Origin of the sequence: Isoptericola sp. NPDC060185 (assembly GCF_042728595.1) — a bacterium.
Lineage (GTDB): Bacteria > Actinomycetota > Actinomycetes > Actinomycetales > Cellulomonadaceae > Isoptericola.
Window position 1 is genome coordinate 1 of record NZ_JBHWYY010000034.1, and the last position, 45317, is coordinate 45317.

The 45317-nt window shown below is 75.2% G+C and carries 45 protein-coding genes and 1 pseudogene; 20 read left to right on the forward strand and 26 right to left on the reverse strand.

Going from position 1 to position 45317, the window contains the following annotated elements:
- Positions 1–11: 11 nt before the first annotated feature.
- Together ACFWDO_RS12435 and ACFWDO_RS12440 are read right to left on the reverse strand one after the other, a co-directional pair.
- Positions 12–632, reverse strand: coding sequence for a response regulator (locus tag ACFWDO_RS12435; RefSeq protein ID WP_380326795.1), 621 nt, complete (start codon positions 630–632; stop codon positions 12–14).
- A 68-nt stretch (positions 633–700) separates the two neighbouring features.
- Complete coding sequence (locus tag ACFWDO_RS12440; RefSeq protein WP_380326792.1) at positions 701–2098, reverse strand: sensor histidine kinase; 1398 nt, start codon at positions 2096–2098, stop codon at positions 701–703.
- Between the two features lie 62 nt (positions 2099–2160).
- On the opposite strand from ACFWDO_RS12440, the gene ACFWDO_RS12445 reads away from it, so the two are divergent.
- Positions 2161–3021: a hydrolase gene (locus tag ACFWDO_RS12445; protein WP_380326789.1), complete on the forward strand. Its 861-nt coding sequence runs from the start codon at positions 2161–2163 to the stop codon at positions 3019–3021.
- A 46-nt stretch (positions 3022–3067) separates the two neighbouring features.
- Entirely contained in the window at positions 3068–4069 is a 1002-nt protein-coding gene (locus ACFWDO_RS12450; RefSeq protein ID WP_380346968.1) for a DMT family transporter, read from the forward strand.
- Between the two features lie 78 nt (positions 4070–4147).
- Here ACFWDO_RS12450 and ACFWDO_RS12455 read toward each other — a convergent pair whose 3' ends face one another.
- Positions 4148–5548 carry an LVIVD repeat-containing protein gene (locus tag ACFWDO_RS12455; RefSeq protein ID WP_380317209.1) on the reverse strand — a complete coding sequence of 467 codons (1401 nt, stop codon included), beginning with the start codon at positions 5546–5548 and terminating at the stop codon, positions 4148–4150.
- 142 nt (positions 5549–5690) lie between these two features.
- Here ACFWDO_RS12455 and ACFWDO_RS12460 point away from each other — a divergent pair, with 142 nt between their 5' ends.
- Positions 5691–6422 carry a DUF305 domain-containing protein gene (locus tag ACFWDO_RS12460; protein WP_380317206.1) on the forward strand — a complete coding sequence of 244 codons (732 nt, stop codon included), beginning with the start codon at positions 5691–5693 and terminating at the stop codon, positions 6420–6422.
- A 6-nt stretch (positions 6423–6428) separates the two neighbouring features.
- Here ACFWDO_RS12460 and ACFWDO_RS12465 read toward each other — a convergent pair whose 3' ends face one another.
- Positions 6429–7307 carry a LysR family transcriptional regulator gene (locus ACFWDO_RS12465; protein ID WP_380317203.1) on the reverse strand — a complete coding sequence of 293 codons (879 nt, stop codon included), beginning with the start codon at positions 7305–7307 and terminating at the stop codon, positions 6429–6431.
- Between the two features lie 146 nt (positions 7308–7453).
- Here ACFWDO_RS12465 and ACFWDO_RS12470 point away from each other — a divergent pair, with 146 nt between their 5' ends.
- Complete coding sequence (locus ACFWDO_RS12470) at positions 7454–7759, forward strand: hypothetical protein (RefSeq protein WP_380317200.1); 306 nt, start codon at positions 7454–7456, stop codon at positions 7757–7759.
- Here the strand turns inward: ACFWDO_RS12470 and ACFWDO_RS12475 are convergent.
- Entirely contained in the window at positions 7746–8573 is an 828-nt protein-coding gene (locus ACFWDO_RS12475; RefSeq protein ID WP_380317197.1) for a type II CAAX prenyl endopeptidase Rce1 family protein, read from the reverse strand. The two genes, ACFWDO_RS12470 and ACFWDO_RS12475, sit on opposite strands and share 14 nt — an antisense overlap.
- 92 nt (positions 8574–8665) lie before the next feature.
- Here ACFWDO_RS12475 and ACFWDO_RS12480 point away from each other — a divergent pair, with 92 nt between their 5' ends.
- Positions 8666–10411: a SpoIIE family protein phosphatase gene (locus tag ACFWDO_RS12480; RefSeq protein WP_380317194.1), complete on the forward strand. Its 1746-nt coding sequence runs from the start codon at positions 8666–8668 to the stop codon at positions 10409–10411.
- A 15-nt stretch (positions 10412–10426) separates the two neighbouring features.
- Here the strand turns inward: ACFWDO_RS12480 and ACFWDO_RS12485 are convergent, their stop codons facing one another.
- Positions 10427–11074, reverse strand: a complete 648-nt coding sequence (locus tag ACFWDO_RS12485) for a heme oxygenase (biliverdin-producing) (RefSeq protein WP_380317191.1) — start codon at positions 11072–11074, stop codon at positions 10427–10429.
- Between the two features lie 169 nt (positions 11075–11243).
- On the opposite strand from ACFWDO_RS12485, the gene ACFWDO_RS12490 reads away from it, so the two are divergent.
- The 4 genes from ACFWDO_RS12490 (at position 11244) to rlmC (ending at position 17088) form a co-directional block, all read left to right on the forward strand.
- The gene (locus tag ACFWDO_RS12490) at positions 11244–11873 is read left to right on the forward strand and encodes a DinB family protein (RefSeq protein WP_380317188.1); all 630 of its coding nucleotides are present in this window, start codon (positions 11244–11246) and stop codon (positions 11871–11873) included.
- Complete coding sequence (locus tag ACFWDO_RS12495) at positions 11870–12313, forward strand: VOC family protein (protein WP_380317186.1); 444 nt, start codon at positions 11870–11872, stop codon at positions 12311–12313. Before ACFWDO_RS12490 ends, ACFWDO_RS12495 begins: the two co-directional genes overlap by 4 nt.
- 166 nt (positions 12314–12479) lie before the next feature.
- Positions 12480–15785, forward strand: coding sequence for a S8 family serine peptidase (locus ACFWDO_RS12500; protein ID WP_380317183.1), 3306 nt, complete (start codon positions 12480–12482; stop codon positions 15783–15785).
- A 49-nt stretch (positions 15786–15834) separates the two neighbouring features.
- Complete coding sequence (gene rlmC / locus ACFWDO_RS12505; protein WP_380317180.1) at positions 15835–17088, forward strand: 23S rRNA (uracil(747)-C(5))-methyltransferase RlmC; 1254 nt, start codon at positions 15835–15837, stop codon at positions 17086–17088.
- A 39-nt stretch (positions 17089–17127) separates the two neighbouring features.
- Here the strand turns inward: rlmC and ACFWDO_RS12510 are convergent, their stop codons facing one another.
- The 4 genes from ACFWDO_RS12510 to ddaH all read right to left on the reverse strand — a co-directional run bounded on the left by ACFWDO_RS12510 (position 17128) and on the right by ddaH (position 22190).
- On the reverse strand, positions 17128–18615 hold the full coding sequence (locus tag ACFWDO_RS12510) for a zf-HC2 domain-containing protein (protein ID WP_380317177.1): 1488 nt from the start codon (positions 18613–18615) through the stop codon (positions 17128–17130).
- A gap of 131 nt (positions 18616–18746) precedes the next feature.
- Positions 18747–19889: a hypothetical protein gene (locus ACFWDO_RS12515; protein WP_380317175.1), complete on the reverse strand. Its 1143-nt coding sequence runs from the start codon at positions 19887–19889 to the stop codon at positions 18747–18749.
- Positions 19890–20079: 190 nt separating this feature from the next.
- Complete coding sequence (locus ACFWDO_RS12520) at positions 20080–21270, reverse strand: ornithine cyclodeaminase (protein WP_380317172.1); 1191 nt, start codon at positions 21268–21270, stop codon at positions 20080–20082.
- The gene (ddaH, locus tag ACFWDO_RS12525; RefSeq protein WP_380317169.1) at positions 21267–22190 is read right to left on the reverse strand and encodes a dimethylargininase; all 924 of its coding nucleotides are present in this window, start codon (positions 22188–22190) and stop codon (positions 21267–21269) included. Before ddaH ends, ACFWDO_RS12520 begins: the two co-directional genes overlap by 4 nt.
- A gap of 104 nt (positions 22191–22294) precedes the next feature.
- On the opposite strand from ddaH, the gene ACFWDO_RS12530 reads away from it, so the two are divergent.
- Positions 22295–22804 carry an Lrp/AsnC family transcriptional regulator gene (locus ACFWDO_RS12530; RefSeq protein WP_380317166.1) on the forward strand — a complete coding sequence of 170 codons (510 nt, stop codon included), beginning with the start codon at positions 22295–22297 and terminating at the stop codon, positions 22802–22804.
- A gap of 1 nt (position 22805) precedes the next feature.
- Positions 22806–23750, forward strand: a complete 945-nt coding sequence (locus ACFWDO_RS12535; protein WP_380317163.1) for a hypothetical protein — start codon at positions 22806–22808, stop codon at positions 23748–23750.
- Positions 23751–23830: 80 nt separating this feature from the next.
- Here ACFWDO_RS12535 and ACFWDO_RS12540 read toward each other — a convergent pair whose 3' ends face one another.
- The 3 genes from ACFWDO_RS12540 to ACFWDO_RS12550 all read right to left on the reverse strand — a co-directional run bounded on the left by ACFWDO_RS12540 (position 23831) and on the right by ACFWDO_RS12550 (position 27421).
- Entirely contained in the window at positions 23831–26155 is a 2325-nt protein-coding gene (locus tag ACFWDO_RS12540; RefSeq protein WP_380317161.1) for a bifunctional metallophosphatase/5'-nucleotidase, read from the reverse strand.
- 107 nt (positions 26156–26262) lie between these two features.
- A complete protein-coding gene (locus tag ACFWDO_RS12545; RefSeq protein ID WP_380317158.1) occupies positions 26263–26664 on the reverse strand; it encodes a DUF3817 domain-containing protein in 402 nt (133 codons plus the stop codon).
- Between the two features lie 121 nt (positions 26665–26785).
- Entirely contained in the window at positions 26786–27421 is a 636-nt protein-coding gene (locus ACFWDO_RS12550) for a hemerythrin domain-containing protein (protein WP_380317155.1), read from the reverse strand.
- 36 nt (positions 27422–27457) lie between these two features.
- Between ACFWDO_RS12550 and ACFWDO_RS12555 the strand changes: the two genes are divergently transcribed.
- The 4 genes from ACFWDO_RS12555 (at position 27458) to ACFWDO_RS12570 (ending at position 31111) form a co-directional block, all read left to right on the forward strand.
- Entirely contained in the window at positions 27458–28342 is an 885-nt protein-coding gene (locus ACFWDO_RS12555) for an endonuclease/exonuclease/phosphatase family protein (protein WP_380317152.1), read from the forward strand.
- 149 nt (positions 28343–28491) lie between these two features.
- Positions 28492–29454 (forward strand): endonuclease/exonuclease/phosphatase family protein, encoded by a 963-nt coding sequence (locus ACFWDO_RS12560; protein WP_380317149.1) that lies wholly within the window; start codon positions 28492–28494, stop codon positions 29452–29454.
- 63 nt (positions 29455–29517) lie between these two features.
- On the forward strand, positions 29518–30426 hold the full coding sequence (locus ACFWDO_RS12565; RefSeq protein ID WP_380317146.1) for an alpha/beta fold hydrolase: 909 nt from the start codon (positions 29518–29520) through the stop codon (positions 30424–30426).
- Positions 30427–30445: 19 nt separating this feature from the next.
- Positions 30446–31111 carry an MBL fold metallo-hydrolase gene (locus tag ACFWDO_RS12570; RefSeq protein WP_380317143.1) on the forward strand — a complete coding sequence of 222 codons (666 nt, stop codon included), beginning with the start codon at positions 30446–30448 and terminating at the stop codon, positions 31109–31111.
- Here the strand turns inward: ACFWDO_RS12570 and ACFWDO_RS12575 are convergent.
- Positions 31098–32243: a GNAT family N-acetyltransferase gene (locus tag ACFWDO_RS12575; RefSeq protein ID WP_380317140.1), complete on the reverse strand. Its 1146-nt coding sequence runs from the start codon at positions 32241–32243 to the stop codon at positions 31098–31100. The genes ACFWDO_RS12570 and ACFWDO_RS12575 overlap by 14 nt on opposite strands.
- Before the next feature lie 94 nt (positions 32244–32337).
- On the opposite strand from ACFWDO_RS12575, the gene ACFWDO_RS12580 reads away from it, so the two are divergent.
- The 4 genes from ACFWDO_RS12580 (at position 32338) to ACFWDO_RS12595 (ending at position 35090) form a co-directional block, all read left to right on the forward strand.
- A complete protein-coding gene (locus tag ACFWDO_RS12580; protein ID WP_380317137.1) occupies positions 32338–32889 on the forward strand; it encodes a GNAT family N-acetyltransferase in 552 nt (183 codons plus the stop codon).
- 85 nt (positions 32890–32974) lie between these two features.
- Positions 32975–33574: a SigE family RNA polymerase sigma factor gene (locus tag ACFWDO_RS12585; RefSeq protein WP_380317134.1), complete on the forward strand. Its 600-nt coding sequence runs from the start codon at positions 32975–32977 to the stop codon at positions 33572–33574.
- The gene (locus ACFWDO_RS12590) at positions 33571–34584 is read left to right on the forward strand and encodes a hypothetical protein (protein WP_380346970.1); all 1014 of its coding nucleotides are present in this window, start codon (positions 33571–33573) and stop codon (positions 34582–34584) included. Before ACFWDO_RS12585 ends, ACFWDO_RS12590 begins: the two co-directional genes overlap by 4 nt.
- Positions 34581–35090 (forward strand): hypothetical protein, encoded by a 510-nt coding sequence (locus ACFWDO_RS12595; RefSeq protein ID WP_380317128.1) that lies wholly within the window; start codon positions 34581–34583, stop codon positions 35088–35090. The genes ACFWDO_RS12590 and ACFWDO_RS12595 overlap by 4 nt, the downstream gene beginning before the upstream one ends.
- 4 nt (positions 35091–35094) lie before the next feature.
- On the opposite strand, the gene ACFWDO_RS12600 is transcribed toward ACFWDO_RS12595, so the two are convergent.
- Positions 35095–35520, reverse strand: coding sequence for a YybH family protein (locus ACFWDO_RS12600; protein ID WP_380317125.1), 426 nt, complete (start codon positions 35518–35520; stop codon positions 35095–35097).
- A 67-nt stretch (positions 35521–35587) separates the two neighbouring features.
- Between ACFWDO_RS12600 and ACFWDO_RS12605 the strand changes: the two genes are divergently transcribed.
- On the forward strand, positions 35588–36187 hold the full coding sequence (locus tag ACFWDO_RS12605; protein WP_380317122.1) for a GNAT family N-acetyltransferase: 600 nt from the start codon (positions 35588–35590) through the stop codon (positions 36185–36187).
- 11 nt (positions 36188–36198) lie between these two features.
- On the opposite strand, the gene ACFWDO_RS12610 is transcribed toward ACFWDO_RS12605, so the two are convergent.
- The 11 genes and pseudogenes from ACFWDO_RS12610 to ACFWDO_RS12660 form a co-directional block, all read right to left on the reverse strand.
- Positions 36199–36990 carry an SDR family oxidoreductase gene (locus ACFWDO_RS12610; RefSeq protein WP_380317119.1) on the reverse strand — a complete coding sequence of 264 codons (792 nt, stop codon included), beginning with the start codon at positions 36988–36990 and terminating at the stop codon, positions 36199–36201.
- A gap of 128 nt (positions 36991–37118) precedes the next feature.
- Positions 37119–37388: pseudogene (locus tag ACFWDO_RS12615) on the reverse strand (PDDEXK nuclease domain-containing protein); the annotation flags it as partial.
- Positions 37277–37888, reverse strand: coding sequence for a DUF1016 N-terminal domain-containing protein (locus ACFWDO_RS12620; protein WP_380317116.1), 612 nt, complete (start codon positions 37886–37888; stop codon positions 37277–37279). The gene ACFWDO_RS12620 and the pseudogene ACFWDO_RS12615, both read right to left, overlap by 112 nt.
- 67 nt (positions 37889–37955) lie before the next feature.
- Entirely contained in the window at positions 37956–40337 is a 2382-nt protein-coding gene (locus ACFWDO_RS12625; protein WP_380317113.1) for an ATP-binding cassette domain-containing protein, read from the reverse strand.
- 55 nt (positions 40338–40392) lie between these two features.
- Positions 40393–40974: an MOSC domain-containing protein gene (locus tag ACFWDO_RS12630; RefSeq protein ID WP_380317110.1), complete on the reverse strand. Its 582-nt coding sequence runs from the start codon at positions 40972–40974 to the stop codon at positions 40393–40395.
- A gap of 22 nt (positions 40975–40996) precedes the next feature.
- Entirely contained in the window at positions 40997–41431 is a 435-nt protein-coding gene (locus tag ACFWDO_RS12635) for a YdeI/OmpD-associated family protein (RefSeq protein ID WP_380317106.1), read from the reverse strand.
- Between the two features lie 65 nt (positions 41432–41496).
- Positions 41497–41916, reverse strand: coding sequence for a VOC family protein (locus ACFWDO_RS12640; protein ID WP_380317103.1), 420 nt, complete (start codon positions 41914–41916; stop codon positions 41497–41499).
- 5 nt (positions 41917–41921) lie between these two features.
- Positions 41922–42365 (reverse strand): helix-turn-helix transcriptional regulator, encoded by a 444-nt coding sequence (locus ACFWDO_RS12645; protein ID WP_380317100.1) that lies wholly within the window; start codon positions 42363–42365, stop codon positions 41922–41924.
- A gap of 40 nt (positions 42366–42405) precedes the next feature.
- Complete coding sequence (locus ACFWDO_RS12650; RefSeq protein WP_380317097.1) at positions 42406–42996, reverse strand: GNAT family N-acetyltransferase; 591 nt, start codon at positions 42994–42996, stop codon at positions 42406–42408.
- Between the two features lie 63 nt (positions 42997–43059).
- Complete coding sequence (locus tag ACFWDO_RS12655; protein WP_380317094.1) at positions 43060–44685, reverse strand: multicopper oxidase family protein; 1626 nt, start codon at positions 44683–44685, stop codon at positions 43060–43062.
- A complete protein-coding gene (locus tag ACFWDO_RS12660) occupies positions 44682–45149 on the reverse strand; it encodes a hypothetical protein (protein ID WP_380317091.1) in 468 nt (155 codons plus the stop codon). The genes ACFWDO_RS12655 and ACFWDO_RS12660 overlap by 4 nt, the downstream gene beginning before the upstream one ends.
- Positions 45150–45317: the final 168 nt, after the last annotated feature.

Consider the following 45317-nt stretch of genomic DNA (forward strand, 5'->3'; position numbering starts at 1 on the left):
ACGACCCACCGCTACGTCAGCGTGCGGTGGTAGAAGACGACCGCCTGGACGCGGTCGCGCAGGTGCAGCTTGGACAGCACGTTGGACACGTGGGTCTTGACGGTGGCCTCGCCGAGGAACAGCTCCGCCGCGATCTCGGCGTTCGACATCCCCCGACCGACCAGCACGAGGACCTCCTTCTCGCGCGGGGTCAGCTGGTCCAGCCGCGGGTCGGACGGTCGGTCGGACGGTCGCAGGTCGGACGGTCGCGGGTCGGCGGACGAGCCTTCACCAGCCACCATCCGCTCGATGACGCGCCGGGTGACCTCGGGCGCCAGGAGCGCGTGCCCGGCCGCGACGGTGCGGACGGCGTCGACCAGCCGGTCGGCGTCGGAGTTCTTCAGCAGGAAGCCGGACGCGCCGGCGCGCAGGGCGTCGTCCACGTAGGCGTCGTCGTCGAAGGTGGTGAGGACCAGCACCCGGGCGAGGTCGGCGGCGACGATGCGGCGGGTGGCCTCGATGCCGTCCATGACCGGCATCTGCACGTCCATGAGGACGACGTCGGGGCGCAGGGCGCGCACCTGCTCCAGCGCCTGCGCGCCGTCGGCGGCCTCGCCGACCACCTCGACGTCGGGCTCGACGGACAGGATCATCGCGAAGCCGGAGCGCACCAGCTTCTGGTCGTCGACGAGGAGCACGCGCACGGGCGCGTTCGCGCTGGTCACGGGCGGCCGGAGGGCAGGGGCAGGCGCACGCGGACACGGTAGCCGCCGGTGGCGCGCGGCCCGACGTCGGCCAGCCCGCCGTGCGTCGCGACGCGCTCCCGCACGCCGACGAGCCCCAGGCCCGTGCCCGCGGACCCGGGCCGGGGGCGGCCGTCGTCGAGCACCTCGACCTCGGCGAAGCCGTGCGGGAAGCGGTGGGCGTCCGGGTCGTCGCGCCGCGCCGGGCGCCGGTCCACGCGCACGACGACGCGCGCGGACCGCGCCGTCGAGTGCTTGCGCACGTTGCTCAGCGCCTCCTGCGCGGTGCGGTAGAGGCTGAGGCCGAGGGGCCCGGGCACGTCGTCGACGGCGCCCGGCTCGGCGACCACGCGCACCTCGACGTCGAGCCCGCCCGTGGAGTCCGCGAGGCCGGCGACGTCGGCCAGGCCCGGCTCCGGCGCCCGCCCCGTCCCGCCGCCGGCGCCGTCGTCGCGGCCCTGGTCCTCGACGCCGCGCAGGGTGCCGAGCAGGCCGCGCATCTGGGTCACGGCCTCCCGTGACTCCCCCTCGATGGTGGCCAGCGGCGTCGCCGCAGCGGCGGGGTCGCCGGCGAGCATCCGGCGCGCGGCGGCGGCCTGGATCCCGATGACGGACACATGGTGCGCGACGACGTCGTGCAGCTCCCGCGCGATGCGCAGCCGCTCGGTGACGACGGCCTGCCGCTGCAGCTCCGCCGTCTGACGCTCGATCGTGGCGGCCTGCGCGGCGAGCTGCTCGCGCCGCCGGGCGCCGTGCCACATGAGCTGGCCCGCCACGACGGCCCCGTAGAAGTAGGCGACGTTGATGAGCAGGTTGTACGCGGTGAACGCCACGCCCGGGTCGACCAGGCCGGGCTGCTCGTCGGCCAGCCCCATCTGCTCGACGATGCCGTCGATGCCCGCCCCGACGGCGAACTGCCAGGCCAGCCAGCCGAACATCGCCAGCAGCGCGACGCCCACGACGACCGCCATCGCCTGCCGGTCGCGCGCCCACGCGACCGCGCTGAACAGCGCGACGAAGTAGACGACCTGCAGCGGCACCAGGATCGTCACCATGGGGACGGTCAGCCCCACCACGAGGAAGTGCAGGTACACCACGGACAGCACTGCCAGGGGGAACCGTCGCCGCCACATCAGCGGGGCGGCACCCAGGGCCGAGAGCAGGTAGAGCAGCCAGGTCGGGGCCGTCTCGTCCTCGAAGTACCCGAAGCTGCGGGCGAGCTCGGTGCCCACGAGCGAGGCGACGACGAACGCCGCGCCCAGCCACAGGTCGTTGCGGTAGGCGCGGGCCGGGTCGGCGGGCACGCGCTCCCACCCGGAGTCGATCCCCCACCAGTCGGAGAGGCGCGCGGTCCACGAGGCGCGGGGCTGGGGCATCCCGCCAGCCTAGAGACGGGAATGCGGTGGGCGCCTCCGCCGCGAGGTGGAAGTCTGGGCCCATGAGCCTCCCCGTACCGGCGGAATTCTGGATCTGCCGCACCTGCGCCGTCGAGCACGCCACCCGTCCGGACGTCTGCGCGATCTGCGCGGACGAGCGCCAGTGGGTGCCCGCGACCGGCCAGACCTGGACCACCCTCGAGGACCTGACGGCGGAGGGCTGCGCCGTCGAGGTCGCCGAGCTCGAGCCCGGCCTCCTCGCCCTGCACACCGCGCCCCACCTGGGCATCGGGCAGCAGGCCAAGGTGGTGCGCACGACGGCCGGCGCGCTGCTGTGGGACCCGCTCGGCTTCGTCGACGACGCGGGGGTGGCCGCGGTGGTTGACGCCGCCGCCGGCGGGGACGTGGTGATCGCCGCCAGCCACCCGCACATGTTCGGCGTGCAGGTGGAGTGGAGCCGGCGCCTCGCGGCGGCGACGGGGCGCGACGTCCCCGTGCTGGTCAGCGAGGCGGACGCCGGCTGGGTCGCCCGGCCGGACGCCGTCATCGAGACGTGGTCCCCCGGCGCGGACGGGGAGCGGGAGGTGCTGCCCGGCGTCTTCCTGAGCCAGCCGGGCGGCCACTTCCCCGGCTCCGCGGTGGTGCACTGGACGGGCGTCGACGGCTGCGGCGTGCTGCTCTCGGGAGACACGATCTTCGCCAACCCGGACCGCACGGCGAGCTTCATGCGCAGCTACCCCAACCGCATCCCCCTGTCGGCGGCGGTCGTGACGCGCGTCGCCGAGCACGTGGCGCGGCGGCCCTTCGACCGGCTCTACAACAACTTCGAGGGCGTGATCTCCGAGGACGCGCGCGACGTCGTCCTCCGCTCCGCGGAGCGGCACGCGGCGTGGGTGCGTGGTGACTTCGACCACCTCACGTGACCCGCGTGCGGTCGCGGTGGCGTCCCGCGGCTAGGCTCCCGTGACCGTGGCAACCATCGTGACCGGGCGGCAGCGCGCCGTGGGCGTGGCGCTCGCGATCGTCGCGGGGTTCGCCGCCGCCCTGCAGAGCCGCGTCAACGGGACCCTGGCCACCGAGACGGGCACGGCCTTCGGCACGGCCGCCCTGTCCTTCGGCTCCGGACTGGTGCTGCTGGCCCTCGCGCTCCCCTTCTCCCGCTCCGGCCGGGCCGCGCTGGGGCAGGTCGCGGCCGGCCTGCGCCGCGGCGGGCCCGGCGGCCTGCGCTGGTGGGAGTGCCTCGGCGGGCTCGGCGGCGCGTTCTACGTGATGTCGCAGGGGCTGACGGTCGACGCGCTCGGCGTGGCCGTGTTCACCATCGCGCTCGTGGCCGGTCAGTCGGTGAGCTCGCTGGTCATCGACCGGCTCGGGCTCGCCCCGGGCGGCGTGCGGCTCGTGACGCTGGGCCGCGCCCTCGGCCCGGTGCTGACGGTGGTCGCCGTCGTCGTGGTGTCGGGCGCGGGTGCGGCGACGGCCGCGCTGGGTCTGGCGCTCTTCCCCCTGGTGGCCGGCGTGCTGCAGTCGTTCCAGCAGGCGCTCAACGGCCGGGTCCGGGCGTCGGTGCGCCCTGCGGCGCCGCGGTCGGACGGTCGTGCCGCGCGCGACGGGGGCGTGCTCGCCGCCACCTTCGTCAGCTTCCTCGTCGGGACGGCGGCACTGCTGGTGGTGTTCGGGGTGTCGCTCGCCGTCGACGGCGCGCCCACCGGGTCCTTCCCGCCGGACCTGCTGCTCTACTCGGGCGGGCTGCTGGGCATCGTCTTCATCGCGCTCCAGGCAGCGGTCGTGCAGCGCATCGGGGTGCTGCTGCTCGGGCTGGGCATGATCGCCGGCCAGGTGGTCGGGGCGCTGGCGCTCGACCTCGCGTCCCCCGGAGCCGTCCCGCCCGGGCCCGCGACCTTCGCCGGCGCCGCCCTCACCCTGGTCGCCGTCGCCGTGCCCCTCGTCGAGGGCGCGCTGCGCCGCCACCGCTGAGCCCCTGCTCCCTGCCCCCGCACGACGGCGGCCGGCCCACCGCGAGGTGGACCGGCCGCCGGATCGTGCGTCAGCAGGTCAGAACTTCTCCTGCATCTGCGGGTTGAGGGACTTCAGGTTCGTCTTCGCCGACCCGTCGATCGCGTCGTCGATGTCGAACGTGTCGAACCCGATCCCCAGGTCGTTCGAGTAGGCGTAGCCGTTGTACCAGTAGGTGGACCACGTGCCACCGCTGGAGATGCCCGCGCCGCGGTCGAACCAGGCGACCTCGGTCGGGTGGGACGAGTCGGTGAAGTCCATCACCGAGACGCCGCCCTGGTACCAGGACTGGACCATGAGGTCCTTGCCCTCGACCGGGATCAGCGAGCCGTTGTGCGCCACGCAGTTCTCGGTGGCGTCGTTGATGCGCGGGATCTTGTAGTAGCTCTTCAGGACGAGCGTCTTGCCGTTCTTCCCGCCCTGCTTCACGTCCTTCTCGATGTCGTAGATGCCGTTGGCGCCGAGCTCCGGGGCGTACTCCCCGGTGCAGGTCGCCAGGCCGCCGCCGCCGAGCTCGTCGGTGAAGACGACCTTGGTGGCGTCGTTGTTGAAGGTGGCCGAGTGCCAGAACGCGAAGTTCTCGGTGTCGCGGACCGTGCTGATCACCTTCGGGTGGGCGCGGTCCTTGATGTCCATGAGGATGCCGTCGCCCATGCACGCGCCGGCGGCGATGTCCTTCTGCACGTAGGTGGTGATGTCGTGGCAGCCGGACGTCGCCGAGGCGCTGCGGGACCGGTCGCCCTCGTAGCCGCCCTCGGGGAACAGGTTCGGCGTGCCGACGAGCTCCGCCCCGGCCGGGTTCTGCACCGGGATCTTCACGACCGAGATGATGTCGTGCGGCGGCTGGCAGTCCGGATAGGACGAGCTGGGGCTGTACGACGACACGTAGACGTACAGGTCCTTGCCGTTCTTGGTCGGTGCCAGCGAGTGGGTGTGCGAGCCGCACGCCGTCTCGACCGACTGGACGTACTCGGGCTCGAGCGGGTCGGAGATGTCCCAGACCTTGATGCCCTCCCAGGCGTCCTTCTCCGTGGCGGGGCGGGTGGTCGAGGCGCACGAGTCGTCGCTGCGCGACGAGTCGGTGGACAGCACCAGGATGTCGCCGTAGACGGAGACGTCGTTCTGCGAGCCGGGGCAGTACACCTGGAGCGCCTGGACGGGCTCCTCCGGGTCGGACAGGTCGTAGACGGTGAATCCGTCGTAGTTGCCCGCGAACGCGTACTTGCCCTGGAACGCGATGTCCGAGCCGGTGCCCTGCAGGGCACCGTTCTTGGGGCTGTTGCTGAGGTGCTCGATGTTCGACGACGCCACCTCGCCCGGTGGGACGTCGGGGGCCAGGTCGTCGGCCGCGGAGGCCGGGGCCACGAGCCCCAGCGCCCCGGCCGTCAGTGCCAGCGAGAGGGCGACGCCGGCGGCGCCCCTCGCCCGTGAACTTCTCATCCGTGATCTCAGGGTTGAACGACGCACAGGCGCCACACCTCCTTGGTAGGTCACACTGAGTGTTGCCTGGAAGCATGCTCTCAACCAGGTGGGCGGGCATCTTTTTACGCGAAGGCAACATTCCCCACGAGAGGATCGTCAGGTGACCACAGGCCCCCAGCCCCTCCGCCGCCGCACCGCTCGCCGCCACGCCGCCCTGACCGGCGCGGTCGTGCTCGCCGTGATGCTCGCCGCCGGATGCACCGCCGCGCCGCCCGAGGCACCCGACGCGGCATCGACGCCGTCGTCCGACGTGCTCGCACCGGGGAAGCCCGGCGAGCCCGCCCGGACGATCGCCCCCGACGAGTACGAGGGCATGGGCGACGAGGACGTGGTGACCGACGCCGACGCCGACTTCATGACGCGGATGATCGGCCACCACGCCCAGGCCGTGGAGATGGCCCGGCTGGTCCCGGAGCGGTCCGCGTCGCAGCAGGTCGCGAAGCTCGCCGAGCGCGTCCGCCTGTCGCAGGAGGGCGAGATCCGGTACATGAGCCGGTGGCTCACCGACCACGACCTCCCCGTGCCCGCGGCGGCCTCGCCGTCGGCCGCGGGCGACGGGAGCGGGCCGCGCGCCCCCGGGACCCACGACCACGGCTCCATGCCCGGCATGCTCACCGACGCCGAGATGGCGGCCCTGGCGGACGCCGACGGCGCCACGTTCGACCGGATGTTCCTCGAGGGCATGATCACGCACCACGCGGGCGCGCTGACGATGGTCGAGGAGCTCAGCTCCGCCGGGCGCGACGAGACGGTCCAGGAGTTCTCCTCGAACGTCGCGGCGGACCAGATCGCGGAGATCGACCGGATGTCGCGGCTGCTCGACGAGCTGTAGCCCGGCTCAGCCGGCGCGGCCGACCTCCGCCACGAAGGCCCGCAGCAGCGGGGTGGCCCCGGACGAGCGCCAGACCAGCGCCCACCGCACCGGGGGCGCGCCGTCGAGCGGGAGGTACGTGACACCCGGCCACGGGTAGTAGCGGCGGCCCTCGTCGGGCACCGGGCACACGACCTTCCCGGCCGCGACGAGGGCGAGGATCTCCTGATAGGTGGCGGCGCCGGGGCCGCGGGGGACCTCCCGCCCGGCGGGCGTGCGCACGGGCAGCACCCCGGCCAGCCAGGACGACGGCGCCGACCCGCGGATCGCGGGGACGGCGTGGTCCGCGAGCGCCTCGATGTCCGCCCGGCCTTCCGCGGCCAGCGGGTGGTCCGTCGCCACGAGGAGGCGCAGCGGCTCCTCGCGCAGCACGGGACCCACGGAGAGGTCCGGCTCGGCGACGGGGAGCCACGTGGTGAGCAGGTCGACGTCGCCGCGCCGCAGGGCGTCGAACGGGTCGCTGAAGACGACCTCGTGGAAGCGCACCTCCGCACCGGGGTGGCGCGCGTGGAAGCGGGCGAGCACCGGCTCCAGCTCGTGCGCCTGGGCGCCCATGAAGCCGAGGGTCAGCGTCCCCGTCATCCGGCGGGCGGCGGCCGACGCGGCCGCGACGGCGGCACCGATCCCGTCGTAGGCGGGCCGCAGCCCGGCCTGGAGCACCCCGCCCACCGTCGTGAGCTCGACGCGGCGCGACGTCCGCTCGAACAGCGGCGCCCCGATGGCCCGCTCCTGCTTGCGGATCGCCTGGCTCACGCGGGACACCGAGACGTGCAGCCGTTCCGCCGTCCGGCCGAAGTGCAGCTCCTCCGCGAGCGTCAGGAAGATCTCGATCTCGCGCAGCTCCACGCCTCGTCACCCCTCGTCGCCCGCTCTCCGGGGCCCTCGATCGTGAACCCGGCGGTGAACGAGCGTAACGGGAACGGCCGTTGATCCGGGCCCCCGCGCGGCCGAGCCTGGAACCCCCACCGATCCCGGGACCAGGAGGAATGCCCATGCCCCATGCCCTCGCCGACGAGCCCGTCGCCCCCGCACGCGAGCACCGGCGCCGGCCGCGCCCCGCACCGCGCGACGTGCGAGCAGGCCGACCGCGCGGGCCCGGGCGGGGCGGACGGCGCGGGTCCACCCGGCACCGCGCGGCCCACCTGCACCGCCTGCCCCCGGCGTCGACGCGACGGCGCGCCCGGGCCACCGGCCCGGTACGCCAGGCCGGCGGCGAGGCCGAGCGCCGGACCGTGCCCGAGGCCGACGACGAGCCGGCGGCCGGCTCCGGCCTCGAGACCGGCCTCAGGGCGCGGTGACGAAGACGTCGAAGAGCTCGGGGTGGTGACCGTGCACCAGGACGGCGAAGACGACGGCGTCGAACAGCAGGTGCACGGTCACCACGTACGTCAGGCTCTTGTACCGGCTGAAGATCCAGCCCTGCACGAGGGCGAACGGCACCGTGAGCAGGGGGCCCCACTCGCGGTAGCCCAGCTCCCACAGGAACGACACGAAGATCGCCGCCTGCAGCACGTTCGCCGTCCACAGTCCGAAGTGGCGGCGCAGCAGGGCGAACACGGTGCACACGAAGAACAGCTCGTCCCAGATGCCCACGGCGTTGACGCCGACGAACAGCCGCGCCACGTCCTGGCCGCCGGTCAGCGGCGGCCAGTTGAGGTAGGCGCCGGAGCCGAGGAAGTACCAGGGCAGCACCAGGTAGCCGACGACCACCACGACGGCCAGGTACACGTACTGGCCGCCCGACCAGCGCCGGCCTGTCGCGACGGGGAAGCGCACCGCGCCCGCGCCGTCGTCGTCGCGGAACCAGAACCTCGACGCCGCCCAGGGCACCAGCACGGCCAGGGAGAGGACGACGGCGAAGCGCGCCATCCCGGCGTCGGACAGGTCCGCCTCGAGGGGGATCGTGGAGATGATGCCGAGCGCGACCGCGACCAGCGCGAGGTCGCGCCCGAGGCGCCGGTCCACGGCCAGCCCGACGGCGACGCCGGCCACGAGCGGCAGGTAGGCCAGCGGGCGCACGTGCACCGCGAACAGCAGCACCGCCGCCCCCGAGACGAGGCCCGCGGCGACGAGCCGCCAGGCGGTGGCGGGGGCACGGCGGGTGACGTCCATGGTCTCGCGAGGATATCCGGGAGCCTGCGTGGAAGAATCCGGGGCATGGTCGCGGGTCCCGGTGCGCACAACCGAGACGGGAGCGCGCACCGGTGACCTACGGACCAGCGATCGGGGCCCTCGTGGCGGCCGGGCTCGCGCGCCCCGTGGCGGACGCGTCGTTCGACCGCTTCGCGCGCCTCGTGCAGCGGCAGCTCGGCGTCCCCACCGCCCTCGTGACGCTCGTGCTGCCCGACTCCCAGGTCTACCCCGGCGCCCTGGGCCTGCCGGACCCGTACCAGGCCACCCGGCGCACCACGCTGTCCCAGCCCCTGTGCGGGGAGACCGTGCAGACCGGGCTCCCCCTGGTGGTCGAGGACCTGCGGGCCGACCCGCGGTTCGCGGGCCGGGAGACGGTGACCGAGCTCGGCATGGGCTCGTACGCCGGCTTCCCCATCTTCGACCGGCACGGCGCCGCCGTGGGGACCGTGTGCGCGCTCGACGTCGAGCCGCACGCGTGGAGCGACACCGACCTCGCGACCCTGGCCGACCTGGCCGCCGCGTGCACCGCCGAGCTGCGCCTGCGGCTGGAGCGGCAGCGGGCGCACCGTATCCAGCAGGTCGCCGTGCACGCCACGCGCCGCACCCGGATGCTGCTCGACCTCACCGACCGGTTCGCCGCCGCGACGACCCTGGACGAGATCGTGGACGCCCTGCGCGCGTCCGGGCCCGGGCTGGGGACCATCTGGGCGGCGCTCACCGTGGCCGACGGCAACGACGCCGGGCTCACCCTCGTCGAGCGCGACGGCATGTACCCGTACCTGCCGCGGCTGTGGAAGTACTCCGACCCGGGGGTGGCGTCGATCGCGCGCGCCCGCCGGCCGGCGTTCTACCGCGACGGATCGGCCGCGCTGCGCGACCTGCCGACCTTCGAGCCCTGGGTCGACCCGACGCTCGGCGGGCTGGCGCTGCTGCCGATGGTGGTGGACGACCGGCTGCTCGGCGTCGTCGTGCTCCAGTGGCGCGGGCCCCACGACCACGACGACGAGAGCCGCCGCACGGCCGCCACGCTCGCGTCGTGCGTGGCGCAGGCGCTGGTGCGCATCCGGGTCCTGGAGGACCGGCACCGCGTGGCCACGACGCTGCAGGCCGCGATGCTCACCGACCTGCCGCACGTGCCGTACCTCGAGCTCGCCTCCACGTACGCGTCGGCGACGCGCACCGACAAGGTGGGCGGCGACTGGTACGACGCCGTCGAGCTGGACCCGCGCTCCACGGTGCTGATGATCGGCGACGTGACCGGCCACGACATGCAGGCGGCCGCCCGGATGGGGCAGCTGCGCAGCATGCTGCGCACGCTGGCCTGGTACCAGGACGCGCCGCCCGCGCGCCTGCTGCGCGAGCTGGACCGCGCCAACCGGGGCCTCGGCCTCACGGCGACGGGCACGGCGACCGTCGCGCGGCTCGACCGCACGGGCCCCGGCGAGCCCGGCACCGGTGACGACGCGTGCCGCCTGTGGTGGTCCAGCGCCGGGCACCCGCGGCCGGTGGTCGTCCGCGCCGACGGGCACGTGGAGGAGCTGACCGGCCGGCCCGACCTCATGCTCGGCGTGGACCCGTCCGCGGCGCGCCGCGACCACGCCGCCGAGCTGCGCCCCGGCGACACCCTGCTGCTGTACACGGACGGGTTGGTCGAGTCGCGCACCGTCAGCTACGTGGAGCGGGTGCAGCGGCTGATCGGCGTCCTGGAGGAGCTGCGGGCCTGCCCGACGGCGGAGCTGCCGCAGGCGATCGTCGACCGGATGGTGCCCGGCACGCAGCGCGACGACGTCGCCGTGCTCGCGGCACGGGTGCGCTGAGCCCGCGGGGCGGCGTCAGCGGCGCGCGGCGCCCAGCTCGGCGAAGACGGCGCGGTTGAGGCGGAAGGCCTCCTGCGCCTCCGAGACGGCGAGGGCCACCTCGGTGTCGTCCAGCTCGATCCCGTCGAGGCGCTCCCGGTACAGGTCCTTGAACGGCTTCGCCTTCGGGATCTCGGGGAAGTCGTAGAACTCGAGGCCGGCCGTGGTCATGCCGTAGTGCCGCTGCATCATGCGCTGGATGACCTGGCCGCCCGAGAGGTCGCCGAGGTAGCGCGTGTAGGCGTGCGCGGCATAGCAGGCGACGTCGCCGCCGACCGCGTCGAGGCGCGCCACGTACCGGAGCGTCGCGGGCAGGACCCGGACGGCGTCGCGCCAGCCGGGGCCGTACAGGTGCGCCAGGTCGCGCTCGATGGCGGGCACGCGGGTGAGCTCGTCGAAGACGAGGTCCCGGCCCCGGGAATCCGCCCGCATCCGCTCGCTCGCGCGCTCCAGCGCCGTGTAGACCGCGTGCTGCTGCGCGGCGAGGTCGGCGTAGGCGGCGACGTCGAGCCGGCCCGCGAGGAGGTGCTCGACGAAGCCCTCCGACTCCGCCGCCGTGTGCTCGGCGCGCGTGCCCTCGCGCAGCCGGGTCGAGAGCGGGGCGACCTCCGCGAGCACGGTCATGGACGGACCTCCGGTCCTTCTGGCCGGGCGTCCGGCAATGTCGTCATGACGGGTTGTCACGACCTGGCGTCACCATAACAGCAGGACTTAGGGTTGCCTACCCTGATGTCGGCCGGTGGTCGGGCGCCGCCCTCGCGGGGCTGTCGGTGGCGGTGGGCAGTCTGGGCCGATGACGACGAGCGAGCTGCCCCCGGACGCCAAGGCCGTGCTGCACCGTTACCTGCGCGAGGCGCGCGAGGCGCTGCTGTGGAAGGTGGAGGGGCTGTCGGAACGGGAGGCGCGGATGCCGCGCACGCCCACCGGCACCAACCTGCTCGGGCTGGTCAAGCACGCGGCGACGGTGGAGATCGGCTACTTCGGCGACGTGTTCGGGCGGCCGTGGCCCCGCCCCGAGGACGCGCCGTGGCTCGCGGCGGCCGACGACCCCGACGCCGACGCCGACGCGCTCCAGGCCGAGTTCTTCGCCACCGCCGACGAGTCGGCCGCCCAGGTCGTGGACCTGTACCGGCAGGTGGCCGAGTTCGCCGACGCCACCATCGAGGCCCTGCCCCTCGACGCGCCCGGGCACGTCTGGTGGTGGGGCGACGGCGGCCGGGACGTCACGCTGCACCAGATCCTCGTGCACGTGACCACGGAGCTGAGCCGGCACGCCGGGCACGCCGACATCCTGCGGGAGGAGGCCGACGGCGCGGCCGGACTGCGGCCCGACAACGACAACCTCGCCCCCGGCCTCGACTACGCCGCGTTCACCGCCGCGCTGCGCCGCATCGCCGAGCAGTTCCCCGAGGAGGACCGATGACCGACGCCACCGACGACACCGACGATGGCACCGTCCCCACGATCAGCCAGGTGGTGCTCGACGCCACCGACGCGCGCGGGCTCGCGGAGTTCTACCGCGCGCTGTTCGGGCTCGCCTACCGGCCGGGCGACGAGCAGCCGGCGCCCGGCGAGCCTGACCCGCAGGGCGCGGACTGGCTGGTGCTGCGCAACCCGGGCGGCGTGCAGCTCGCCTTCCAGCAGGTGCCCGCGCTGCCGCCCGCCACGTGGCCGGAGGGCGCCGTGCCGCAGCAGCTGCACCTCGACGCGACGGTGCCCGACGTCGCCGCGCTGGACCGCCAGCACGCGCGCGCCCTCGCGCTCGGAGCGCGGCTGCTGCGGGACCGGTCCGACGACCCGGAGGAGCCGCTGCGGGTGTACGCCGACCCGGCGGGCCATCCGTTCTGCCTCTTCGTCGGGTGAGGTCTCGTCGGGTGAGGTCCGCGCCCGGCGTCCGTCTCGAGGGGTGACGACGCCGGAACGGGCGTAGTTTCCCGGTGACCGCCCGACGCCGGGCGTGGCCACAGTGTCGTGGCGGCCCGGCCCCGGAGGTCCCGCACGTCCGGACCGAGACGAAGGGTGCGCACCCATGCGCTTGCGAGACCGTTCCAGACTCCGGCTCGTCGCCGCCACCTCAGGCGTCGCACTGGCCCTCACCTCCTTCACCGCGGCGACGTCGTCCGCCGCGTCGACCGACCCCGACGACCTCCGGCCGGCGGACACCCAGCCGACGGTCACCTCCCGGGACGAGGGCGCGAAGTCGCCCTCGAGCGCCCTGGCGACGACGCCGAAGCGCCTGCTGTCCCTGGACTCCGCGAAGAAGATCCCGGTGATGGTGAAGTACGACGTGGAGCCCGTCGCCTCCTACACGGGCACCGTGCCGGGCTACGACGCGACCAGCCCGTCCGTCACCGGGAAGGCGCTGCGCGGCAAGGACGCCGACACGCGCCGGTACCGCGGGTACGTCAAGGACCAGGCGCGGGAGATCACCGCGGACGTCGAGGCCGCCGTGCCCGCCACGGACGTCGTCGCGACGTACGACACGGTCTACGGCGGCGTCGCCGCGCTGGTCCCCGGCAACGAGATCCCCGACCTGCTGAAGGTGCCGGGCGTCGTCGCCGTCCAGGAGAACACGCTCGAGAAGCCGCTCACGGACTCGAGCCCCGCGTTCATCGGCGCGCCCGCGGCCTACGAGGCGCTCGGCGGCGACAGCACCGCCGGCGACGGCCTGGTGCTCGGCAACATCGACACCGGCGTCTGGCCGGAGCACCCGTCGTTCGCCGACGACGGCGACCTCGCCCCGTACGACGGCCCCGCCGTCCCCTGCGACTTCGGCGAGGACCCGACGACGCCGGGCGACGACCCGTTCGTCTGCAACGACAAGCTGGTGGGCGGCTACTCGTTCACCGACCTGTACGACCAGCTCAACCCCGACGACTACCTCTACCGCGGCACGGCGCGCGACGCGGAGGGCCACGGCTCGCACACCTCGAGCACGAGCGCGGGCGGCGTCGTCGAGGACGTGCAGACCATCGGGCCGGAGATCGCGCGGATCCAGGGCATCGCGCCCGGCGCGAAGATCATCGAGTACAAGGCGCTCGGCCCGGGCGGCGGCTACACGTCCGACCTGGTCGGGGCGATCCAGCAGGCCGTGGTCGACCAGGTCGACGCCATCAACTACTCCATCTCGGGCGGCACGACCGTGGGCGACCCGGTCGAGCTCGCGTTCCTCGGCGCGTACGACGCGGGCGTCTTCGTCGCCGCATCGGCCGGGAACGACGGCCCGGGGGCCGCGACGGCGAACCACGTCAGCCCGTGGCTGACGACGGTGGCGGCCTCGACGCAGGACCGCGAGTTCTCGTCCACGATCTCGCTCACCGCCGGGAACGGCGACGTCTTCACGACCGACGGCGCGTCGATCGTGGCCGGCGTGCACGACCCGCTCCCCGTCGTGCAGGCGAGCGCCGCGCCGTACGGCGACGCGCTCTGCCGGGAGCCGGCCCCCGCCGGCACCTTCGACGGGAAGATCGTGGTGTGCGTGCGCGGCGAGAACGCCCGCGTGCTCAAGGGATACAACGTCGCGCAGGGCGGCGCGGCCGGCATGATCCTGGTCAACCCGTCGCTCGCCGACGTCGCCACCGACAACCACTTCCTGCCCGCCGTGCACGTGGCGGACGGGACGGACCTGCTGGCCTTCCTCGGCGCGCACCCCGACGTCAGCGGGTCGTTCACCGACGGCGCGCCGGCCCAGGGCCAGGGCGACGTCATGGCGGCGTTCAGCTCCCGCGGGCCGGCCGGCCCGTTCGTCAAGCCGGACGTCACCGCGCCGGGCGTGCAGATCCTCGCGGCCATGACCCCGACCCCGATGACCCCCGAGGGCGGCCCGGCCGGGGAGTACTACCAGGCCATCGCGGGCACCTCGATGTCGTCGCCGCACATCGCCGGCGTCGGCCTGCTGCTCAAGGCCGTGCACCCCGACTGGACGCCGGGGCAGATCAAGTCCGCCATCATGACCCAGGCCACCACCGACGTGGTCAAGGAGGACCTGACCACGCCCGCCGACCCGTTCGACATGGGCGCCGGGCGCGTCGACGTCGCCGCGTCCCTGAACCCGCCCGTGACGATCTCGGACACCACGGCGAACTTCGCCGCGCTGGCCGCCGACCCCGTGCACGCGGTGGACCTCAACATCCCGTCGGTCAACGCGCCGACCCTGCCGGGCCGGGTCACCACCACCCGCACCCTGCAGAACACGTCGGGCCGCACGATCGTCGTCCGCCCGAAGGCCGAGGCCCCGGACGGCTCGAGGATCACGGTGAAGCCGGGCGTGGCGACGGTGCGCGCCGGCGGGAGCGTGTCGTTCGACATCACGATCACGGACACCTCGGCGAGCGGCGAGCAGAAGTTCGGCGCGGTCACGTTTCGCACCCCGCGGGGCGACGCGCGGATCCCCGTGGCGTTCGTCCCCACCCAGGGCAACGTGACCCTGGACCAGTCGTGCGACGAGGCGTCGATCCGGGCGAAGCAGGACGTCACGTGCACCGTGACTGCCACGAACCTGTCGTTCAACGACCAGTCCGTGACGTCCACGACCACCGGCAAGGGCGCCCTCCAGGGCTCGCGCACCGTGACCGCGACGCTCAGCGGAGCCGAGCTGGGCGTGCCGGGCGTGGCCGACGTGCCCGACGGGTCCCCCGCCGGCTACCTCGACCTGGCGGCGTTCGGGATCGCCCCGACGTCCGTGGGCGACGAGTCGGTCGTCAACTTCACGGTGCCGGCGTTCGTCTACAACGGGCGCACGTACACGAGGGTCGCGGTGGACTCCAACGGCTACCTCGTGGCCGGGGGCGGCACGTCGCAGGACAACAACTGCTGCGACCTGCCGGGCGGCCCGTCGCCGGAACGCCCGAACGACGTCCTCGCGCCGTTCTGGACCGACCTCAACAGCGTGGCGGGCGACGGCACCGCCGCCGAGGGCGTCCGCGTCGGGTCGCTCACCGACGGGGTGAACAGCTGGCTCGTCTTCCAGTGGGACATGTACGTCTGGGGCACCCAGGACGCTCGCACCTTCCAGGTGTGGGTCGGCACCAACGGCACCCAGGACGTCTCGTTCACCTACCCCGGGCCCATGGCGGACCCGGCCGGTCAGGCGTTCCTCGTCGGGGCGGAGAACGCCGCCGGCGCGGGCGACATGGTCGCCGAGCTGCCCGACGGCACGGACAAGGTGGTCACGTCGACCGACCCGACCCCGGGCGGCACGCTCACCTACGACGTCACACTGCGTGGCGCACGACCCGGTGACGGCGTCGTGCACACGGAGCTCGTCGCCGACGAGGTGCCGGGCGTGACGGTCGTCGACACCCCCGTGAGGGTGACGCCGCCGAAGAAGCACTGACGGCGGCGGTCGGCAGCGGCCGGCGGCGAGGTGGGGGGACAATGGTCCCGTGCAGTGCCCCCACTTCGACGCCGGCCGCTGCCACTCGTGCACCCTCCTCGCGACGCCGTACCCCACGCAGGTCGCCGAGAAGGAGGCGCACGTGCGGGCCCTGCTCGCCGACGACGGCGTGGCGTGGCTGCCCGCCGTGACCGGCCCCGAGTCCGGGTTCCGCAACAAGGCCAAGATGGTGGTCAGCGGCACCGTGGAGGAGCCGGTGCTCGGCATCCTCGGCTCCGCGGCCGGGCCGTTCGCCGGCCAGGGAATCGACCTCACGGACTGCGGCCTCTACCCGCCCGCCCTTCAGGACGCGTTCCCCGCGCTCGCCGGGCTGGTCACGCGAGCGCGCCTGCAGCCCTACGACGCGACGTCGCCGTCGCGCGGCGCCCGCCGCCGCGAGACCCCGCGGGAGTCGGCGTGGCGCGGGGAGCTCAAGCACGTGCTCGTCACCCTGTCCGCCGACGGGGAGCTCATGGTCCGGTTCGTGCTGCGCAGCCAGGAGCCCGTCGCCCGACTCCGCAAGCACCTGCCTTGGCTGCTGGCCGAGCTGCCGCAGGTCGCGGTGGTGAGCGTCAACGTGCAGCCCGCGCACGCGGCCGTCCTCGAGGGCGAGCAGGAGATCGTGCTCACCGAGCGGCAGGCGCTGCCCATGCGGCTCGACGGGATCACCCTGCACCTGCGCCCGCAGAGCTTCTTCCAGACCAACACCGCCGTCGCCACCGCCCTGTACGCGCAGGCCCGCGAGTGGGTCGACGAGGTCGCGCCCGCGTCGCTGTGGGACCTGTACTGCGGCGTCGGCGGGTTCGCGCTGCACTGCGCGGCGCCGGGCCGCGCCGTCACCGGCATCGAGATCTCCGCGGAGGCGATCGCCAGCGCCACCACGACGCGGGACGAGCTCGCCCACCTGCCCGCGGACGCCGCCGTCGGCGCCCGCGACGCGGCGTGGTGGGCCGACGCCGTCCGCGACGTGCGGTTCGCCGCCGGGGACGCGACGACGTTCGCCCGCGACGGCGGGGCGCCCGCCCCCGAGCTGGTCGTGGTCAACCCGCCCCGGCGCGGCATCGGCGCCGACCTGTCGCGCTGGCTGGAGGCCTCCGACGCCACGCACGTGCTCTACTCCAGCTGCAACGCCGTGACCCTCGCCGAGGACCTGGCCCGCATGCCTTCCCTGCGGCCGCGGCGCGCCCGCCTGCTCGACATGTTCCCGCAGACCGGGCACTACGAGGTGCTCGTGCTGCTCGAACGGGCGGCCGCGGCCGCCTGAGCGAGGGCGGTCCCGGACGACCCGACCTGGCGTGCCGGGTCAGCAGGTCTGCAGCCAGCCCGGCCAGATACCGGTGCGCACCAGGGAGACCGACGGCGCGACGTCGGCCGGGGCATCCACCGTCACGTCGACCGTGGCGGCCTGGTAGTGCCGCGACGAGACGTACCAGCTGCCGTCACGGCACTCTCGCGCGCGCAGCCAGCCCCGCGACGTCGCGACGGAGACGACGTCCACCTCGTCCTGGTCCGGCGTCACGCGGAAGACACCGCGCAGCCCCGGCAGGTCCGCCTTGACGGTGGACCGCACCGGGTCCGGGTCCGGCGTCGGGGTGGGCGTCGGTGTGGGTGTCGTCGTCGGCTTCGACGTGGGGGTCGAGGTGGGGGTCGACGTCGGCGTGGGCTCGCCCGTCGGCGACGTCGTCGGGCTCGGGTCGGCCGTCGGCGTGGTGGTGGGCGTCGTCGGCGAGGTGGTCGACGGCGAGCTGGGCGTCGTCGTGCCCGGCGTCGTCGGCGGCGTGGTGCCCGGCGTCGCGGGCGTCGTCGTGCCCGGAGTGGTGTCCGGCGTGGTCGGCGGCGTCGTGGCCGGGGCGGTGGGCCCGGCGTCTCCGGGGTGCGCGGTCTCGCCGGCCGGGGGCGGGTCCTCGGGCACGGTGGTGGCGTCGGGCTCCGGGTCGGCCGGGGCCGCGGGCGTCGCCGCGCTGCCGGGCGCGGCGGCCTCGACCGAGGACGTCGGGGTCGGCGCGACCGGACCGGCGGCGGGGGAGCCCCCGCCGCCGCCGGCGAGCACGACGGCGGTGGCGACTGCCGCCACGGCCACCCCCGCGACGGTGCCGGCGGCGATCAGTCCGCCCTTGCCGAGGTGGGCGAGCTCGAGGACGGCCGCCTTGGCCCACCCGGCCACGACGGCGAACGCGGCGCCGACCGGGCCCGACCAGGCGAGCACCCCGGCGCCGGCCGTGCCGGCGCCGAGCGCGCCCACGACCAGGGGGGCGCTGCCCGCGACCGTGCCCGCAGCCGTCCCCGCCAGGAGGAGGGGGCCGGCGTCGCGCACGGCCCAGCCCGTCTCGCGGACGTCGATGAAGGCGCGCATGCAGCCCTGGCAGGCGAACAGGTGCGCCTCCAGCACCGTGCGCCGCACGGGCGAGAGCCGGTGGCGCACGTAGGAGTGCAGGGACCGACGCGTGTCCAGGCAGCCGGGCGGGCAGGCGCGGGCGTGCGCGGCCGCGAACGCCGCGGCCAGCCGCTCCTCCGCACGCCGCAGCCGGTGCAGCACCGCGCGGGCGTGCACGCCCAGCTCGGCGGCGATCGCGGCGGCCTCGCGGCCCAGCACGTGCCGGTCCCACAGCAGCTGCTGGTCGTCGAACGGCAGGGTGGCGAGCACGGTGCGCAGCACGGACGGGTCCACGCTCCCGGCGGCGCCCGGCCCGTCGGCGCGGCCCTCCGCCGTCGCGGCCTCGCGCATCCGCGCGATCGCGTCGTCGACGGCTGCCCGGCCCGCGGGCGCGTCGCCGTCGTGCGTCGTGGTCACGCAGCGCCCTCGTTCCTGCCGATCCGTGTGCGGTCCCGGCGCGGTCCCGGGCCCGTCGCCGGGGGACATGATCGCAGCGTCGTGCGGGGCGATGGCAAATCCCCTGGCGGCGATGCTGCCCGGCGGATCTTCTACTCGGGTTCCCCGGTCGTCGTGGGGTCGTCGGTGGGCGTCGGCTCGGTGGGCGTCGGCTCCGTCGTCGTCGGGTCGGGCGTCGGCTCGTCGGTCGGGGCGGTGGTCGTCGGGTCGGGGTCCGGCTCCGCGGGGGGCTCGGTGGTGCGGTCCGGCGTCGGCGTGCTCGTCGTCGGCGTGGTGCGCGTGGGCCGCGGCGTGGACGCGGGCGAGGTGGGCGTGGAGGTCGTCGGCGCCGAGGTGGTGCTGTCGTCGGCCGGCTCGACGACGGTGTCGCCGTCGAGGCCCGGGTCGGCCGCCTCCTCGGTCGGCGTCGGGGTCGCCGACGGGTCGCCGGTCGACTCCTCCGGGGTCGCGCCCGACGGGCCCGGCTCCGTCGCCCCGGGCCCGGAGGTCGCGCCGGGGGACGCCGGGAGCTCCGTCCGGGCCAGCGGCGTCGTCGACGACGGCGTGGGGGTCGGCAGCTCCGGCCCCTCCCCGCCGCCGCCGAGCGCGACCGCGACGGCCGCGACGGTGCCCGCGGCCAGGGTGCCGGCGGCGATGAGCCACGCCCGGCGGCCGTTCACCGACCGCGCGCCCGGCCGCCGCTCCCCCGGCAGGTCCGCGGCGAGCGGGGCGGCCGAGGCGGCATTGCCCGCGACCGCCGCCGGGCCGGCGTCGCGCAGCGCCCAGGCGGGGTCCCGCACGTCCACGACGGCGCGCAGGCAGCCCACGCACCCGACGAGGTGGTCCTCCAGCTCCGTCGCGCGGGCGGGGGCGAGGCGGCGGTGCGCGTAGTCGTCCAGGGCGAGGCGGGTGTCGCGGCAGCCCGGCGGGCAGTCGTGGGCGTGGGCGGCGGCGAGCGCGGCGCCCAGGCGTTCCTCGGCCCGCGCGAGGTGACGCTCCACCGCGCGCTGCGAGGACCCGTGCGCGCTCGCGAGGACGCTCGTCGCCTGGCGACGCAGGTGCCGGTCGCGCAGCAGGCCCTGGTCGTCGGGCGGCAGGGTCGCGAGCGCCGCGCGCAGGACGTCGGGGTCCGCGGTGCCGGCGGCGCCGGGCCCGCCCCCGCGGCCCGCCGCGGCGTCGACGAGGCGGATCCTGCGGATCGCGTCGTCGGCGACGCCGTGGTGCACGGGCGCGTCGTCGCCGTGGCTCGCGCTCACGAGGCGCCCCCGTCCCTGGTTCCTGAGCTGTCGGCGCGCCCCCCCTGGTCCGCGCTCGCGGGTCATGATGGCAGCGAACCGCGGGCGGAGGCCACCCTCGTCCACCACGACCGCCGAGGGCCGCGCCCGGAGGGACGGGCGCGGCCCCCGTGCTGGCGGGGTGCTGGCGGGGTGCGAGCGGTGCGACGGCTCAGGCGCGGGCGGGCGCGAGCGCCTCCACGTGGCCACGGCCGGCCAGGCCCATGAGGCGGTCCAGGGCGTGCATCTCGTCGGCGCGGTCGTCCTCCTGCGCCGCGGTGACCAGGGAGAACAGGTCCTTCGGGTCGTCCGGCTCGGCCACCATGTCGAGGTGCTGCAGCAGGCCGGCGGGCACGTCGTCGCGCACGAACCGCAGCGCGGTCCAGTCCTCCACCGCGAAGCCGACGGAGTCGAAGACGGTGACGGTCTGCTCGTCGGGGGCGCTGCGGTCGCCCGCGTGCCGGGTGAACGCCCCGCCCGGGCCCGCGGTGGCGGGGGCGCCGCGGCGGCCGTCCCGCCGTCCGGCCACGACCTCCCACAGCTCCGTGACGGCGAGGTCGGGAGTCTGCTGGATCTCGCCCTCGATCCGCGTCTGCGGCTCGTACTCGACGTACACGTCGGCGGCGCGCAGGATCGCGGGGTCCAGCTCCGTCTTGCCGGGGCAGTCGCCGCCGATGGCGTTGACGTGCACGCCCGGGCGGGCGAGGCGGAACACCATGTCGTGCGTGAGCACCGTCGCGTTCGCCTTGTCCGCCGTGCAGGTGGTGATGACGTCGGCGCCGGTGACGGCGTCCTCCCCGCTGCCCGCCTCGTGCACCTCGAACCCGAGGGCGCGCGCGTGCCGGGCGAGCTTGGCCTGCGCGCCCGGGTCGGTGTCCCAGACGCGCAGGTGCGTGATGCCGAGCGCCGCCCGCATGCCCAGCGCCTGGAACTCCGACTGGGAGCCCGCCCCGATCAGGGCGAGGGTCCGCGAGCCGGCGCGCGCCAGGTGGCGGGCCGCGAGGGCCGACGTCGCCGCCGTCCGCAGCGCGGTGAGCAGCGTCATCTCGGCGAGGAACGTGGGGTAGCCGTTGTGCACATCGGCGAGGACGCCGAACGCGGTGACGGTCTGGTAGCCGCGGGCCGGGTTGCGCGGGTGGCCGTTGACGAACTTGAAGCCGTAGGTGGCGTCGTCGGACGTCGGCATGAGCTCGATGACGCCGTCGCGCGAGTGCGACGCGATCCGCGGCCGCTTGTCGAGGTCCGGCCAGCGGGCGAAGTCGGCGGCGAGCGCGTCCACGAGGCGGCCGACGACGGCCTCGGGGCCGCGGTGCGCCACCCAGCGGGCGGTGGACGCGACGTCGAGGAACGGGACCGTGGTCATGCGCGGGCCTCCGGGTTCGTCGTGGTGGTCGTCGTGGTGGTCGGGGCGGGGCGCAGCTCGAGGGTGCAGCACTTCACGGAGCCGCCGCCCTTGAGCAGCTCGGACAGGTCGACGCCCACGGGCTCGAAGCCGCGCTCACGCAGCCGGGCGTGCATGCCGGTGGCGCGGTCGGTGAGGAAGACGTGGCGGCCGTCGGACACGGCGTTGAGGCCGAGCACGGCGGCGTCCTCGGGCGTGGCGAGGATCGCGTCCGGGTAGCGCTCCGCGAGCACCGCCCGCGACGCGGGGGTGAACGCCTCGGGGAGGTAGGCGATCGTGGCGGGCGCGGTGCCGGCGTCGAGCACGGCCAGCGCGGTGTCGAGGTGGTAGTAGCGCGGGTCGACGAGCTCCAGGGTCACGACCTCGACGCCGAGCAGTGCGGCCACCTCGGCGTGCGCCGCGCGGGAGGTGCGGAAGCCGGTGCCGGCCAGCATGACGTCGCCGGCGAGCAGCAGGTCGCCCTCTCCCTCGTTCTGCTCCGCGGCCTGGCCGAGGCTGGTGACGCCGTCGCCCGCGGCGGCGAGCCACCTCTCGTAGGCGACGCCCTCCGGACGCCGCTCCGGGTACGTGAACCGGGCCGCGAGCGCGCGGCCGCCCACCACGACGCCACCGTTGGCCGCGTACACCATGTCGGGGAGCCCGGGCACGGCGTCGATCACCTCGACCCGGTGCCCGTAGGCCTCGTACGTCGCCCGCAGGTGCTCCCACTGGGCGAGGGCGCGGCCGGTGTCGACCGGCACGCCGAGGTCCATCCAGGGGTTGATCTCGTAGACCACGTCGAAGTACGTGGGCGGGCACATGAGGAAGCGGCGCGGGGTCGCCGTGCGCTCCTCGGGCTGGGGAACCGTGGCCGACGTCGTCGTCGGGGTGAGGGCCGTCATGTCCGGGACGCTAGGGCCGCGGACGTTGTGCCGGACGGGCGATCCGTTGCGCGTCCCGGGAGCAGACCTGGCGGATCGTGCGCGCGGGCTGAAGAATCCGAGGTATGGACGCGCTGAACCGCCGCATCGTCGGGCACCTGCTTCGCGACGGCCGCGCGACCTACGCCGACATCGGCGCCGACGTGGGCCTGTCCGCGCCCGCAGTGAAGCGGCGCGTGGACGTCATGCTGGCGCGCGGCGAGATCACCGGGTTCACGGTGCGGGTGGCGCCCGAGGAGCTCGGCTGGGGCGTCGAGGCGTACGTCGAGCTGTTCTGCCGCGGCAACGTCTCGCCCGCCACGCTGCGCCGCGACCTGGCGACCATCCCGGAGATCGTGCGGGTCGACACCGTCACCGGCGAGGCCGACGCGATGGTGCAGATCATGGCGGGTGGCATGGCCGACGTGGAGCGCACCGTGGAGGCCATCCGCGCCAGCGCCCGCGTGGACAAGACCCGCACGTCGCTGGTCATGACGCGCGTCATCGACCGGCCGCCGCGCCCCGGATCCCCCGCCGCCGAGCCCGGCGCCGGCTCCCCGGCGGCGATCGCGCCGGCGCCCACGAGCGAGGCGTGACGTGCGGGCGCCGCGGCGCGTCGCCGGCCTGCTGGCCGCGGCCGCCCTGGCGCTCGCCGGGGCGTGCACCGCGTCCGACGGGGCCGACGGGTCCGACACCCTGCCCGACGGCGTCGCCGGGCACCTGACCGCAGAGCTGCGCCAGGAGCGCACCCAGTACGCCGACCGGCGCGCCGTGGTGCACGTGACGAACGGCTCGGGCAGCACGGTGACGCTGCTCGGCGGCGCCCTCGATGCGCCCGGCTACGGCCCGAGCAGCCCCGACGGCCACCACCGCCCGCGCACGCTCGCTCCCGGCGCAGGCCGCGACGTGCGCATCCGGCTGGGCGACGTCGACTGCGACGCCGCCGCGCCCGAGCGGCTGTCCGGCGCGGACGCCCAGACCATCCCGGTCGCGACGGCAACCGTCCGGCTCGCGCCCGGCGAGGCGGACGACGACGCGGGCCCGGGCGACGGCTCGGGGACCGAGGTCGTGCTGGACGTCACCGACCCGCTCGCGCGCCTCGCCGCCGTGCACGCGGAGACGTGCGCCGAGCAGCTCGTCGCCTCCGGCCTCACGCTGCGCGTCATCGACGTCCGCGCCGCGCGGGTCCGTACGCCCGACGGCGTCGCCGACGGTGGGCGCGTCACCCTCGCCGCCGACCCCGTACCCGGCGGCCCCGACGTCCGCCTGCTGCAGGTCGCGGGCACCACCCTGCTCTCCCCCGCCGCCGGGCACGCCTGGTTGGGCGACGACCTGACCCCCGACGCCGACGGCCGCGTCGTCCTCGAGCTCGTGCCCGCCCGCTGCGACCCGCACGTCGTCGCCGAGGACAAGCGCGGAACGTTCCTGCCCGTGCACGCCGAGGTGGACAGGCAGCGGCAGCCGGAGATCTACGTGCCCATGACCGACGCGCAGCGCGCCGCGACCTACGACCTCGTGCACGACGCCTGCGGCTGGGACTAGCGCCTCCGCGACCCCGGAGACGACCCGAGGTGGGCCGGTCCGCTCGGACCGACCCACCTCGGGCGGTGGTGGTGTTGGTGTCAGCCGCGGCCGGGCTTGCCGCTCGCGGTGACGTCGATGCTGGAGGTGGCGCTGGCCGCCTCGGTCGCGGCGTCGCCGGAGTAGCGCACCTCGACCTTCACGGTGCCCTTGTCGAACGGCCCGACGACGAGCGTCGCGGCGCCGTCGGCGAGGTCGGCGCTGTCGAGCACGCGGCCGCCGACGACGGCCTCGACGGTGCCGGTCGGGGTGGCGCCGGTCGGGGTGGCGCCGGCCGACGCGACGGTGACGTCGAGACGGGCGCGGTCCTTCTTGTGCTTGATGACCTGCGGGCCGTCGACGGTCACCGTCGCGGCGTTCTTCGCCACCTCGATCGGCACGGTCACCTCGGTGCCGGTCGCGGCGCCCGTGAGGGTGAGGGCGGTGGCGCCGGTCGGGGCGTCGGCCGGGAGCTGCACGGACACGGTCGCGGTGCCGATCGTGTCGTCGGGCGTGGTGCCCGCGGCGGTGGTCACGGCGGCGGTGCCGAGCACCGTGTCGCCGAGCGAGACGGTGAGCTCGGGGTCGGTGACGTCGCCGGGCGCCGACATCGACCAGGAGGAGACGTCGAAGGAGACGGTCGCGCCCGGGGTGTACGCCTCGGGGGCGTCGGCCGGGAACGAGACGCCGACCGCGCGCTGGCTCGGGTCGACGGCGAGCGCGCCGTCGGCCGTGTGCGAGGCCATGTAGTCGACGAACGCCGCCAGGTCGGCCTTGCCGGTGTCGCGGGCGCCGGAGCCGTCCGCGAACGCGCGGAAGTTGTCGCCGCCCGAGGCGAGGAACGAGTTCACCGTGACGGAGTACGACGCGGCCGGGTCCAGCGCCACGCCGTCGAGCCACATGCCGGTGATGCGGTCGCCCTCGGGGCGGCTCGCGTCGAAGGTGGAGGTGAACCCCTCGGAGACGCCGAGGCGCAGGAACGGGCGCGACGGCACGTTGCCGTCCTTGTCGCGCTGCCACTGCTGCTCCAGGACGGTCTTGATCTGCGCGCCCGTGAGGCGCATGTTGACGAGCGTGTTGGCGAACGGCTGCACGGCCGCCGCCTGCTTGTACGTGAGGGTGCGCGGGAAGGCGCCGGTGCCGGTGCCCACCATGTCGGCGCGCAGGCCGCCCGGGTTCATGAACGCGATCTGCGCCGCGCCGGACTCCGGGGCCTCCGTGGCCCACCGCTGCACCTCGGCGACGAGGTTGCCGAGCGTGGACTCGCCGCCGCGGTTCTCCGCGCCGGACGACAGCTTGGCCCGGTTGAAGGCCCCGCCGATCTGGCCCAGCGGCTCCGCGCCGAGCACGTCGGCCTCGGCGACGGCGTCCGACACGATCGACGTGACGGCCGGGTCGGCCGGGTAGTTGCCCGCCAGCGGCAGGACCGCCGTCGTCACGCCGGCGACCTCGCCGGTCGCGGCGTCCACCGAGTAGTTGAGCTGGTTGAGGTTGTAGCCGTACTGGCCCGCGGAGACGACGGGGCGCTCCGTCACGGCGCGCCCGGCCCACTCGGCCACGGGGAACTTGCAGTCGTAGGCGAGGTGCGTGTGCCCGGAGACGATCGCGTCGACCTCGGGGCTGACGTCGTTGACGATGTCCGCGAACGCGTTGTCCGCCGTCGGCATCGCGGCGCAGCTCGTCGACTCCGCGCCCTCGTGCACCAGCATGACGACGACGTCGGCGCCCTCGGCCTTGAGGTCGTCGGCCTCCGCGTTCACGGAGTCGACGATGCCGCGCACGTCGACGTCCGCGATGCCGGCCGGGCTGACGAGCGCCGGCAGCTCCTCGGTGACGGCACCGACGAAGCCGACCTGCACGTCGCCGAAGTCCTTGATCCACGTGGCCGGGACGGCGTCGTCGCCCGTCGCCTTGACCTTGAGGTTCGCCGCGACGTACTGCCACTGCGCGCCGCCGTACGGGTTCGTCTCGGCGTCGTAGGGCGCCATGACGCGGTTCAGGAGGTCGTCGTAGCCCTGGTCGAGCTCGTGGTTGCCGACGGCCGACACGTCGAGGCCCGCCTCGTTGAGGGCGTCGATCGTGGGCTTGTCGTGCTGGATGAACGACTCGAACGTCGAGGCGCCGATGAGGTCGCCCGCCGCCGCGAAGACGGTGTTCGGGTTCTCGGCGCGCAGCTGCTTCACCGCGCCGGAGAGCACGGCGGCGCCGGCCTCGGTGCCGTTCGCCTGGATGCGGCCGTGGAAGTCGTTGGTGGCGAGGATCTGGACGTCGACGATCGGGTCGGCGCTGGCGGACACGGCGCCGGCGGTCGCGATCCCCGCGAAGGCGAGGGTGGCGCACGCGACGCCGGCGGTCCGCCGGCGAGCGAGGGGACGGAGGATTGGCATGGGTGCTCCCTGATGTGCGGAGATACCTGTGCGGCGGTATCGGTGCCGAGGTATCAGTGGCACCGTAGCGGCGTCCGGCGACGCCGTCGTGGCTACCCGGGTAACGATCAGGAAACCGTGGCGTCCTCGCTGGTGGCGCCCGCCGGGGCCGGGGCGACGACCTGCTCGACGGCCGGCTCGCTCAGGTGGCCCGTGCGCCGCAGCCACCACTCGGCGAGGAGTGTCGTCAGGGGCGGGACGGCGGCGGCGAGCGCCACCAGCGTGCGGAACCACCCCCAGCGCAGCCGCACCGCGGCGACGAGCGCGACCACCACGTACGCCAGGAACGCCGCGCCGTGCAGCCGGCCGAACAGCCAGACGCCCGCGTCCGTCGTCTCGGTGACGTACTTGAGGTACATCCCGACGAGCAGGCCCGCCCAGGTGAACGCCTCGATCACGGCGATCACGGCGTACACGCGGCCGGTGCGGGATAGGGGCTGGCGGGTGGGCGTCGGGGACGCGGCGGGCATGGCGGACCTCTCGGGCGGTGCGGGACGGCGGTGCGCTCAGTCTGCCCGACGTGCGCCGTCGTCCCGCCCGAGGAGGTGACAGCCCGTCGGCACCGCTCGGCGCGGCGTGTTCGGGGCCGGGTCAGGCCAGCGGGCCGAGGGCCGCGCGCCGGTCGGTCCCGGCGAGCGCGGCAGCGAGGGCGGGCGAGTCGAGCACGTCGACCAGCCGCTTCTCCTCGTACCGGAAGTGCGTCTCCATGACGGCGTCGATGCCGTCGAGGTGCCGCTCCAGGGTGACGGCGTCGGCCTCCGCGTCGACGGCGCGGGCCAGGTCGCCCAGCAGGTGGTCGAGCATCGCGTGGTCGCGCTGCAGCTCGTCGACGACGTCCGCGAGGTCGGGGCGCAGCTCCAGCAGGGTGGTGAAGACGCTGGTGTCCTCGCCGCGGTGGTGGCCCTCCAGCGCCTGGCAGAAGCCGTGGCAGTACAGGCCGAGCCGGCGGCGCGGGTCGGGCGACGGGGCCGCTGCGCCGTCGTCGACGGCGTGGGCAGCGGTGTCGTCGGCGCTGTCGTCGGCGGAGGGGGCCACGGCCTCGCGCGCCAGCTCCAGCGCGTCGCGCAGCCGGGCGTGGACGGAGCGCAGCTCCTGGCCCCAGGCGACGAGGCGGGCGGCGTCGGACGACGTGCCGGCGGGGGTGGACGGGGTGGGCGGGTTCGGGTGCTCGGGGTGCGGGAGGATCACGATGCGGCCGAACCTAGCAGCGGCACCCAGCAGCGGCACCCAGCAGCGGCACCGCCCGGGGGTACGGTGACGGCCGTGCCCGACACCCTCCCCGCCGCCGACCGTTCCGCAGACCACCCCGCCGTCCACCACATGGCTCCCGACCACACCCCCCTCATCGGGGCGCCCGACGACGACCTGCTGCACGTCATGAGCTTCAACGTGCGCTGCGCCATCGACGACACGCTGCCCGGCACGCCCGACCACTGGCCCGACCGCGCGCCGCTCGTCACCGAGCTGCTGGCCCGCGAGCGCCCGATGCTCCTCGGCGTCCAGGAGGCGCGCTTCGCCCAGCTCCAGGCCGTCACGGGCGCGCTGGGCGACGACTACCGGTGGGTGGGGCACGGCCGCGAGGGCGGCGCCGCCGGCGAGCACTCGGCGATCGTGTACGACGCGCGCCGGCTCGAGCTGCTGTGGTGGGACCAGTACTGGCTGTCGGACACGCCGCGGCTCGCGGGCTCCACCTGGGACCACCTGTACCCGCGGGTGGTCACCTGGGCGCGGTTCCGTGACGGGCGCACGGGCCGCGAGCTGCTGCATGTGAACTCCCACCTCGACCACGAGTCCGACGACGCCCGGGAGCGCGGCGCGCGGGTGGTGCGCGCCGAGATCGAGGCCGCGGGCCTGCCGGCCGTGTTCACCGCGGACACCAACGCCCCCGCGGGCGCCTCCTCCCCCTACGACGTGCTCGTCACCGAGGGTGGCCTGCTCGACACCTGGCTGGACGCGGCCGACCGCCACGGGCCCGACGTCGGGACGTTCCCCGACTACGGCACGCCGCAGCCCGGCGCCGAGCGCATCGACTGGATCCTCACCACCCCGGACAGCGAGGTGCACGCCGCGGCCATCAACACCTGGACGAGGGACGGCCGCTGGCCCAGCGACCACACGCCCGTGCAGGCGCTGCTGCGCCTGGGCTGACCTGCCGCGCGACCGTGGCCCGGCGGAGGAACCGCCTGGTCACGGCGCCGTCGTCCGCCGTCCACCTGGCGTCCGCCGGGCGGTCACGCGCGACCGATGGGATGGTCGGGCAACGGCCACCCCGGGCCGCCCACCCTCTGGAGGACGACATGGACCACCGCAGCTCCGCCGCCCCCACCGGCATCACCCGACGCAGCGCCCTCACGGCCGCCGGCGCCCTCGGCGCGCTCGGCGTCACCGGCGCCCTCGCCGCCCCGGGTGCCGCCGCCACGACCGCCACCCGCCGGGGCGAGGGCGCGCTGATCGGCCCCGCCAAGGGGACGACGCTGCACGCGATGAGCTTCAACATCCGGCTGGACCGCGAGGACGCCACGCACCCCGGCGAGCCCGACCACTGGCCCGACCGGGCACCCCTCGTGTCGGAGCTCCTCGCGCTGGAGCAGCCCACGATCCTCGGCGTGCAGGAGGCCGAGTTCCAGCAGCTCGCCGCCGTCGAGCGAGGGCTGGGCAAGCACTACCGCACGGTGGGCTACGGGCGGTCGGGCGGCGCCGACGGCGAGTACTCGGCGATCTTCTACGACGCTCGCCGGCTCACGCTGCTGTGGTGGGACCAGTTCTGGCTGTCCGACACCCCCGACGTCATCGGCTCCGCCACGTGGGGCAACACGGTGACCCGCATCGTCACCTGGGCCCGGTTCCGCGACGAGCGCACCGGCACCGAGCTCGTGCACGTCAACTCGCACTTCGACCACCAGTCGGAGCACGCCCGCGTGCGCAGCGCCGAGGTGGTGCGCGACCTGGTCGCCGGGTTCGGCCTGCCCGTCGTCTTCACCGCCGACTGCAACGCCCCCGCCGGCCGGTCCGCGCCGTACGGCGTGCTCGTCACCGACGGCGGGCTGCTCGACACGTGGACGTCCGCCGACCGGCGGCTCACCCCCGACGTCGGGACGTTCCCCAACTACGGCGCCCCCGTGCCGGGCAACGACCGCATCGACTGGATCCTCGCCACCGGCGGCGCCGACGTGCTCGCCGCGACCATCAACACCTGGACGAAGGACGGCCGCTGGCCCAGCGACCACACGCCCGTGCAGACGCTGCTGCGCCTCCCCTGACGCGGGTTCGCCCGGTGCCGCCGCGGCCGATGAGTCCGGCGGCCCGGGGGCGTCCACCCGTGCATGACACCCGCGACGACAGCTGACGTCGGCCCCGCCGACGGCGACGCCCTCGGCCCGGAGCGGTTCGCCGTGGACGGCGACCTGCGGCTCTGCTACCAGGCCGTCGGGGACCCCGCCGACCCGACGGTGCTGCTGGTGGGCGGCGTCGCGTCGTCGATGGACTGGTGGCCCGCCGACCTGTGCGCGGCGCTCGCGGCCCGGGGGCGGTACGTCGTGCGCTACGACCACCGCGACACCGGCCGGTCGACCACGTGCCCGCCCGGCGCGCCGGACTACACGGGCCGCGACCTCACCGAGGACGCGCTGCGGGTGCTCGACGACCTGGGCGTGCACCGGGCGCACCTGGTGGGCCTGTCGATGGGCGGCGTCATCGCCCAGGAGCTCGCGCTCGAGCACCCGGACCGCGTCGCGGGGCTCACGCTGGTCGCCACGAGCCGCGCCGTCCGCGGCCCTGGCGACGCGGACCTCCCGCCGTCGGTGCCCGAGCTGCACGGCCTCTGGGACGGACCCACCCCCGACCCGACGGACACGGCCGCGCTGGTCGACGCCGCCGTCGCGGAGGACCGCGCGCTCACTGGCCGGGGCGACTTCGACGAGGCGCGCACCCGCGCCGTCGCGACCCGCGCCGTCGCACGCTCCCTCGACCCGACCGCCGGGACGAACCACTTCGCCGCGGAGCCCGGCGAACCGTTCGCCGGCACGCTCGCCGACCTCCGCGTGCCCACGCTGGTCGTGCACGGCACCGAGGACCCGCTCTTCCCCGGGCACGGCGCCGCGCTCGCGGCCGAGATCCCCGGCGCGCGGCTGCTGCTGCTCGACGGCGTGGGCCACCAGTCCCCGCCGCCGTCGTCGTGGGACGTGCTGCTGCCCGCCCTGGTCGAGCACACCCGGGAGCGCGCGGGCGGGTAGCAGGAGCAAGATGGGCGTCATGTCCTCCTTCTCCCTCACCGCCTGGGGCCACGCCGGCCTCCGCCTCGAGCGCGACGAGCGCGCGCTCGTCATCGACCCCGGCACGTTCACCGACCCGCGCGTCCTGGACGGCGCCGATGCCGTGCTCGTCACCCACGAGCACGTCGACCATGTGGACGTGCCGCGACTGGTCCCCGTCCTGACCGCCGGCCCCGGGCCGGACGTGTGGGGCCCGCAGCCCGTCGTCGACCTGCTGGCCGAGGCGGGCGCGCCCGCCGACCGGCTGCACGCCGTCGCCGGCGGGGACGCGTTCGACGCGGCCGGGTTCGCCGTCCGGGTGCTCGGCGAGCGGCACGCGACCATCCACCCGGACATGGCCCCGCCGGCCAACGTGGCCTACCTGGTGGACGGCGCGCTGCTGCACCCGGGCGACTCGTTCACCCCGCCGCCCGCGGGCACGCGCGTGGAGGTGCTGGCCCTGCCGGTGGCCGCGCCGTGGCTCAAGCTCGCGGAGTCGGTGGACTACGTGCGCCAGGTGGCGCCGCGCACCGCCGTCCCGATCCACGACGCGATCCTCAACGACGCCGGCAAGGCGCTCGTCGACCGGGTGGTCGGCGGCCTCGCCGACGGCGTCGCCTACCGCCGCCTCTCCCTCGGCGAGCCGCTGGAGGTCAGCCGCGGCTGAGCGGCAGGACGTCGGCCAGCGGCGCCTGGAGCTCCGCCAGGCCGCCGGCGGGGCGGAACCCGAGGGCCACGTTGATGGCGAGCATCGGCGCGTTGGTCTCGTTGTTCCACGTGGAGATCCGCCGCGTGGCCGGGCGCAGCCGCGTGTGCTCCCGCAGGTTCACGCCCTTGAGCAGCGTCCCGAGCCGGTGGCCGCGGTGCGCGGGCAGCACCACGGTGCTCTCCTGCTCGGTGAGCTCGGGCCGGTCGTGGGCGAACATCATCCGCGTCACCCCCGCGAGGGTGCCCGTGCCGACGTGCTCCGCGACGGTGACGAGGCCGGCCATGCCCCGGTCGGCCCGCTTCGCCTCCTCGTCGCGGATCCGGCGCGCGTCCCAGTGCTCGGCCTCCAGCGCGAGTCCGCCGTTCGGCTCGTCCTCGGACAGCTTCTGCTCCAGGGCGGCCAGCTGGTCGACCCACACCTCGGGCGCCGGCTCGAGCCAGGTGTGCAGGCGGTAGTCCTCCCCCGCGGCCGCTGCCGCACCCGCCACGATCTCGTCCACGACGGCGGCGGGCAGCGGGACGTCCAGCACCGACCGTCGGCTGACGAGCTCCAGCACCAGGCCCGCGCGCCGGGCGAAGCGCACGCCCGGGAGGTCGGCGGACACCCGGCCGTCGCCCTCGGCGGGCGTGAGCGCCGCGGGGTCGTCCGCGGCCGGCTCGGTGGCGAGCTCGACGACCGCGAGCACCGTGGCGCGGCCCTCCGTGAGCGCGACGCGCCGCAGCCGGTCCGCGACGGCGGAGCCGATGCCCCGCCCGCGGTGCGTCGGCAGGACGGCGACCCGCGCGATGACGAGGTGCCGGTTGTCGGTGACGGGCAGCAGCAGCACGCCGTGGCCGACGACGCGCGGCGTACCGCCCTCGTCGTCCTCCACGGCGACGAGCCGGTACCGCCGGGTGTGCTCCTGGTGGAGGTCGCCCGCCAGGAGGTCCAGGGCGCGCGGAGGCAGGTCGTCGTGGCCGAGGTCCGCGAGAGCGACGGCCCGCTCCAGCGCGGCGATGCCGTGGTAGGCCCAGGCCTGGGCCGAGTCGAGGCGGTCGGCGAGGGGTGGCTCGAGGAGGCGCCACGTCGGGGTGGCGGCGGGGGTGCTCATGCCCCCACGGTCCGCCGGGGGCGGGCGCCGCGCCACGCCTTTTCGGCCCGCTGCCGTCGCGGGCCGGGCGTCGTGCCGCGTAGGGTGCCTGACCGTGACGACCGAGACCCCCCTGCCGGTGACCACGGGCCGCCTGGTCCTGCGCGCGCACCGCGCGGAGGACCTCGAGCCGCTGCTCGCCTACTACGCCGACCCCACCGTGGCCCGCTACCTGCTCGAGGAGCCGTGGACGCCGGCCGTCGCGGAGGCGCAGCTCGCCAAGCGCCTCGCCCGCACCGCCATCGACGAGCCAGGCTCCGCCCTCGCGCTGGTCGTGGAGCACGACGGGGTGGTCGTCGGCGACGTCGCCCTGTGGACGACGGGCGACACGGTCTCCCGCGGCGAGATCGGCTGGGTCTTCCACCCCGACCACACCGGCCAGGGCTACGCGACGGAGGCGGTGCGCGCCGTCCTCGACCTCGCGTTCGACTTCTACCGGATGCACCGCGTGGTCGCGCAGCTCGACGCCCGCAACGAGGCGTCCGCCCGGCTCTGCGAGCGCGTGGGCATGCAGCGCGAGGGGCACCTCCGCGCCGACTGGTGGTCCAAGGGCGAGTGGACGGACACCCTCGTCTACGGGGTGCTGAAGGGCGACCGGGCCGCCTGACCCGCCGGGCGGTCCTGCCCCGCAGACAACCCCCGGCCGCCCGGGCGCGTCTATGAGGCGTGACACCACGACAAGGGCAGTGCCCATGACGAGCGAGGGCGCGATGCCGCGCCTCCACGAGACGAGCGACGAGCGGTTCGGGATCGTGACGGCGGGCACGTCCGCGGCGGAGCGCTTCACCGCGTTCGCCGCGGCGAGCACGCCGGCACTCTCCCGGATCGCCTACCTCCTGAGCGGCGACGAGCACCGCGCAGGAGACCTGGTCCAGCTCGCGCTGGAGCGGACCTACCGCGCCTGGGGGCGGGTCGAGGACGGCGACCCCTTCGCGTACGCGCGCCGCGTGATCGCCACGGCGCGCATCGACGGGTGGCGCCGCACGCGCCGCGACGTCCTCTCCGACCCCGCGGACCTGCGCCCGGCGCCCGTGCCCGACGGCACCCGCACCGTGCTGGACCGCGACCGGCTGGTCCGGGCGCTGCGACAGCTCCCGGAGGCGCAGCGACGTGTCGTCGTCCTGCGCCACCTGCTCGACCGCTCGGAGGCGCAGACCGCCGACGAGCTCGGGATCTCGGTCGGCTCGGTGAAGTCGAGCGGGTCCCGCGGCCTGACGCGCCTGCGGGAGCTGCTCGGGGCCGACGGCACCGACGACGAAGCGACACCGACGAGGAAGGGGACGGTCCGATGACCCTCCAGGACGATTTCGTGACCGAGCTCCGGCACGCGGCCGACGAGGTGGCCCCCGTCCCCGCGCTCGACGGAGCGACGATGGGCCGCCGTGCCGTGCGGCGCGTGCGGGCCCGTCGGGCGACCTTCGGCGGCGTCGGGGCGCTCGCCGCCGTGGGCGCCGTCGCCGGGGTGTGGCAGGTGGCGGCGCCGGCCGGCGTCGTGAGCCCGGCGTCCTCCGACGTCCCGGACGGGTGGACGCCGGTCGCCGTCGGCGGGGTGGCGCTCGCGGTGCCGCCCGGGCTCGAGCCCGGCGCCGCCGGGGTCTGGGAGGAGGGGCCGTCGAACGAGGGCGGGGACTTCGTGCAGGTGCAGCCGGCGCCGGACGCACCGCTCGCGCCGCCGGGGTCGGGGCTGACGCCCGTGGATGTCCGGGTCCCGGGGGCGGAGTCCGCCCGGTACGTCACCGAGCAGGACCACGACCCGACGGCCGTCCAGGACTTCGTCGGGAAGCTCCAGATCACCCTGGAGTCCGGCGAGGTGGTGCAGGTGACCCTGGTCTGGGTGGACGGCGCCGAGGGCGAGCGGGTGTTCTCCGACCTCCTGGGGTCGGTGTCGGCGGACCCGGAGTCCGCGCCCCTGCCGGACCCGGACGCCGAGGCCGTGCTGCAGCCGCTCGACGGGATCGCCCCCGGCGTGCCGCGCGGCTGGGAGAGGACGTCGTTCGCCGGCCTGGAGTACGCCGTGCCGCGCGGCTGGGCCGCCGACGAGGGCGCCGCCGACGCGTTCCCCGCCGGTGAGCGGTCGCGGTCCGCGAGCGCCGACGGGTCGGCCGCCCTGACGGTGGAGCTGTCCGACGGCTTCGCGGGGTGGCCGGGCTCGATCGCGTCGTCGCCGCTCGACCCGGCGTCCACGTTCCCGCTCGACGGCGCGGACGTGGTCCAGGTGGAGACCCGGACCGACGACGGCGTGGACAGCACCATCGCGCACGTGCGGCGCGAGGGCGGGCGGGGTATCTCGTCACGATCGTGACGCCCGGCTCCGCGGACGGGCGCGCGCTGACGCGGCAGCTCCTGGGCACGCTCGGCTTCTCCGCCGCGGCGGAGCGGGTGCCGGGCCTGGGGGACCTGCCGGAGCTCCACACGTCGGCCGTCCCGGACGGCTGGCGCGAGCGGTCGGCCGCCGGGACGGGGCTGCGCCTGGCCCTGCCGGACGGGTGGGCCGAGACGCCGGCGGCCGACGGGACCGCCTGGTCGGCGGGCGGCCACGGGGAGACGGTCACGGTCGCGACCCGGACGGGCGACGCCCCCCGCACGGTCCCGCCGACCGGGTACCGGTACGACGTCCCGGGCGCCGACGCCGCCGTGATCCGGGTGGGCGACTCCACCACGGACGACGGCGAGCCGTGCTTCCTCGGCTCGGTGGAGCTCCGGCGCGGCGACGGCACGGTCTCGCTGGAGTACAGCGGGCCGCGCGGCGCGGCCTCGCAGGAGCGGTTCGGCAGCATCGTGCGGTCGCTCGGGCTGTCCGGGGGCTGAGCCCTCACCCGTCGACGGGTCGGTGCGCGTCGTGCGCCGGCCCGCCGTCGGCGTGCCGGTGCACCACCTTCCACCCGTCGTCCTCGCGCCGGTACACCTGCGTCACACGCAGCACGTAGTCGCGCGGGCGGCCGTCGACTCGGGTGGACGTGATCTCCCGGTGCACGGTGTACGCCAGGTCGCCGCTCACGTCGGCGGCGACCAGCTCGACCTCGGCGGAGGAGACGTCGGAGAACGACTCCGCGAGCCGCGCGAACACCTTCCGCGCCTCGGCGGGGCCGACCGCCTCCATCCACGCGCCGAAGAGGGTCACGGGCGCGCGCTCGGACCAGGTGCGGTCGCGCGGGGCGGCGTCGCCGCCGTGCAGCGCGGTCTCCGCGGCCCGCCACGTGGTGCCGAACCAGTCGAGGAAGTCCTCGCGGTCGCCCATGCCTCCAGTGAACGCCCCCGCGGCCGCGCTCGGTACCGCCGTCGGCGGCTCGGGGCACGATGAGGGGATGACGTCCGACATCGTGGTCCGGCCGGCCAACGAGGCCTCCTGGGAGGACCTGCAGACCGTGCTCGGCGAGCGCGGCGAGGGCGCGCGCTGCCAGTGCCGGTGGTTCCAGACCCCGTCCTCGCGCTGGCGGGAGTCCGCACGCGAGGAGCGCGCCGCCGAGCTGCGTCGCGACACGCACTGCGGCGAGCCGGGCTCCCCCACCACCAGCGGCCTGGTCGCCTGGCTCGACGGCGAGCCCGCGGGGTGGTGCGCCGTCGAGCCCCGCAGCGCGTACGTCCGCCTGCGCACCGCGCGCGTGCCGTGGTCGGGGCGCGACGAGGACAAGGAGGACGACGGCGTGTGGGCCGTGGTCTGCTTCGTCACCCGGGCAGGCTTCCGCCGTCGCGGGGTCAGCGCCGCGCTCACCGCCGCCGCCGTCGAGCACGCCCGTGCCCGCGGGGCGCGCGCCGTCGAGGGCTACCCGATGGTCGTGGAGCCGGGCGCGACCGACGACACGGGCACGCTCTTCGTCGGCGTGGCGTCCGTGTTCGAGGCCGCCGGGTTCCGCGAGGTGAGCCGCCCGACGCCGCGCCGGGCGGTGATGCGTGTCGACCTCTGAGGCCGGCCCCCTCAGCGGTGCTCGACGTGCTCCGCGAAGAACGCGGCCCACGTCTGCTTGCCGACGGCGCGGTCGGGGGCGAGGTTGCCGCCCGCCGCGTACGCCCGTGACGCGGCGCCGGGCACGCGGACCGGCATCGTCGGGCGTCGCGAGCCGACGGCGTCGAGGTAGCTCCGCACCATGCCGCGGAACGTGAGCACCTCCGGGCCGGCGACGTCCGGCACCCGGCCCTGCGGGTCGCCGAGGGCGAGCTCGACCAGCCGCGCCGCGACCTCGTCGGCCGCGATCGGCTGCGCCCGCCAGCCGCTGGGCGTGGGCACCACGGGCAGCTTCGCGAGGGCCCGGGCGGCGATGAGCACCAGCTCGTGGAACTGCGTGGCGCGCAGGTTGGTCCACGGGATGCCGGAGGCCTCCAGCACCTGCTCCTGGGCCAGCTTGCTCGCCATGTAGCCGAGCGCGCGCCGGTCGAACCCGGACCGCACCGGCACCTTCTCCGCGCCCACCACCGAGATGTTCACCAGGTGCGGCTGCGTGCCCGCGTCGCGGACCGCCCGCACCAGCGCGGCCGCCATCGGCTCGTTGTGCTGCTGGTCGCCGGCCAGGTGCACGACGACGTCCGCGTCGCCCACCGCCTGCGCCAGTCCCTCGCCCGTCGACCAGTCCGCCACGACGTACCGCACGCCGTCGCCCTCCGCGTGCGGGCTGCGGCTGACCACCCGCACCGACGCGCCCGTGCGGACCAGCCGCGGCACCACGAGCCGGCCGAGGTGTCCCGTGCCGCCGGTGACCAGGATGCGTGCCATGCCGTCCTCCTCCGTCGTCGCGCGACCACCGCGCGTCCTGCCCCTCCGACGACGCGGCGGGCGAGAACGTGACGGTCAGCCGCGACGTAGGCACCGAGCTGCCCGACGAAGGCGGGCTCGAACGGACCGACCTTGAGCTCCACCACGACGTAGCGCGGTTGTTCCACGTGGAACAGCAGGAGGTCCATGACGAACTCGGCCCCGTCGCCGAGCGGCAGGTGGAACTGACGTCCCACGAGCGCCATCCCGCGCCCCAGCTCCAGGAGCGTGTCCTGCAGCCGGTCCATCAGCGCCTGCTCGACGTCCCGCTCCCTCGTCGACGCGACGTACGCGAGGTGCTCGAAGACGTATGGGTCCTTGACGAGCTGCTGGGCCAGGTCGGAGTCCGCGCCGTCCAGGGCCGCCGCGAAGTTCGACGGGGCCTCGCCGAGCGCCCCGCGCAGGTTCGACGCGATGTGGTGCTCGAGGACGTTGCGGACCAGCCGTCGGCCACCGCCCGTTCGGCGTACCAGTCGCGCAGCTCGCGGGTGTGGAGCCGGTCGAGCAGCACTGTCACGTGCCCCCAGGGAAGTTGTGCAACAGCCTGTTGCACGAACTCGGCCTCGGTCGGCCAGACCTCCGCGGCCCGCCGCATGTACAGCAGGTTCCGCCGGGACCAGCCGCGCTGGTCGGGGAACTCCCGCTTCAGATCGGCGGCCAGCCGCGTCACGACCTTCGCACCCCAGTCGGCCTGCTCCTGGCGCTCCAGGATGTCGCGCCCGATCGACCAGTAGAGGCGCAGCACCTCGGTGTTCGCGGCCCGGGCGGCACGCAGCTGCGTGGCGCGGACGCGCTGCTTCAGCTCCGTCAGCAGGTCGGTGTAGCCGGAGGGTTCGAGCGCAGCGCCGTCGGTGTCCATGCCACCCAGCCTGGCCGCCGTCGCACGCCGTCGAGGGCGCCGGTCCACAGCCTGTGGACGCCAGACCTCACGAGCCGACGTAGTCCGCCAGGTGCTCGCCCGTGACGGTGGACCGAGACGCGACCAGGTCGGCCGGCGTGCCCTCGAAGACGACCGTGCCGCCGTCGTGCCCCGCGCCCGGGCCGAGGTCGATGATCCAGTCGGCGTGCGCCATCACGGCCTGGTGGTGCTCGATGACGATGACGGACTTCCCGGCGTCCACGAGCCGGTCGAGCAGCGCGAGCAGGTTCGCCACGTCGGCCAGGTGCAGGCCGGTGGTGGGCTCGTCGAGGATGTACACCCCGCCGTCGGCGCCCATGTGCATGGCGAGCTTGAGCCGCTGCCGCTCGCCGCCGGACAGCGTGTTGAGCGGCTGGCCCAGCTTCACGTACCCGAGCCCGACGTCCTCCAGGTGCGCGAGGATCTTGTGCGCAGCGGGGATCTTCGCCTCCCCCTCGCGGAAGAACGCGTGCGCGGCCGCGACGGACAGGTCGAGCACGTCGGCGATGTTCTTGCCGCCGAGCGTGTACTCGAGCACCGAGGCCATGAACCGCTTGCCGCCGCAGTCCTCGCACGGCGTCTCGACGGTCTCCATGAACCCGAGCTCGGTGTAGATGCGGCCGTTGCCCTTGCAGGTGGGGCACGCGCCCTCGGAGTTGGCACTGAACAGGGCCGGCTTCACGCCGTTCGCCTTCGCGAACGCCTTGCGGATCGGCTCCAGCAGCCCGGTGTACGTGGCCGGGTTGGACCGTCGCGAGCCCTTGATCGCGCCCTGGTCGACGACGACCACGCCCTCGCGCCCGGCCAGGTTGCCGTGGATGAGCGAGCTCTTGCCCGACCCGGCGACCCCCGTGATCACGGCCAGCACGCCGGTGGGGACGTCGACGTCGACGTCGCGCAGGTTGTTCTGGTCGGCGCCGCGGATCTCCAGCGCGCCCGACGGCTCCCGGACGGACTCCTTGACGCTCACCCGGTCGTCGAGGTGCCGGCCCGTGAGCGTGCCGCTGGCGCGCAGGCCCTCGACCGTGCCCTCGAAACAGACCGTGCCGCCGTCGGTGCCCGCGCCCGGGCCGAGGTCGACCACGTGGTCGGCGACCGCGATCGCCTCGGGCTTGTGCTCGACGACGAGCACCGTGTTGCCCTTGTCGCGCAGGTCCTGCAGCAGGGTGTTCATCCGCTCGATGTCGTGCGGGTGCAGGCCGATGGTCGGCTCGTCGAAGACGTAGGTGACGTCGGTCAGCGCGGAGCCGAGGTGGCGGATCATCTTGGTGCGCTGCGCCTCGCCGCCGGACAGCGTGCCCGCGGGCCGGTCGAGGGACAGGTACCCGAGACCGATCTCGACGAACTTGTCGAACAGGTGCAGGAGGCTCCCGATCAGGGGCGCCACCCCCGGGTCGTCCACGCCCCGGGCCCAGGTGGCGGCGTCGGAGATCTGCATCCGGCACACGTCCGCGATGCTGGCCCCGTTGACCTTGGCCGACCGGGCGGACTCGTTGAGCCGGGTGCCGTCGCAGGCCGGGCACGGCACGAACACGGCCGCCCGCTCCACGAACGCGCGGACGTGCGGCTGCAGCGACTCGGGTGCCTTGCTGAACATCGACTCGCGCAGCTTGGGGATGAGGCCCTGGTAGGTCATGTTCATCCCGAGCGCCTTGACCTTGCCCTTATCCCGGTAGAGGAAGTCGTGCCGCTCGGTCTCCGTGTAGTCGCGCACCGGCTTGTCGCCGTCGACGAAGCCCGACTCCGCGAAGCCCTTCACCATCCAGCCGTCCGCCTTGTAGCCCGGCACGAGGATCGCGCCGTCGTTGAGGGACAGCGACTCGTCCACGATGACCGACAGGTCGAGGTCGGAGACCGTGCCGCGCCCCTCGCACTCGGGGCACATGCCGCCCAGGTACACCTGGTTGCGCACGACCTTCTTCTCGACCTCGCCCCCGGCCTTGCCCGTGCTGAACACGCCGCTCGCCGTCGACGTCGGGATGTTGAACGAGAACGCCGTGGGCGGGCCCACGTACGGATCGCCGACGCGGCTGAACAGGTTGCGCAGCATCGCGTTCGCGTCCGTGACCGTGCCGACCGTGGACCGCACGTTGGCGCCCATGCGCTCCTGGTCCACCAGGATGGCGGTGGTGATGCCCTCCAGGACGTCGACGTCCGGCCGCGGCAGCGACGGCATGAACCCCTGCACGAACGTCGAGTACGTCTCGTCGATGAGGCGCCGCGACTCGGCGGCGATCGTCGCGAACACCAGCGAGCTCTTGCCCGACCCGGACACGCCGGTGAACACCGTGAGCCGCCGCTTGGGGATCTCGACGTCCACGTCGCGCAGGTTGTTCTCGCGGGCTCCGCGGACGCGGATCAGGTCGTGCGCGTCGGCGGCGTGGTCGGTCGTGGTCACGGTCGTGGTCACGGAGTGGCTCCTTCGGTCGTGGCGGAGGGATCGGGCCCGAGGGTCGGCGGCGCGGTCACACGCGGGTGAGGGGAAGGTGCGGCGGGGCGGGCAGCTCGACGTCGATCGGCTCGCCCGGGCGGACCGTGCCGCCGCGCGACACGATCCCCATGACGCCGGCGAGGCGCACCACCTCGCCGTCGTCGCCGCGGCGCAGCACCTGCTTGAGCAGCCCCGGCTGGAAGTCGTTGATCTGCTGGCACGGGTTGCGCAGCCCCGTGACCGTCACGACGGCGTCCCCGATCGTCAGCCGCGTGCCCACCGGCAGCCCCAGCAGGTCGATCCCGCGGGTGGTGAGGTTCTCCCCCAGGTCGCCGGGCGCCACGTCGTGGCCGGCCTCGCGCAGCCGGTCGAAGAGCTCGGCGTGGACGAGGTGGACCTGGCGCACGTTCGGCTGCGACGGGTCCGCCGCGACCCGGCTGCGGTGCTGCACGGTGACGCCGGCGTGCGCGTCGCCCGCCACCCCCACGCCCTCGACCAGCACGACCTCGTCGACGGCCGGCTTGCTGAAGCCGTGCACGGCGCTGGCGTGCACCGAGACGACGCGGGCCGCGGCCCGGGACGACGGGGTAGTGGTCGAGGGCTCCGTGACGGTCACGCGGTCTCCTTCGGTCGGGGTGTCAGCCGTGCAGCTCGGCCAGAGCCTTGTCGATGCGGCGGGCCCGTGTCGAGGCCTGCTTGGCGCCGTCGACGTCGAGCACGATGCGCCGTCGCCGCCCCTGCGGCAGTGCGTCGTAGGCCGCGCGGGCGGTCGGGTCGGCGTCGAGCGCCCGGGCGAGGTCGTCGGGCTCGACGACGACGCGGGGCTCGGTGTCGAGCGCGAGCTCGACCTCCACCTCCGCGCCGACCTCGAGGCGCGCGGCCTCCCGGTTCGCCCGGCTGAGGCCCAGCAGGTGGCGGCCGCGCATGATCGCGACGCGGCTGCGCCACGAGTGGCCGTTCACGGTGATGACCACCGGGGGCCGGGCGCCGCCGTCGAGGGCCTCGACGACCTCCGGCGGCACCTCGAGGCCCTGCATCTTCTCCGCCGGCTCGACGACGGCACGAAACCTCATGACCACTCCCTCGCCTTCTCGGGTGGTCCGGGTGAGACGCGGGACACCCGGGACGCACACTGCCGTCACCCGACCTGGTCGATGCGGACCATGTTGCCCGCCGGGTCGCGGAAGGCGCAGTCGCGGACACCCCACGGCTGCTCGGTGGGCTCGGAGACGACCTCGGCGTCGGCGGCCTGGAGCTTCGCGAAGACGCCGTCGAGGTCCTTGGTACCGAGGATGAGGGACTGGTAGGCCCCCTTGGCCATGAGCTCACGGATCGTGCGCCGCTCGTCGTCGGTGATGCCGGGGTCGACGGCGGGCGGGGTGAGGACGAGGCGCGTCTCGGGCTGCGCCGGGGAGACGAAGGTCAGCCAGCGCATCTCGCCCTGGCCGACGTCCTGGACCAGCTCGAAGCCGAGCAGGTCGCGATAGAACCCCAGGGAGGCCTCCGGGTCGGTGTGCGGGAGGAAGGTCGTGTGGATGGTGATGTCGATGTCGCTCATGGAAGTCACGCTAGGTGCGCGCCCCCGTCGGCCGCTTCTCGATTCCTGACCGGTCGGGTCGCCTGCTTCGCGACGCACGACGGCAGCTCCGCCCCCGCCGAACGGGCCCGCCGGGCGTACTCGCTGGGCGACATCCCCACCAGCTCCGCGAACCGCGTGCTGAACGTGCCCAGCGACGACGACCCCACCTCGAAGCACACCTCCGTGACGCTGAGGTCCCCGCGTCGCAGCAGCGCCATCGCACGCTCGATCCGCCGCGTCATGAGGTAGCTGTACGGCGACTCCCCGAACGCCTGCTTGAACTGGCGGCTCAGGTGCCCGGCCGACATGTGCACGCCGCGGGCCAGCGCCTCCACGTCCAGCGGCTGCGCGAACTCCCGGTCCATCCGGTCGCGCACGCGCCGCAGCAGCGCGAGGTCGCGCAGCCGGTCGGCGTCGGTGCTGGTCACGGGTGCGATGCTTCCACGAGCCGCGGGCGCCCGCGCGGCGTCAGCGGCCGCCCGCTGCGGGACCGGCCACCCGGGCGTGCAGGTGCATGTCGTGCCAGCCGTCGAGGTGGCGCACGGACTGGCGCAGCACGCCCTCGGCGGCGAAGCCGGCCTTCTGGGCCACACGGCACGACGGCGCGTTGTCGACCGAGTGCACCAGCTCCAGCCGGCGGAACCCGGCGTCGAACGCCCACGTCGCAGCCGCGTCCAGCGCAGCGGGGGCGACCCCGCGCCCCCGGGCGGCCGGGGCCGTCCAGTAGGCGACGGCGCCCACGCCGTGCGGGTCGAACGTCTTGACGGCCATGCGGCCCAGCACCACCGTGTCGTCGACGGCGTCGGCCACCGCCCAGCTCGCCTCGCGGTCCTCGGCCCAGCCGGCGCGCCAGCCGCCGATGACGTCGCGCGCCTCGTCGTCGGAGTCCAGCACCCGCACGTGCCAGCGCTGGATCGCCGCGTCGGCGTACACGGCGCGGACCGCGGGCGCGTCGTCGTCGCGCCACGGCCGCAGCCGCGCTCCTGCGGCGGGCACGTCGAGGGTGGGTTGCTCCGCGTCGGTGAAGGGCGCGAACGTCACGGGCAGGAGAGAGGGCATGCGTCGATCCTGGCAGCCCGGCCGACGCACGGCCAGGACGTTCCCGCTGGTCGTCGCGCCGGCTCAGCCGTGGTCGTGCGGCGTCGCCGCCCGCCGCGGCCCGTACCCGTCCCCGACCACGCGGCCCACGTGCCCCTTGTCGTCGTGCCCGTCGTCGTGCCCGCCGTCGTGTCCCGACAGCGCCTCCGAGGGCCCGGGCCGGGCGTCGGACCCCGGCCCGACGACGAGGAGCTGGCCCATCATCCCCTCGTCCTCGTGCAGCAGCATGTGGCAGTGGTACATGTACGGCATCGCGTCGTCCGCGTAGTCGTCGAACCGCAGGAGCAGCCGGTACGTGCGGCGCGGCTCCAGGAAGACGGTGTCCTTGCGGCCGGCCAGCTCTGGGGGCGGCGCCTTCCCGTCGACGGCCAGGACCCGGAACTGCACGTCGTGCACGTGGAAGCTGTGCGGCATGGGGACGGTGTTGCGCACCTCCCACACCTCGGTGCTGCCGACGGTGGCGACCTCGTCGACCCGCCCGGAGTCCATCGTCGCGCCGTTGATGGTGCGCTCGGCGAGGTCGAACGTGCGGGTCACGGTCGCCCCCTCCTCGTGGAGGGCGTCGTCGGTGGCGTGCTCCGACGGCCCCCAGGCGGGCTCCGGCGACGGCGCGAGCCGGTCGGCCGCGCGTAGCTCCAGCACGTCGAACGCGTCGTTGCCGCCCATCGCGAACGGGACGGCGACGCCGCCCAGGTCGGCCTCGAAGGAGTGCAGCCGCGTGGTCTCGCCCGGCGCCATCGCGACCACCACCTCGGCGCGCTCCCCCGGCGCCAGGCGCACCCGGTCCAGGCGGACCGGCGCGTCCAGCAGCCCGCCGTCCGTGGCGACCAGGTCCATGTCCCGGTCGGCGAACCCGAGGGCGTACGTGCGCGCCGTCGACCCGTTGACCAGGCGCAGCCGCGCCCGCTCGGTCGTGACGCGCTGGTAGGCGCCCGCGACGCCGTTCGTCACGACCGTGCCGCCCAGGGTGCCCGGCTCGCCGCCGTCGCGGCCGAGGACGAGCTGGCCGTCGTCGTCGAGCACCTTGTCCTGCACGACCACCGGCACGTCGTCGACGCCGTACTCCTGCGGCAGGTCGGCGGCGCGCGACGCGTCGTCGTCGAGCAGGAACAGCCCAGCGAGCCCGCGGTACACCTGTTCCTCCGTCGCGCCGTGCGGGTGCGGGTGGTACCAGAGCGTCGCGGCGGGCTGGTCGATCCGCCAGGTGGGCCGCCAGGTAGCGCCCGGCTCGACGGGCTGGTGCGGGCCGCCGTCCATCGCGGCGGGCAGGTGCATGCCGTGCCAGTGCACGGTGGTGGTCTCCGGCAGATCGTTGGTCACCTCGACGGCGACCTGCTCGCCGCGCTCCGCGCGCAGCGTCGGGCCCAGGTACGGGCCGTCGTAACCCCACGTCGGGGTATCGACGCCGGGCAGCAGCTCGGTTGTGCCCTCCCGGGCAATGAGGCTGAAGGTGCGCACGCCGTCCACCACCCGCGAGGGCGCGAGCGGCGGCACCGGGAGCTCGCGCGTGAACTCCGGCTCGTCGACCGACGTCACGGAGCCGGGGATCGCGCCGCACCCGGCGGCGAGCAGGGCGACGACGGCGGCGAGCGCCGTCGCGCGCAGCACCGCGCGGCGGGTCGGCCGTCGTGGTCGTCGGGTCGTCGTCATCGGGCGCCGCCGCGGGCCTTCTGGACGCCGAGCGCGACGACGCCGGCGAGCGCGCCCCAGCCGGCGTCCATCGCGAGCGCCGGGATCGCCGTCCACGCGGCCGCGCCCTCGCCGCCCAGGCCGACGCCGCCGAACAGCGTCGAGACGAGCAGGGTGACGACGCCGGACGCGAGGCCCGTCATCGTCAGGGTGAGCACCGGCCGGGGCACCCGGCCGAACCCGACGACGCCGATCCACACCACGGCGGTGAGCGCGACGATGCCCAGCGCCCGCGGCGCTCCCGTGCCGCCGAGGCCGGTGAGGCCGGTGAGGCCGGTGAGCGGCCAGAGCAGCGCCATCGACGCGAGCCCCGCCACGAGCGGCCAGGAGATCCCCGCGCGCTCGGGGCGGGCGGGCTGGGGCGGGACGGCGGGCTGGGGGCCGGGCCGGGGCGAGGGCTGCGGGGAGGGCTGGTTCGAGGTCATGCCCCGACGATCCCCGCGCGCCGGGGTCGGCCACATCGGCCCGGGGGCGTCTCCTGCTGTCGCCCCGGGGCGACACCGACCCTGAGCGAACCCTGCCTGCGCCCCGATGTCGAACAGGCAGTTGACACCGTGATGGGGCCTCGCGGAGCCCCATCACGGTGTCAACTG

Coding starts and splice junctions, on each gene's coding strand:
- ACFWDO_RS12435 (WP_380326795.1), bottom strand. CDS start 632: ATGATCCTGTCCGTCGAGCCCGACGTCGAGGTGGTCGGCGAGGCCGCC.
- ACFWDO_RS12440 (WP_380326792.1), bottom strand. CDS start 2,098: ATGCCCCAGCCCCGCGCCTCGTGGACCGCGCGCCTCTCCGACTGGTGG.
- ACFWDO_RS12445 (WP_380326789.1), top strand. CDS start 2,161: ATGAGCCTCCCCGTACCGGCGGAATTCTGGATCTGCCGCACCTGCGCC.
- ACFWDO_RS12455 (WP_380317209.1), bottom strand. CDS start 5,548: ATGAGAAGTTCACGGGCGAGGGGCGCCGCCGGCGTCGCCCTCTCGCTG.
- ACFWDO_RS12470 (WP_380317200.1), top strand. CDS start 7,454: ATGCCCCATGCCCTCGCCGACGAGCCCGTCGCCCCCGCACGCGAGCAC.
- ACFWDO_RS12475 (WP_380317197.1), bottom strand. CDS start 8,573: ATGGACGTCACCCGCCGTGCCCCCGCCACCGCCTGGCGGCTCGTCGCC.
- ACFWDO_RS12485 (WP_380317191.1), bottom strand. CDS start 11,074: ATGACCGTGCTCGCGGAGGTCGCCCCGCTCTCGACCCGGCTGCGCGAG.
- ACFWDO_RS12490 (WP_380317188.1), top strand. CDS start 11,244: ATGACGACGAGCGAGCTGCCCCCGGACGCCAAGGCCGTGCTGCACCGT.
- ACFWDO_RS12495 (WP_380317186.1), top strand. CDS start 11,870: ATGACCGACGCCACCGACGACACCGACGATGGCACCGTCCCCACGATC.
- ACFWDO_RS12500 (WP_380317183.1), top strand. CDS start 12,480: ATGCGCTTGCGAGACCGTTCCAGACTCCGGCTCGTCGCCGCCACCTCA.
- ACFWDO_RS12520 (WP_380317172.1), bottom strand. CDS start 21,270: ATGACCACGGTCCCGTTCCTCGACGTCGCGTCCACCGCCCGCTGGGTG.
- ddaH (WP_380317169.1), bottom strand. CDS start 22,190: ATGACGGCCCTCACCCCGACGACGACGTCGGCCACGGTTCCCCAGCCC.
- ACFWDO_RS12530 (WP_380317166.1), top strand. CDS start 22,295: ATGGACGCGCTGAACCGCCGCATCGTCGGGCACCTGCTTCGCGACGGC.
- ACFWDO_RS12540 (WP_380317161.1), bottom strand. CDS start 26,155: ATGCCAATCCTCCGTCCCCTCGCTCGCCGGCGGACCGCCGGCGTCGCG.
- ACFWDO_RS12545 (WP_380317158.1), bottom strand. CDS start 26,664: ATGCCCGCCGCGTCCCCGACGCCCACCCGCCAGCCCCTATCCCGCACC.
- ACFWDO_RS12560 (WP_380317149.1), top strand. CDS start 28,492: ATGGACCACCGCAGCTCCGCCGCCCCCACCGGCATCACCCGACGCAGC.
- ACFWDO_RS12565 (WP_380317146.1), top strand. CDS start 29,518: ATGACACCCGCGACGACAGCTGACGTCGGCCCCGCCGACGGCGACGCC.
- ACFWDO_RS12570 (WP_380317143.1), top strand. CDS start 30,446: ATGTCCTCCTTCTCCCTCACCGCCTGGGGCCACGCCGGCCTCCGCCTC.
- ACFWDO_RS12575 (WP_380317140.1), bottom strand. CDS start 32,243: ATGAGCACCCCCGCCGCCACCCCGACGTGGCGCCTCCTCGAGCCACCC.
- ACFWDO_RS12585 (WP_380317134.1), top strand. CDS start 32,975: ATGACGAGCGAGGGCGCGATGCCGCGCCTCCACGAGACGAGCGACGAG.
- ACFWDO_RS12590 (WP_380346970.1), top strand. CDS start 33,571: ATGACCCTCCAGGACGATTTCGTGACCGAGCTCCGGCACGCGGCCGAC.
- ACFWDO_RS12600 (WP_380317125.1), bottom strand. CDS start 35,520: ATGGGCGACCGCGAGGACTTCCTCGACTGGTTCGGCACCACGTGGCGG.
- ACFWDO_RS12605 (WP_380317122.1), top strand. CDS start 35,588: ATGACGTCCGACATCGTGGTCCGGCCGGCCAACGAGGCCTCCTGGGAG.
- ACFWDO_RS12610 (WP_380317119.1), bottom strand. CDS start 36,990: ATGGCACGCATCCTGGTCACCGGCGGCACGGGACACCTCGGCCGGCTC.
- ACFWDO_RS12620 (WP_380317116.1), bottom strand. CDS start 37,888: ATGGACACCGACGGCGCTGCGCTCGAACCCTCCGGCTACACCGACCTG.
- ACFWDO_RS12635 (WP_380317106.1), bottom strand. CDS start 41,431: ATGAGGTTTCGTGCCGTCGTCGAGCCGGCGGAGAAGATGCAGGGCCTC.
- ACFWDO_RS12640 (WP_380317103.1), bottom strand. CDS start 41,916: ATGAGCGACATCGACATCACCATCCACACGACCTTCCTCCCGCACACC.
- ACFWDO_RS12650 (WP_380317097.1), bottom strand. CDS start 42,996: ATGCCCTCTCTCCTGCCCGTGACGTTCGCGCCCTTCACCGACGCGGAG.
- ACFWDO_RS12655 (WP_380317094.1), bottom strand. CDS start 44,685: ATGACGACGACCCGACGACCACGACGGCCGACCCGCCGCGCGGTGCTG.
- ACFWDO_RS12660 (WP_380317091.1), bottom strand. CDS start 45,149: ATGACCTCGAACCAGCCCTCCCCGCAGCCCTCGCCCCGGCCCGGCCCC.